Source organism: Stenotrophomonas sp. (assembly GCF_032103445.1).
Classification (GTDB): domain Bacteria; phylum Pseudomonadota; class Gammaproteobacteria; order Xanthomonadales; family Xanthomonadaceae; genus Stenotrophomonas.
Map to the genome: position 1 here is coordinate 112,242 of NZ_DAMDFR010000002.1, position 57,671 is coordinate 169,912.

48 protein-coding genes, 1 pseudogene and 1 riboswitch (2 of these 50 cut by a window edge) are annotated in these 57,671 nt (G+C 63.2%); of the genes and pseudogenes, 31 read left to right on the forward strand and 18 right to left on the reverse strand.

What is annotated here, in order from left to right; translation table 11 throughout:
* The 5 genes from RT551_RS01480 to RT551_RS01500 all read left to right on the forward strand — a co-directional run.
* Nucleotides 1-2,290 carry the 3' portion of a ribonucleoside-diphosphate reductase subunit alpha gene (locus RT551_RS01480; protein ID WP_313455188.1) on the forward strand. The gene continues 125 nt to the left of window position 1, outside the view, so the window shows 2,290 of its 2,415 coding nt (coding positions 126-2,415); its start codon lies off the left edge, out of view; the stop codon is at nt 2,288-2,290.
* 105 nt (nt 2,291-2,395) lie between these two features.
* Nucleotides 2,396-3,415, forward strand: coding sequence for a ribonucleotide-diphosphate reductase subunit beta (locus RT551_RS01485; protein ID WP_282298594.1), 1,020 nt, complete (start codon nt 2,396-2,398; stop codon nt 3,413-3,415).
* 13 nt (nt 3,416-3,428) lie between these two features.
* On the forward strand, nt 3,429-3,842 hold the full coding sequence (locus tag RT551_RS01490) for an acyl-CoA thioesterase (protein ID WP_313455190.1): 414 nt from the start codon (nt 3,429-3,431) through the stop codon (nt 3,840-3,842).
* Between the two features lie 43 nt (nt 3,843-3,885).
* Nucleotides 3,886-4,689, forward strand: a complete 804-nt coding sequence (locus RT551_RS01495) for an NAD-dependent protein deacetylase (protein WP_313455192.1) — start codon at nt 3,886-3,888, stop codon at nt 4,687-4,689.
* A gap of 165 nt (nt 4,690-4,854) precedes the next feature.
* On the forward strand, nt 4,855-5,961 hold the full coding sequence (locus RT551_RS01500) for an NADH:flavin oxidoreductase/NADH oxidase (RefSeq protein WP_313455194.1): 1,107 nt from the start codon (nt 4,855-4,857) through the stop codon (nt 5,959-5,961).
* A 58-nt stretch (nt 5,962-6,019) separates the two neighbouring features.
* On the opposite strand, the gene RT551_RS01505 is transcribed toward RT551_RS01500, so the two are convergent.
* Complete coding sequence (locus RT551_RS01505) at nt 6,020-6,946, reverse strand: LysR family transcriptional regulator (protein WP_313455195.1); 927 nt, start codon at nt 6,944-6,946, stop codon at nt 6,020-6,022.
* Between RT551_RS01505 and RT551_RS01510 the strand changes: the two genes are divergently transcribed.
* The 3 genes from RT551_RS01510 to RT551_RS01520 all read left to right on the forward strand — a co-directional run bounded on the left by RT551_RS01510 (nt 6,939) and on the right by RT551_RS01520 (nt 9,112).
* The gene (locus tag RT551_RS01510) at nt 6,939-7,349 is read left to right on the forward strand and encodes a DUF2798 domain-containing protein (protein WP_313455197.1); all 411 of its coding nucleotides are present in this window, start codon (nt 6,939-6,941) and stop codon (nt 7,347-7,349) included. The two genes, RT551_RS01505 and RT551_RS01510, sit on opposite strands and share 8 nt — an antisense overlap.
* A gap of 239 nt (nt 7,350-7,588) precedes the next feature.
* Nucleotides 7,589-8,440, forward strand: a complete 852-nt coding sequence (gene purU / locus RT551_RS01515; RefSeq protein WP_313455199.1) for a formyltetrahydrofolate deformylase — start codon at nt 7,589-7,591, stop codon at nt 8,438-8,440.
* A gap of 33 nt (nt 8,441-8,473) precedes the next feature.
* Complete coding sequence (locus tag RT551_RS01520) at nt 8,474-9,112, forward strand: LysE family transporter (RefSeq protein ID WP_313455200.1); 639 nt, start codon at nt 8,474-8,476, stop codon at nt 9,110-9,112.
* 95 nt (nt 9,113-9,207) lie between these two features.
* On the opposite strand, the gene pncA is transcribed toward RT551_RS01520, so the two are convergent.
* The 4 genes from pncA to RT551_RS01540 form a co-directional block, all read right to left on the reverse strand.
* Nucleotides 9,208-9,834, reverse strand: a complete 627-nt coding sequence (gene pncA, locus RT551_RS01525; protein WP_313455202.1) for a bifunctional nicotinamidase/pyrazinamidase — start codon at nt 9,832-9,834, stop codon at nt 9,208-9,210.
* A 51-nt stretch (nt 9,835-9,885) separates the two neighbouring features.
* Nucleotides 9,886-10,548, reverse strand: a complete 663-nt coding sequence (locus RT551_RS01530; protein WP_313455204.1) for an epoxyqueuosine reductase QueH — start codon at nt 10,546-10,548, stop codon at nt 9,886-9,888.
* 62 nt (nt 10,549-10,610) lie between these two features.
* A complete protein-coding gene (metE, locus tag RT551_RS01535) occupies nt 10,611-12,908 on the reverse strand; it encodes a 5-methyltetrahydropteroyltriglutamate--homocysteine S-methyltransferase (RefSeq protein ID WP_313455205.1) in 2,298 nt (765 codons plus the stop codon).
* Nucleotides 12,909-13,120: 212 nt separating this feature from the next.
* A riboswitch (cobalamin riboswitch) is annotated at nt 13,121-13,353 on the reverse strand.
* A gap of 19 nt (nt 13,354-13,372) precedes the next feature.
* Complete coding sequence (locus RT551_RS01540; RefSeq protein WP_313455207.1) at nt 13,373-14,788, reverse strand: FAD-binding oxidoreductase; 1,416 nt, start codon at nt 14,786-14,788, stop codon at nt 13,373-13,375.
* Nucleotides 14,789-14,913: 125 nt separating this feature from the next.
* On the opposite strand from RT551_RS01540, the gene sstT reads away from it, so the two are divergent.
* On the forward strand, nt 14,914-16,125 hold the full coding sequence (gene sstT / locus RT551_RS01545; RefSeq protein ID WP_313455209.1) for a serine/threonine transporter SstT: 1,212 nt from the start codon (nt 14,914-14,916) through the stop codon (nt 16,123-16,125).
* 17 nt (nt 16,126-16,142) lie between these two features.
* Here sstT and RT551_RS01550 read toward each other — a convergent pair whose 3' ends face one another.
* Nucleotides 16,143-17,189, reverse strand: coding sequence for an AAA family ATPase (locus RT551_RS01550; RefSeq protein ID WP_313455211.1), 1,047 nt, complete (start codon nt 17,187-17,189; stop codon nt 16,143-16,145).
* 263 nt (nt 17,190-17,452) lie between these two features.
* Between RT551_RS01550 and RT551_RS01555 the strand changes: the two genes are divergently transcribed.
* Nucleotides 17,453-19,309, forward strand: coding sequence for a patatin-like phospholipase family protein (locus tag RT551_RS01555; RefSeq protein WP_313455213.1), 1,857 nt, complete (start codon nt 17,453-17,455; stop codon nt 19,307-19,309).
* Between the two features lie 95 nt (nt 19,310-19,404).
* Here RT551_RS01555 and RT551_RS01560 read toward each other — a convergent pair whose 3' ends face one another.
* Nucleotides 19,405-20,358, reverse strand: a complete 954-nt coding sequence (locus RT551_RS01560) for a DUF1028 domain-containing protein (RefSeq protein WP_313455214.1) — start codon at nt 20,356-20,358, stop codon at nt 19,405-19,407.
* 56 nt (nt 20,359-20,414) lie between these two features.
* The gene (locus RT551_RS01565; protein WP_313455216.1) at nt 20,415-21,785 is read right to left on the reverse strand and encodes a short-chain fatty acyl-CoA regulator family protein; all 1,371 of its coding nucleotides are present in this window, start codon (nt 21,783-21,785) and stop codon (nt 20,415-20,417) included.
* A gap of 113 nt (nt 21,786-21,898) precedes the next feature.
* On the opposite strand from RT551_RS01565, the gene RT551_RS01570 reads away from it, so the two are divergent.
* Genes RT551_RS01570 through mmsB form a run of 5 tightly spaced genes read left to right on the forward strand, consistent with a single transcriptional unit; the run spans nt 21,899 to nt 27,438 of the window.
* Nucleotides 21,899-23,404: a CoA-acylating methylmalonate-semialdehyde dehydrogenase gene (locus tag RT551_RS01570; RefSeq protein WP_311193440.1), complete on the forward strand. Its 1,506-nt coding sequence runs from the start codon at nt 21,899-21,901 to the stop codon at nt 23,402-23,404.
* 14 nt (nt 23,405-23,418) lie between these two features.
* Nucleotides 23,419-24,585 (forward strand): acyl-CoA dehydrogenase family protein, encoded by a 1,167-nt coding sequence (locus RT551_RS01575; RefSeq protein ID WP_313455218.1) that lies wholly within the window; start codon nt 23,419-23,421, stop codon nt 24,583-24,585.
* Nucleotides 24,582-25,379, forward strand: a complete 798-nt coding sequence (locus RT551_RS01580) for an enoyl-CoA hydratase (RefSeq protein WP_313455219.1) — start codon at nt 24,582-24,584, stop codon at nt 25,377-25,379. The genes RT551_RS01575 and RT551_RS01580 overlap by 4 nt, the downstream gene beginning before the upstream one ends.
* Nucleotides 25,376-26,551 (forward strand): enoyl-CoA hydratase/isomerase family protein, encoded by a 1,176-nt coding sequence (locus tag RT551_RS01585; protein WP_313455221.1) that lies wholly within the window; start codon nt 25,376-25,378, stop codon nt 26,549-26,551. Before RT551_RS01580 ends, RT551_RS01585 begins: the two co-directional genes overlap by 4 nt.
* Nucleotides 26,548-27,438 (forward strand): 3-hydroxyisobutyrate dehydrogenase, encoded by an 891-nt coding sequence (gene mmsB, locus RT551_RS01590; protein WP_313455222.1) that lies wholly within the window; start codon nt 26,548-26,550, stop codon nt 27,436-27,438. Before RT551_RS01585 ends, mmsB begins: the two co-directional genes overlap by 4 nt.
* 123 nt (nt 27,439-27,561) lie before the next feature.
* Here mmsB and RT551_RS01595 read toward each other — a convergent pair whose 3' ends face one another.
* Nucleotides 27,562-27,987, reverse strand: coding sequence for an organic hydroperoxide resistance protein (locus tag RT551_RS01595; RefSeq protein ID WP_311193445.1), 426 nt, complete (start codon nt 27,985-27,987; stop codon nt 27,562-27,564).
* A gap of 109 nt (nt 27,988-28,096) precedes the next feature.
* Here RT551_RS01595 and RT551_RS01600 point away from each other — a divergent pair, with 109 nt between their 5' ends.
* On the forward strand, nt 28,097-28,942 hold the full coding sequence (locus RT551_RS01600) for an AraC family transcriptional regulator (RefSeq protein ID WP_313455224.1): 846 nt from the start codon (nt 28,097-28,099) through the stop codon (nt 28,940-28,942).
* 23 nt (nt 28,943-28,965) lie between these two features.
* Here the strand turns inward: RT551_RS01600 and RT551_RS01605 are convergent, their stop codons facing one another.
* Entirely contained in the window at nt 28,966-29,403 is a 438-nt protein-coding gene (locus RT551_RS01605) for a hypothetical protein (protein ID WP_313455226.1), read from the reverse strand.
* A 141-nt stretch (nt 29,404-29,544) separates the two neighbouring features.
* A complete protein-coding gene (locus tag RT551_RS01610; RefSeq protein WP_313455228.1) occupies nt 29,545-30,501 on the reverse strand; it encodes a cation transporter in 957 nt (318 codons plus the stop codon).
* An 87-nt stretch (nt 30,502-30,588) separates the two neighbouring features.
* Here RT551_RS01610 and RT551_RS01615 point away from each other — a divergent pair, with 87 nt between their 5' ends.
* From RT551_RS01615 to RT551_RS01640, 6 genes are all read left to right on the forward strand, one after another.
* Complete coding sequence (locus RT551_RS01615) at nt 30,589-31,314, forward strand: hypothetical protein (protein ID WP_313455230.1); 726 nt, start codon at nt 30,589-30,591, stop codon at nt 31,312-31,314.
* Nucleotides 31,315-31,335: 21 nt separating this feature from the next.
* Nucleotides 31,336-31,980: a hypothetical protein gene (locus RT551_RS01620; protein ID WP_313455232.1), complete on the forward strand. Its 645-nt coding sequence runs from the start codon at nt 31,336-31,338 to the stop codon at nt 31,978-31,980.
* A gap of 55 nt (nt 31,981-32,035) precedes the next feature.
* On the forward strand, nt 32,036-34,408 hold the full coding sequence (locus RT551_RS01625; RefSeq protein ID WP_313455233.1) for a peptidoglycan-binding domain-containing protein: 2,373 nt from the start codon (nt 32,036-32,038) through the stop codon (nt 34,406-34,408).
* Nucleotides 34,409-35,124: 716 nt separating this feature from the next.
* Entirely contained in the window at nt 35,125-35,472 is a 348-nt protein-coding gene (locus RT551_RS01630) for a hypothetical protein (RefSeq protein WP_313455235.1), read from the forward strand.
* Between the two features lie 583 nt (nt 35,473-36,055).
* On the forward strand, nt 36,056-36,628 hold the full coding sequence (locus tag RT551_RS01635; RefSeq protein WP_313455236.1) for a hypothetical protein: 573 nt from the start codon (nt 36,056-36,058) through the stop codon (nt 36,626-36,628).
* 274 nt (nt 36,629-36,902) lie between these two features.
* Entirely contained in the window at nt 36,903-37,823 is a 921-nt protein-coding gene (locus tag RT551_RS01640; RefSeq protein WP_313455238.1) for an MBL fold metallo-hydrolase, read from the forward strand.
* Between the two features lie 49 nt (nt 37,824-37,872).
* On the opposite strand, the gene RT551_RS01645 is transcribed toward RT551_RS01640, so the two are convergent.
* Entirely contained in the window at nt 37,873-38,772 is a 900-nt protein-coding gene (locus RT551_RS01645; RefSeq protein ID WP_313455240.1) for a LysR family transcriptional regulator, read from the reverse strand.
* A 110-nt stretch (nt 38,773-38,882) separates the two neighbouring features.
* Here RT551_RS01645 and RT551_RS01650 point away from each other — a divergent pair, with 110 nt between their 5' ends.
* The 4 genes from RT551_RS01650 (at nt 38,883) to RT551_RS01665 (ending at nt 43,670) form a co-directional block, all read left to right on the forward strand.
* Nucleotides 38,883-39,623, forward strand: a complete 741-nt coding sequence (locus RT551_RS01650) for an SDR family oxidoreductase (RefSeq protein ID WP_313455242.1) — start codon at nt 38,883-38,885, stop codon at nt 39,621-39,623.
* Nucleotides 39,624-39,629: 6 nt separating this feature from the next.
* Nucleotides 39,630-40,067 (forward strand): hypothetical protein, encoded by a 438-nt coding sequence (locus tag RT551_RS01655; protein ID WP_313455244.1) that lies wholly within the window; start codon nt 39,630-39,632, stop codon nt 40,065-40,067.
* A 1,736-nt stretch (nt 40,068-41,803) separates the two neighbouring features.
* Nucleotides 41,804-42,220: a hypothetical protein gene (locus RT551_RS01660; RefSeq protein WP_313455246.1), complete on the forward strand. Its 417-nt coding sequence runs from the start codon at nt 41,804-41,806 to the stop codon at nt 42,218-42,220.
* A gap of 967 nt (nt 42,221-43,187) precedes the next feature.
* Complete coding sequence (locus tag RT551_RS01665) at nt 43,188-43,670, forward strand: hypothetical protein (protein WP_313455247.1); 483 nt, start codon at nt 43,188-43,190, stop codon at nt 43,668-43,670.
* A 98-nt stretch (nt 43,671-43,768) separates the two neighbouring features.
* On the opposite strand, the gene RT551_RS01670 is transcribed toward RT551_RS01665, so the two are convergent.
* The gene (locus RT551_RS01670; protein WP_313455249.1) at nt 43,769-44,749 is read right to left on the reverse strand and encodes a P63C domain-containing protein; all 981 of its coding nucleotides are present in this window, start codon (nt 44,747-44,749) and stop codon (nt 43,769-43,771) included.
* A 2,169-nt stretch (nt 44,750-46,918) separates the two neighbouring features.
* Here RT551_RS01670 and RT551_RS01675 point away from each other — a divergent pair.
* From RT551_RS01675 to trbJ, 4 genes and pseudogenes are all read left to right on the forward strand, one after another.
* Nucleotides 46,919-47,677, forward strand: a pseudogene (locus tag RT551_RS01675) (hypothetical protein); the annotation flags it as partial.
* A 637-nt stretch (nt 47,678-48,314) separates the two neighbouring features.
* The gene (locus RT551_RS01680; protein ID WP_313455251.1) at nt 48,315-48,779 is read left to right on the forward strand and encodes a hypothetical protein; all 465 of its coding nucleotides are present in this window, start codon (nt 48,315-48,317) and stop codon (nt 48,777-48,779) included.
* Nucleotides 48,766-50,544, forward strand: coding sequence for a P-type conjugative transfer protein TrbL (trbL, locus tag RT551_RS01685; protein WP_313455253.1), 1,779 nt, complete (start codon nt 48,766-48,768; stop codon nt 50,542-50,544). Before RT551_RS01680 ends, trbL begins: the two co-directional genes overlap by 14 nt.
* Before the next feature lie 12 nt (nt 50,545-50,556).
* Nucleotides 50,557-51,300 (forward strand): P-type conjugative transfer protein TrbJ, encoded by a 744-nt coding sequence (trbJ, locus tag RT551_RS01690; RefSeq protein ID WP_313455255.1) that lies wholly within the window; start codon nt 50,557-50,559, stop codon nt 51,298-51,300.
* A gap of 533 nt (nt 51,301-51,833) precedes the next feature.
* On the opposite strand, the gene RT551_RS01695 is transcribed toward trbJ, so the two are convergent.
* From RT551_RS01695 to RT551_RS01715, 5 genes are all read right to left on the reverse strand, one after another.
* A complete protein-coding gene (locus RT551_RS01695) occupies nt 51,834-52,151 on the reverse strand; it encodes a hypothetical protein (protein ID WP_313455257.1) in 318 nt (105 codons plus the stop codon).
* A 1,074-nt stretch (nt 52,152-53,225) separates the two neighbouring features.
* The gene (locus RT551_RS01700; protein ID WP_313455259.1) at nt 53,226-53,423 is read right to left on the reverse strand and encodes a hypothetical protein; all 198 of its coding nucleotides are present in this window, start codon (nt 53,421-53,423) and stop codon (nt 53,226-53,228) included.
* A 44-nt stretch (nt 53,424-53,467) separates the two neighbouring features.
* Nucleotides 53,468-53,902, reverse strand: coding sequence for a type II toxin-antitoxin system HicB family antitoxin (locus RT551_RS01705; RefSeq protein WP_313455260.1), 435 nt, complete (start codon nt 53,900-53,902; stop codon nt 53,468-53,470).
* Between the two features lie 680 nt (nt 53,903-54,582).
* Nucleotides 54,583-55,251, reverse strand: coding sequence for a hypothetical protein (locus RT551_RS01710; protein ID WP_313455262.1), 669 nt, complete (start codon nt 55,249-55,251; stop codon nt 54,583-54,585).
* A gap of 465 nt (nt 55,252-55,716) precedes the next feature.
* On the reverse strand, nt 55,717-55,938 hold the full coding sequence (locus tag RT551_RS01715; protein WP_313455263.1) for a BLUF domain-containing protein: 222 nt from the start codon (nt 55,936-55,938) through the stop codon (nt 55,717-55,719).
* Nucleotides 55,939-57,189: 1,251 nt separating this feature from the next.
* Here RT551_RS01715 and RT551_RS01720 point away from each other — a divergent pair.
* A protein-coding gene (locus RT551_RS01720) for a hypothetical protein (protein WP_313455265.1) crosses the window boundary here: on the forward strand, nt 57,190-57,671 show its 5' portion. Its footprint extends 7 nt past the window's final position; the window shows 482 of its 489 coding nt (coding positions 1-482); the start codon lies at nt 57,190-57,192; its stop codon lies off the right edge, out of view.

Consider the following 57,671-nt stretch of genomic DNA (forward strand, 5'->3'; position numbering starts at 1 on the left):
CAAGATCGTGCGCGCGGTGCAGCGTTCGGCCGAAGGCCTGCACGCGGTCGATCCGATGCGCGTCGCCACCCGCACCATTTCCGGCCTGTACAACGGGGCCACCACGCAGGAGCTGGACGAGCTGTCGATCCGCACCGCCGCCCTGCTGATCGGTGAAGAACCCGAATACGGCCGTCTGGCCGCGCGCCTGCTGGCCAACTACATCGCCAAGGAAGTGTCGGGGCAGGAGATCCACGCCTTCTCGCAGTCGGTGGGCCGTGGCCATGAAGTCGGCCTGATCAACGACCGCCTGCTGAACTTCGTGCAGACCAACGCGCGCAAGCTCAACGATGCCATCGACATCTCGCTGGACCTGAACTTCGACTACTTCGGTCTGCGCACCCTGTACGACCGTTACCTGCTGCGTCACCCGCACACCCGCAAGGTGATCGAGACCCCGCAGCAGTTCTTCCTGCGCATCGCCAGCGCACTGAGCGAAGACGTGCCGGAAACCCTGGCGCTGTACAAGCGCATGGGCAACCTGGACTACCTGCCGTCCAGCCCGACCCTGTTCAACTCCGGCACCACCCACGAGCAGCTGTCCTCGTGCTTCCTGCTGGATTCGCCGCAGGACTCGCTGGAATCCATCTACTCCAAGTACGGCGACATCGCCCAGCTGTCGAAGTTCTCCGGCGGCATCGGCGTCAGCTACACCCGCGTGCGTTCGCGTGGTTCGCTGATCAAGTCGACCAACGGCCATTCCAACGGCATCGTGCCGTGGCTGAAGACCATGGATTCGTCCGTGGCCGCGGTGAACCAGGGTGGCAAGCGCAAGGGCGCGGCCTGCGTGTACCTGGAAACCTGGCACGCCGACATTGAAGACTTCCTGGAACTGCGCGACAACACCGGCGACGAATCGCGCCGCGCGCACAACCTGAACCTGGCCAACTGGGTGCCGGACCTGTTCATGAAGCGCGTCGAAGCCGACCAGGAATGGTCGCTGTTCGATCCGCGCGTGGTGCCGGAATTCACCGACCTGTTCGGTGAAGCCTTCGAGCAGGCCTACCTGCAGGCCGAAGCCCAGGGCAAGGCCAACCGCACCATCTCCGCGCGCAAGCTGTACTCGCGGATGATGCGCACCCTGGCTGAAACCGGCAACGGCTGGATGACCTTCAAGGACAAGTGCAACCGCGCCAGCAACCAGACCCTGCGTCCGGGCAACGTGATCCACCTGTCCAACCTGTGCACCGAAATCCTGGAGGTCACCTCCAACGATGAAACCGCGGTGTGCAACCTGGGTTCGATCAACCTGGGCAACCACTTCGACGAGCACAACGAGTTCGACTACGAGAAGCTGGCCGAAACCGTGCGCCTGGCCGTGCGTCAGCTCGACCGCGTCATCGACCTGAACTTCTACCCCATCGAAACCGCCCGCCGCGCCAACATGCGCTGGCGCCCGGTCGGCCTGGGCTGCATGGGCCTGCAGGACGTGTTTTTCCGCAAGCGCCTGCCGTTCGACAGCGCCGAAGCCCGCGCGCTGTCGAAGAAGATCGCTGAGACCATCTACTTCCACGCCCTGGAGACCTCGGTCGAACTGGCGCAGGAACGCGGCAAGCACCCGTCGTTCAACGACACCCGCGCGGCCAGCGGCGAGCTGCAGTTCGACGCCTGGAACGTGGTGCCGGAAGACGGCGCGCGCTGGGACGCCCTGCGCGCCCGCATCAAGGAACATGGCCTGCGCAACTCGCTGATCATCGCGATCGCGCCAACCGCCACCATCGCCTCCATCGCCGGTTGCTACGAGTGCGTGGAACCGCAGGTGTCGAACCTGTTCAAGCGTGAAACGCTGTCGGGCGACTTCCTGCAGGTCAACCGCTACCTGGTGAACGAGCTGAAGAAGCTCGGCCACTGGACCCCGGAAATGCGCGACACCATCAAGATGGCGGAAGGTTCGATCCAGGGCATCAGCCAGATCCCGGAAAGCCTGCGCCAGGTCTACCGCACTGCCTGGGAACTGCCGATGCGTTCGCTGATCGACATGGCCGCCGAGCGTGGCGCGTTCATTGACCAGTCCGCCTCGCTCAACCTGTTCATGGAAAGCCCGAGCATCGGTGCGATGTCGTCCATGTACATGTACGCCTGGAAGCAGGGCATCAAGACCACCTACTACCTGCGTTCGCGTCCGGCCACCAAGATCGCCAAGACCACCGTCAGCCACACGGCGACGGCGGCTCCGGAAAAGGTGTTCAGCCCGGAAGAGGCCATCGCCTGCTCGCTGGAAAACCCGGAAGCCTGCGAAGCCTGCCAATAATCGGCACCCCAACGCGTAGAGCCGGGCCATGCCCGGCTGCACCACCCAAAACACCCGGTTCGTGCCGACCCCTGGTCGGCACAACCATTTGAAGGACGAAACACCATGGCCGACACCCGCAAGCAGATGCTGCTCGATCCCGGTTTTGAACTGACTCTGCGCCCGATGCGCTACCCGCAGTTCTATGACATGTATCGCAATGCGATCAAGAACACCTGGACCGTGGAAGAAATCAACTTCCAGATCGACATCAGCGACCTGCACACCAAGATGTCGCCGGGTGAGCGCCACCTGATCCACCGTCTGGTCGCGTTCTTCGCCACCGGCGACTCGATCGTCTCCAACAACCTGGTGCTGAACCTGTATCAGCATCTGAATGCGCCGGAAGCGCGCATGTACCTGTCGCGCCAGCTGTATGAAGAAGCGCTGCACGTGCAGTTCTACCTGACCCTGCTCGACAACTACCTGCCGGACCCGGAAGAACGCGCCAAGGCGTTCTCGGCGGTCGAGAACATCGACTCGATCAAGAAGAAGGCCGACTTCTGCTTCAAGTGGATCGACTCGATCCAGGACCTGCACCGCATCGAAACCCGCGAGCAGCGCCGTCAGTTCCTGCTCAACCAGATCTGCTTTGCTGCGTGCATCGAAGGCCTGTTCTTCTTCGCCGCGTTCGCCTACGTGTACTACTTCCGTTCGCGTGGCCTGCTCAACGGCCTGGCTTCGGGCACCAACTGGGTGTTCCGCGACGAAAGCGCGCACATGGACTTCGCGTTCGAATGCGTCGACGTGATCCGCGAGGAAGAGCCGGACCTGTTCGACGACGAAATGAAGCAGCAGGTCTATGACATGCTGGCCGACGCCATCGAATGCGAAGTGCAGTTCGCCGAGGACGTGCTGTCCGGCGGCGTGGCTGGCATTTCCACCCGCGACATGCGCCAGTACCTGCAGCATTGCGCCGACAACCATTTCCACCGCCTCGGCATGGAAAAGAAGTACAACGTGCGCAACCCGCTGCCGTTCATGGAGCTGCAGGACGTGCAGGAGCTGACCAACTTCTTCGAACGCCGTCCGTCGGCCTACCAGGTGGGCGTGCAGGGCGAAGTCGCCTTCGACATGAACTTCTGAGAACCACGCTGCCATGACCGCCGCTGCCGAAGTCGTTCCGCCCACCGAAGTCCGGATGGCCGAAATCGTCTTCCCCAACCACACCAACCACATGGGCACCCTGTTCGGTGGCCAGGCGCTGGCGTGGATGGACAAGGCGGCATTCCTGGCTGCGGCCCGTTATTCGCGCCGTGCCGTGGTCACCGCGCGGTCCGACCAGGTCGACTTCAAGCTGCCGATCACGGTCGGGCAGATGGTGGAGACCGTGGGCCGCATCGTGGAGGTCGGGCGCAGCTCGATGAAGGTGGAAGTGGAGCTGATCGCCGAAGATCTGCACACGGGCGAACGCAAGCTGTGCACCCGCGGCCACTTCGTGATGATCGCGCTGGACGAGAACCACCACCCCACTGCGGTACCGCCGCTGCCGGCGGACATCGCCGGACCCTGAACCGGCAATTGCGATGGGGGCCTTGTGCCCCCATCTGCTTTTCATGTCACTCCCTCTGGCCGACTTCATCCACCGTGCCCGCCGCCTGTTCGTGCTGACCGGCGCGGGCTGCAGCACCGACTCGGGCATTCCCGACTACCGCGACGCCGACGGCCAGTGGAAGCGCACCCCGCCGGTGAACTTCCAGGACTTCATGGGCCTGCCTGCCACCCGCCAGCGCTACTGGGCGCGCAGCCTGCTGGGCTGGCCGCGCTTCGGACAGGCGCTGCCCAATGGCACCCACGCCGCCCTGGCCGCGCTGGAAAACCGCGGCCAGATGGAAGTGCTGCTGACCCAGAACGTGGACTGCCTGCACCAGCGGGCCGGCAGCCGCGCGGTCATCGACCTGCACGGCAGGCTCGACCAGGTGCGCTGCATGGGCTGCGAGGCGCGCAGCCCGCGCGAGGACTTCCAGCACGCGCTGCTGGCGCTCAACCCGGAATGGGCGCAGCTGGACGCCGCGCAGGCCCCGGATGGCGACGCCGATCTGGAGGGCGTGGACTTTGGTGCCTTCAACGTTCCGGCTTGCCCGCATTGCGGCGGCATCCTCAAGCCGGATGTGGTGTTCTTCGGCGAAAACGTCCCGCGCGAGCGCGTGGCGGCCGTGCACGACCACCTGGGCCGGGCCGACGCCGTGCTGGTGGTGGGCTCCTCGCTGATGGTCTATTCCGGCTTCCGCTTCGTCCAGGCCGCCGCCAAGGCTGGTCTGCCGGTGGCAGCGCTCAACCTCGGCCGCACCCGCGCTGATGACCTGCTGACGCTGAAGGTGGAACAGCCCTGCGCCCCGGCGTTGTCGTTCCTGTTGTAACGCCGGGCACCCGCAGCCGGGCAAGCCCGGCTCTACAAAAGCCACATCCCCGTAGAGCCGGGCTTGCCCGGCTGCGCCTTCACCGTTCCACACAAACGGTTGCCTGCAACCCCGCTTCAGAGTGCAATACCCACCGGTTTCATCTCCCCACGCCCGAGTCCCCCCGTGAGCCAGCTTTTCTCCCCCGTCTCCTTTGGGCCGCTGCAGCTGCCCAACCGCATCGTCATCGCCCCGATGTGCCAGTACTCCGCCACCGACGGCCAGGCCAACGACTGGCATCGCCAGCACCTGGGTCAGTTATCCCAGTCCGGTGCCGGCCTGCTGATCCTGGAAGCCACCGCCGTGCTGCCCGAAGGCCGCATCAGCTGGGCAGACCTCGGCCTGTGGGACGACGCCACCGAAGCCGCGCTCGCCGGCGTGATCGCCTCGGTGAAGGCCTGGTCGCCGATGCCGCTGGGCGTGCAGCTGGCCCATGCCGGACGCAAGGCTTCCTCGGCGCGTCCGTGGGACGGCGGTGGCGGGTTGCCGGCCACCGACCCGAACGGCTGGACCACCGTGGCACCGTCCGCACTGGCCTTCAACGACCATCCGAAACCGGAAGCCCTGGACCTGGCCGGCATCGACGCCATCGTCGACGCCTTCGTTGCCGCCGCCCAGCGCGCCGAACGCGTCGGCCTGGATCTGATCGAACTGCATGCCGCGCACGGCTACCTGCTGCACCAGTTCCTGTCGCCGCTCAGCAACCAGCGCGACGACGAATACGGCGGCTCGCTGCAGAACCGCATGCGCCTGCTGATCCGCGTGTTCGACGCCGTGCGTGAGGCAGTCGACGACCGCATCTCGGTGGGCGTGCGCATTTCCGCCAGCGACTGGGTCGCCGGCGGCTGGGATATCGAACAGACCACCACGCTGGCGCAGATCCTGGACCTGCGTGGCTGCAACTTCCTGCATGTCTCCAGCGGCGGCCTCGACCCGCGCCAGAAGATTCCGCTGGAGCCCGGCTACCAGGTGCCGTTCGCGCAGGCGATCAAGGCGGCCAAGGTGCGCATGCCGGTCATCGCCGTCGGCCTGATCACCGACCCCTCGCAGGCCGAATCGATCCTGCGCCACGGTCACGCCGATGCAGTCGCGCTGGCGCGCGGCATTCTCTATGACCCGCGCTGGCCTTGGCACGCCGCCGCTGCACTCGGCGACAGCATCACCCCGGCACCGCAGTACCTGCGCTGCGAGCCACGCGAAGCGCGCGGCGTGTTCACCGCACCCGCCAAGTAAGACCGGTCGCACCTGTAGAGCCGGGCCATGCCCGGCTGCTCTTCGCTCGTTCCGCGGCTCAATCGCCGCCGACCCGCCACGCCTCCGGCAGCCCCTCCACCACGTGCTCCATCAGCGCCCGCACCTTCGGCGTCAGATCACGGCGGTCGCTGACACACAGGTACAACCGCATCGGTTCCGGTGAGGTACGCGCATCATCGTCCGAGGCGAACAGTACCTGCAGGTTGCCGCGCACCAGCCAGGGCGCGGCCACGAACGCGGCCAGCCGCGCGATGCCACCGCCCGCCGCGGCCATCGCGGCCAGTGCGTCGATGTCGTCGCTGACCAGCGCGGGGTTCAAGTCCGCTTCAAACGGCTGTCCGTCGCGCACAAACCCCCAACGCAGGTGGCGACCATCCACCGGATAGCGGAACACCAGGCAACGGTGATCGCCCAGGTCCTCCGGGGTTTCCGGCACGCCGGCCTGGGCCAGGTACACCGGTGATGCACACACCACGAACGGCACCTGCGCCAGGGGGCGCGCGACCAGACCCTCGTCCAGCTGCGGGTCGATGCGGATGCTGACGTCCACTTCCTCATGCGCGTGGTCCACACTGCGGTCGGACAGCAGCAGTTCGATGTCCAACCCGGGGTAGCGCGCCTGCAGTGACGGCAGCAGCGGGGCCAGTACATGGCGGCCGAAGGCGGCCGTGCTGGCAATGCGCAGTCGGCCCTCCGGCTCCGCTTCCGGGTCAGTCACCGCGTCCTGCGCGCGTTGCAGGTCGTCTTCGACGTGACGCACCTTGGCCAGGTACAGCGAACCGCGCTCAGTCAGCACCAGCCGGCGCGTGGTGCGGTTGAACAGGCGCACGCCCAGGTGGGTTTCCAGCCGGGCGATGTTCTGGCCAACAGCGGCGGAACTGATGCCCAGCGTGCGCGCGGCGGCGGCCAGGCTGCCGGCGTCGGCGGTGCGGATGAAGCTGCGGATGCAGTGAAGAATGTTCATGATGCCGCTATTGTCGCTGCTTATCCGCAAGTTTTGCTTTGGTCTGTGCAAAGGTGAGGCGATCTACCGTGTCTGCGGAGAGCCGAATATCGTGCCGGTCCCGCAACCGCTGTGTTGCCTGTGTACTGGACTGAGCCGGATGAACTCCACTTCTGTTGTTGCCCGCCGCTGGAAGTTGGCGGCACGTACCACGCCGTTCGTGTTTGCGTTCTTCATGGCCGCGATCATGGCCATGCTGATGTGCCTGGTGATCACCGCCGCCAATGCCGGTATCAACGCTGAGTACCCGATGCGGGTGCTGGGCGCGTACCAGTTGGCCATGCCGACTGCGTTCTGCTGCGTGCTGGTGGTACGCCCGCTGGTAATGCGATTGGTGGCACTGACCGTGCATCCGAGCCGATGACGTAGAGCCGGGCTTGCCCGGCTGCAGTTCGCGGCCAACCCGCGTCCCTTGTAGAGCCGGGCTTGCCCGGCTGTTGTTCGCGCGCAAAATGCAGCCGGGCAAGCCCGGCTCTACATAGACCGTCCCACATCCAGACATCGCCGCAGCCACGATCACCGCACATCAATGCGCCAGCACCCCAACAGTTGCATCTGACAACATCCCCGCCAGCCCCGGGCCGCGCCGGTTAAACTCGAACCATGCGCCCCGATTCCATCCTCACCCTGTCATGCCCGGACCGTACCGGGATCGTCTACCGCGTCTCCGGCCTGCTGTTCGAGCAGGGCTGCAACATCCTCGATGCCCAGCAGTTCGGCGACGATGAAAGCGGTCGCTTCTTCCTGCGCGTGCACTTCGACCGCGACGCGGCCCAGCCGATCGAGACGATCCAGGCGCGCATGGCCGGGCTGGCGGCGGACTTCCAGATGGACTGGCAACTGCACGACGCGCGCCGCAAGGCGCGCCTGCTGGTGCTGGTGAGCAAACAGGGCCACTGCCTGAACGACCTGCTGTTCCGGGCGCACAGCCGCCAGCTGCAGGTGGATATCGCCGCCGTCGCGTCCAACCATGAGGACTTCGGTCCGCTGGCCACCTCCTACGGCATTCCGTTCCACCATCTGCCGGTGAACGCGGACAACCGCGCCGTGCAGGAACAGCAGATCATCGATCTGGTCGAGCGCGAGAACATCGACCTGGTGGTGCTGGCCCGCTACATGCAGATCCTCTCCCCGCGCCTGTGCGAAGCACTGGCCGGCCGCGCGATCAACATCCATCACAGCTTCCTGCCCAGCTTCAAGGGCGCGCAGCCGTACCATCAGGCCCACGCACGCGGGGTCAAGATCATCGGCGCGACCGCGCACTATGTCACGTCCGACCTCGACGAAGGCCCGATCATTGAGCAGGACGTCGCCCGGGTCGATCACGCCATGACCCCGCGCGATCTTGTGCGGCTCGGCAGCGACACCGAATCGCAGGTGCTGGCTCGCGCTGTGCGCCGTCACGTCGAGCATCGCATCATCCTCAACGGCCACCGCACCGTCGTGTTCCGGTAAGGTCCGGCGCAACCCTTCCATTGCGGATTTGACGTGCTTCACCAGTACTGGGCCGAATTCCTCACCCTCGCCATCGTTCACCTTCTGGCCGTCATTGCCCCCGGCCCCGACTTTGCGGTTGCTGTCCGGCAGACGGTGCGCTTCGGCCGCAGAACCGGCATCTACACCGCGCTGGGCATTGGCGCCGGCATGTCGGTGCATGTCATCTACACCCTGATCGGCGTCGCCGCACTGCTGAACGCCACGCCGTGGCTGATGAAAACGGCCCGTTGGATCGGTGCCGCGTACATTTTCTATCTAGGCATCCGGTTCCTGCTGAGCAAGCCGGGCGGCGACAGCGGTGCCGTGGAGGCGGGCGGTCCGTTGGCCGCAGCGCAGACGCCGGGACGGTCGTTCGCGATCGGGTTCATGACCAACGCGACCAATCCCAAGGCGACGCTGTTCTTCCTGGCGGCGTTCACCACGCTGGTCAGCGCGCAGACGCCGCTGGCGGTACAGGCGCTCTATGGAGTGTGGATGTGTCTGGTCAATGCCGCGTGGTTCGTGCTGGTCAGCGTGGCGCTGTCAGCGGCGGCGGTGCGGCAGCGGTTCCTGCGCGTAAGCCATTGGTTCGAGCGTTTGATGGGGATGTTGCTGATTGGGTTTGCGATACGTCTGATTCTGGTGGCCTGACGTCGTTCCTCGTCCGCGGGTCACGACCAACGGTCGTGACCTACCGGGGCGCTTCTTCGACCGGTAGGTATCGACCGTTGGTCGATACGGCACCATCAACGCACCTGAATCCCCGCCGCCAACAACGCGTCGCGCGTAGTCGCATCGTTGTCCGCACTCACCGCCCGGGTCAGCTCCCACAGATACCCCACCCGGAAGCCAGAAGCCACCGCATCCTGCGCCGTCCACAGCACGCAGTAATCCCGCGCCAGCCCGCACACATGCACCTCGGCAATGCCACGCTCGCGCAGCCACCCGGCCAGGCCCGTGGCAGGACGCGTGCCCTCCGGGCCGAAGTTCTCCTGGAACGCGCTATAGGAATCCACCTGCCGCCGCGTGCCCTTGCGCAGAATCAGATCGGCCGCGTCCCAGTCAACGCTCGAATGCAGCGCAGCCCCGGGCGTGCCCTGCACGCAATGATCCGGCCACAGCGTCTGCGGGTGGCCGTGCAGGGTGATCTGCTCGAACGGCGCATGCCCGGGATGCTGGCTGGCGAATGAGGCATGGTCAGCTGGATGCCAGTCCTGGGTGGCGACCACGGTGTGATAGCGCCGCTGCGCCAGCAGCTCCGCGATGCCCGGCACGATGGCGTCGCCGTCCGCGCAGGCCAGTGCTCCGCCCGGCATGAAGTCCGGCTGGAGATCGACCACGATCAGGGCGACATCAACGGGGAAGCGATTCATGGCAGCGGTCACGGGCGCGGGGGACCACAGTCTATCGCACGCCCCGACACGTCATTCGTTCGTGGTGCCATCCCCGTAATACAGCACCCCGATCTCGATCTTCCCGCGCCCGGACGCCTGCCGGTGCAGGTTGGTATCCCGCAGCGAGTACACACACCCGCAGTACTCCTGCTGGTAGAACTGCTCGCGCTCGCTGATCTCCACCATGCGCGCTGCGCCACCACCCTTGCGCCTGTTGTAGTCCCAGTACTGGATGCCCGGGTAGTGCGCGGCGGCACGATGCCCACAGTCGTTGATCTGGTTCATGTCCTTCCAGCGCGAAATCCCCAGCGAGCTGCTGATCACCGGGAACCCATGCTCATGCGCATACAGCGCCGTGCGCACGAAGCGCATGTCAAAGCACATCGTGCAGCGGATGCCACGCTCGGGTTCGTTCTCCATGCCGCGTGCACGCGCGAACCACTCGCGCGTGTCGTAGTCGGCGTCGACGAACGGCACGTTGTGCTTCTCGGCAAAACGGATGTTCTCTTCCTTGCGCAGCTGGTACTCCCGCGAAGGATGGATGTTGAGGTTGTAGAAGAAGATCGTGTAGTCGATCCCGGAGGCGGTGATCGCCTCCATCACTTCGCCCGAGCATGGGGCGCAGCACGAATGCAGAAGCAGCTTGGTGTGGCCATCGGGCAGGGAAAGGGTAGGGCGTACAAAGTCGTTCATCACAGTTCCAATGTGGCCAGCGCCGGCAACGGCGGCGCTGGCCACGGTCTACAGCAGGAAGGTCAAGCCGCGTTGGCGTTGGCGTATTCGTCGCGGAGTTGCTGGGCAGCCGCCACCAGCGCTTCCAGCGCGGCGCGGGTTTCCGGCCAGGCACGGGTCTTCAGCCCGCAGTCCGGGTTCACCCAGATCTGCTCCGGCCGCAGCACCTCGGCGGCCTTGCGCAGCAGTACCACCATCTCCTCCTTGTCCGGTACACGCGGCGAGTGGATGTCATATACGCCCGGCCCGATCTCGTTGGGGTACTGGAAGCGCACGAAGGCGTCCAGCAGCTCCATGTGCGAGCGCGAGGTCTCAATGGAGATCACATCCGCGTCCATCGCCGCCACCGAGTGGATGATGTCGTTGAACTCGGAATAGCACATGTGGGTGTGGATCTGGGTCGCATCACGCACGCCGCTGGCGGTGATCCGGAACGCTTCCACCGCCCAGTCCAGATAGTCACGCCACTGCGCGCGGCGCAACGGCAGGCCCTCGCGGATGGCGGGCTCGTCAATCTGGATGACCCCGATGCCCGCCGCTTCCAGGTCCAGCACCTCATCGCGCAGCGCCAGCGCGATCTGCCGGCAGGTATCGGCCCGGGCCTGGTCGTCACGCACGAAGCTCCACTGCAGCACCGTCACCGGTCCGGTCAGCATGCCCTTCATCGGGCGCTCGGTCAGCGACTGCGCGTACTGTGACCAGCGCACCGTCATCGGCTGTGGGCGGCTGACGTCGCCGAAGATCACCGGTGGCTTCACGCAGCGCGAGCCGTAGCTCTGCACCCAGCCATTCTTGGTGAAGGCGAAGCCTTCCAGCTGCTCGCCGAAGTACTCCACCATGTCGTTGCGCTCGAATTCACCATGCACCAGCACATCCAATCCGATCCGCTCCTGCTCGCGCACGCAGTGCTCGGTCTGGGTCGCCAGGAAGGCATCGTAGTCAGTGTCGGAGAGCTTGCCGGACTTGTTGCGCGCACGTGCCTCGCGCACCTCCAGCGTCTGCGGGAACGAGCCGATCGTGGTGGTGGGGAACAGTGGCAGGTTCAGCGCGGCGGCCTGGGCCAGGTGGCGCTGTGGGTAGGCGCTGTGTCGCTGCGAATCAGCCGCGGTGATCGCACCCAGGCGCTGCGTCACCGCCGGATTGTGCACGCGTGGCGAGCGGCGACGTGCTTCAAGGCGCTCGCGCGCGGCCGCCAGCGGCTTCTCGGCTACGGCCGGGTTATCGATGGCATTGGCGAGCAGGCGCAGTTCTTCCAGCTTCTGCTTCGAGAACGCCAGCCAGCCCCTTAGCTCGTTATCCAGCTTCGTTTCATGCGCCAGATCAACCGGGCTGTGCAGCAGCGAACACGAAGGGGCGAGCCACAGGTGGTCGCCACCGACGTGACCGTGCGCATAGCGCGCCAGCAACAAGGCGTTGTCCAGATGGGTGCGCCAGATGTTGCGGCCGTTGACCAGACCGGCAGAAAGCACACGTCCGGCCGGCAGTGCCTTGATCACCGCATCCAGCTGCTCCGGCGCGCGCACCAGGTCCACATGCAGGCCATCCACCGGCAGCGATGTTGCCAGTTCAAGATTGTCGTCAAGCGCACCAAAGTAGGTCGCCACCAGCACCTTGGGGCGGGTGGCCGTAGCCAGCACGTCATAGGCATGGACGAACGCCGCGCGTGTGGCATCGTCCAGGTCCTGCACCAGCACCGGTTCGTCCAACTGCACCCACGCAGCACCCGCCGCCTGCAGCTGGCCCAGCAGTTCCACATACACCGGCAGCAGCGCGTCCAGCAGGTCCAGCGCCGGGCTGCCGTCGGTGGTCTTGGACAGCAGCAGGAACGTCACCGGGCCAATCAGCACCGGGCGCGTTTCAATGCCCAGGCCCTGCGCTTGCCGGTACTCGGCCAGCGGCTTGTTGCCGCGCAGGGCGAAGACCTGGCCGGCCTGCAGTTCCGGCACCAGGTAGTGGTAGTTGGTGTCGAACCACTTGGTCATTTCCAGCGCATGCAGGTCATGCCCGTCACGCTGCAGGCCGCGGGCCATCGCAAAGTAACCGGCCAGTGGATCCGCGTCGGCCAGGGCGCGGTAGCGGGCCGGAATGGCGTCGAACAGGAAGGCGGCATCCAGCACCTGGTCATACAGGCTGAAATCATTGCTCGGTGGCACATCCACACCGGCGTCGTGCTGCAGCCGCCAGTGCGTGGCGCGCAGCGTCGCGGCGGTATCCAGCAGCGACTGTGCGCTGCTCTGGCCCGACCAGAATGCTTCCAGCGCACGCTTCAGCTCGCGCTTGGCCCCGATGCGGGGGAATCCCAGATTGGTAACCGTGGTCATGAAAAGTGTCCTCATTGCTTGGCGGCATTGAGGAACGAAGGAACCGTGCAGCGACCACGCCCTTGCGGCCATGTGCGCTTCACCAGCGACCTTCGCCCCCGCGGGCGAACCGGATGCCGTGAAGCGGACGCACGGGCGTAGCGCCACGCGTGCAGCATGGCGGCAGGCCCCGGCAACCTCCCCGCGGACGTTCCAGGTCGAAGCAGAAAGCGGTCGTGCTTTCTGGCCGGGGCCGGTATTCGGGCTGATGGACACGGGCAACGCAGGCCCACCTAGTGCCCGCCGCTTCCCAGGCGCGAAGCCCAGTGCTGTGTGGCGGGGGTCGTTTCCATTCACCGCTGCGGGGCAGCTCCGGAATGAGCGCAGAGCGCTTTCACCGGATTCCCGTTTAATTTCATCCCTTCATCGGTATGAAGAGATAAACACCTTCGGCCCGCACAAGGTAGACCTTGGGCGGGTGACGGTCAAGCGCCGGCCAACGGTCCGAGATAGCGTTGCCACAGGTGGTTCACAAGTTGCAGGCGCGGGTCGTACCGGCGCTTGCACGCCACCAGTTCGGGCCACTGCGGGTAGGCGCGTTGGAACTGGTCCAGCGTGGCGTGCGGCCGGTAGGGCAGGTAGTAGCGCCCGCCGCACAGCAAGGCCGCGTCGATCAGTGCACGTGTCCATTCGGCGGCACGATCATCCGACCACGGCAGGCGTCGCTGCTTGTGGTACAGCACGAAGCAGAACACGTCCTCGCGCGCCCACGACATCACCGCCAACGGATCCGCCGGTGCGTGACGAATCGAAACATTCAATGCGTTGACCTGATGGGCCTTCAATACGTTCGCCAGCATCCGCGCGAAGGTGCGGAAGTGCGCAATTGGAATGAAGTACTCCTGCAGCAGGTAGGTGGACATGCTGCGCGTGCGCGGCTCCAGCGCGGCCACGTCCAGGCTGGCTTCCAGATTGCGGCGAACCACCCGTGGCTCGCGCAGGGTCTTTTCCACCACCAGTTGCTCGCGCAGCTGCGCACCGCCGGGCAGTTCGGACACCGCCCAGATCAGGTTCTGTTCGGTACCGTAGTGCGCCCCGACCGGCACCAGCCGCGCCGTATCGGTCAACGCGGCATCCGTTCGATACCAGGTCACCGCCAGCGGTGCATTGAAATCCGGCGGCATCAGGTCGGCGTTGTGCATGATCGCGCGTGGATCGGCCAGCACGTGTTCGCCAAACCAGTCAGCGTACGCATCCAGTGACATGCGCTGGGTGTGCCGGGCCATGGCCACGTTGTCCACGACGTCCAGCTCCACCTCGGTGATGACGCCCAGCAGACCGTAGCCGCCCAGTGCGGCGCGGAACAGGTCGCTGTTGTGGGTGCGCGAGGCCTCCAGCACCTGCCCCGAGCGCAGCACGATCTGCAGGGCGCGCACGCTGCCCGCGATGCTGCCGCTGCCGACGTAACGTCCATGGCAGTTGACCGACACCGAGCCGCCCACGCTGAAGTTGCTGAAGCTCTGCATCACCTTCACCGCCAGCCCATGCGGATCGAGCTGCTCCTGCAATGCACGCCAGCGCATGCCGGCCTGCACCCGCACGACTTTGCCAGGTACATCCAGGAACACCAGCTGGTTGCAGGTGCTCATGTCCAGCTGCACGGCCTGCGCCGCACTGGTCTGCCCGCCCATGCTGAAGCGCGCGCCGGCCACGCAGATGGTGCCGGTGTGCCGCTCCAGCGCTGCGGACACGTCAGCGGTATGGTGAATCGGCACCACCGCAGCCACCTCGGTGGGCTCCAGCTGGCTGATATCATTCACCGTCGGCGCAGCCTGGCGTGCGCAGGCACCCAGCAATGCCACGCTACTGCAGCTGGCAATGAAGCGGCGTCGAGAGGTCATCAGCCTTCCTGGCAATGCGGGATGAGACCGATTGTGCCTGTTCAGCGGGCCAAGCGCGACGCACGGCCTGCACGCGCGGGCAATTGCAGGCACCATACGGTTCCTGCTTCGTACGTGATCCCTGCATGACTGTCGTACCTGCCTTCCTTCGCCGTACTTCCCTCGTCACCCGCATCATCATCGGCCTGCTGCTCGGCATCGTGGTCGGGGTCGCACACCCGCCCACCGCGCTGGCGCTCGGCCTGCTGGGCGAAGTCTTCATCCGCGCGCTGAAAGCGGTGGCACCCATTCTGGTGCTGGTGCTGGTAGTGGCCTCCATTGCCGGCCACCGTGGTGGCGGCACCCACATGCGGCCCGTGCTGGTGCTGTACCTGCTGGCCACCGTGGCGGCCTCGCTGGTCGGCGTGGCCGCCAGCTTCCTGTTCCCGACCACGCTGGTACTGAAGGCGGCCGACACCGCCGCACAGGCCGCGCCGAGCGGGATTGGTGCTGTGCTGCACACTTTGTTGCTGCAGATCGTGGACAACCCGGTCAACGCGGTGGTGAACGCCAACTACATCGGCGTCCTCGCCTGGGCGGTCGGTCTGGGCCTGGCATTGCGCCACGCCGGTGAGGCCACCCGCACCATGCTCGCCGACGTCTCGGTTGCGTTTACCCGGGTGGTGCAGTGGGTGATCGTGCTGGCCCCGCTAGGCGTGTTCGGCATTGTCGCCTCCACCATCGCAGGTTCCGGCCTTGGCGCGCTGGCCGACTACGCGCGCCTGCTGGCGGTGCTGCTGGGAGCCATGTTGGCGGTGGCACTGCTGGCCAACCCGCTGATTGTGTTCCTGGTCACCCGTCGCAATCCCTATCCGCTGGTGCTGACCTGCCTGCGCGAAAGTGGCATCACTGCGTTCTTCACCCGTTCCTCGGCGGCGAACATTCCGGTCAATCTGGCCCTGTCCAAGCGTCTGGGCCTGCATGAGGGCACCTATTCGGTGGCCATTCCGCTGGGTGCCACGATCAACATGGCCGGCGCGGCCATCACCATCTCGGTACTCACCCTGGCGGCGGTGCACACGCTGGGCATCCAGGTCGACCTGCCCACCGCGCTGCTGCTGAGCGTGGTGGCGGCCATCGGGGCCTGCGGTGCCTCCGGCGTGCCGGGTGGTTCGCTGCTGCTGGTGCCGCTGGCCTGTGGCCTGTTCGGTATCGAGGACAGCGTGGCCATGCAGGTAGTGGCGGTCGGCTTCGTGGTCGGCGTGGTCCAGGATTCGGCGGAAACCGCGCTGAACTCGTCGTCCGACGTCGTGTTTACCGCTGCGGCCTGCGCGCGCGCGGAGCGCCTGGCGCGCTGACGCGGCGATACGCGTGTTCAGCGCAGCGCATCGAGCACCTGTTCGATGCGCTGCTGCAGCGAGCCGGTCAGCAGGGTGAAGGGTCGCTGCTGCGTGGACAGCCAACGCACATAGGCGTCGTGCTGGGCGTGCCGGAACGCGTCGTCGCGACGCGTTCCATCCTGCACGAACGGAAAGTCGGGTGCGCACAGGAACAGGTGCGCATAGGAACGTTCCGCCAAAGCGTGTAGTTCCGCCTCGGCTCGCCCGAACATGTCCTGGCAATAGAGCAGGGTGGTGAGTGGCGTGGTATCGCACACCAGCCATCGATCCGCCGTTGCCGCCAGCGCCTCCTCGCGTTTCACCTGGACCTGGGCAATATGCAGCAGGTCGTCGTAGTCCAGCGCACCGGCCTTGGCTTCCCAGTGTTCGCGGCCAAACTCTGCCGCCCAGTGCGTCTGCAGGCGCTGCGCGAGCGCAGCGGCCAGCGTGGTCTTGCCGCTGGATTCCCCGCCGAGCACGCCGATGCGACCGACAAAGTCCGCATACACGCTGGGATCGAGATACTGGCGCAGGCCATGGGGATCGGCGCGCAGCGCAGTACCCGACACCGGAACATCGCGTCGCTCCAGATCCAGGCAGACATGGGTGACCGGCCAGACCTTTCCAGTTGAGCCACTGAAATGGTGCTGCAACGCTGCCGCGAAGCCATCGCCATAGTGTTCGCTGGTAAACACCGCATCGACACGGCAGTTCCACAGCGCGGTGCACACCCAGGCGACGAACGCGCGCTGTGCTGCGTCGTCATCCCGGTTGTCGGGCAGGGCGCGCGGCGCAATTCCCCGCTCCACGCAAAGCTGCGTCAGCCGGGCCTCATTCAGTACCAGACGCTCCGCCTGCGGATACAGTGTCTTCAACCAGGCCTCACGCCGCGCGGCGTCGCAGCCGGGCAGCTCGGGCTGGCTCCAGCTCAGCAGCAGCACCCGGTCGCAGCGCGACAGCGCATGGTCGATCAGGGCCTGGTGACCACGGTGCAGTGGGCTGAATTTTCCCACCACCAGCCCGGTGTTGAAGCGATCCTGCATGTACGGTGTTCATCCGTGAAACGGGGTGGCCAGTCTACGGGGTCGCCCGGCCGGGAGTTCCTCCACTGAACCGCGCGATTCGTGCCCGGAGTCTCAGGCCGTGAGAGACGCTTTCGTCATACTGGACCTATAGCGTCAAACCCAGCCGCTTCCAGCGCGGCACTGACAGGCAAGTCACACCCATCCAGGGACGGCCACAGGCGCCTCCAGGCGTCGCAGGCAGCGGGGGTAGTGTGGTGGCAGACAAGTATTGCGATCTGGTCATGAAAGGCGGCATTACCAGCGGCATCGTGTATCCCAACGCGGTGTTGTCACTGGCGCGCGAATACCGGTTCAAGAACATCGGCGGCACCTCGGCCGGCGCGATCGCCGCAGCGGTGGCCGCCGCTGCGGCAATGGGCGACCGACGCTGCCGGGCCGGTGAAGCCCTGGGGCCCAATGCTGGCTTTGCCGGGCTGGCTGATGTCAGCACCCAGCTGTCGCGGCGCGGTTTCATCTACAGCCTGTTCCAGCCCGTGTATGGCGCACGCACCGCCTATCGCCTGCTGGTGATGCTGACCGGCAAGGCTGGCGTGCCGCGCAAGGTGTTGTGCCTGCTGGCGGCGGTGTTCGCGATTGCGCCGCTGGAGCTGCTGGCCGCGTTGGTGGGTCTGCTTGGCATTGGCTGGATGGCCGGCGGCATCGCCGGCGTGTGGGCGACGCTGCTGCCTTCCCTGTTATGCGCCTACGGTGCCGGCGTGCTGGCCTCGGCCCTGCGCGTGGCGCGGGTGGCGCGCCGCAACCTGCTTGGCCTGTGCTCCGGTGCCACCCAGCCCGATGCCGGCGCGCCGGCGCTGACCGATTGGCTGCACACGCAGTTACAGGCGCTTTCCGGCAAATCCCTCGATCAGCCACTGACGTTTGCCGACCTGCACAATGCGCCGCGCTATGTCGGCGAACCGGTCGGCGCGCATGCAATCAGCCTGCAGATGATCACCACCTGCGTGTCGCACACCGAACCGCGCACGCTGCCGTTCACCGCCTCGCAGTTCTGGTTCCGCCGCGAGGAGTTTGAACGGCTGTTCCCGGCCAGCGTGGTGCGCTGGCTGGTGGAGCGTGCCGGTACGCCGCAGTCCGTCGACGGTATCGACTACTACCGGCTGCCAGAGGGCGAGCACCTGCCGGTGCTGGTCGCCACGCGCATGAGCCTGAGCTTCCCGCTGCTGATCAGTGCGGTGCCACTGCATGAGCCTTCCCGCCGCGAGCGTCGCTGCGAACCGGTGGCAGATCCGGCCCCGCCGCGCGACAACACCAATGTCGCCGACAGCATGGAAGGGCTCACCAGTGGCGGTCACAGCTGTGGTCCTGTTATTACCGCATTCCGGGTGTGCTGGTTCTCCGATGGCGGCATCAGCAGCAACTTCCCCATCCACCTGTTCGACGCCGCGCTGCCGCGCTGGCCGACCTTCGGCATCAACCTGGTCTACCCGCGTCATGCCGAGCCGGAGCGTCTTTCGCCGGATTCACCGGATGCGATCAACGCGGCGGTGTTCCTGCCCACCGAGAACCGCCATGGCTGGCAGCGCAGCTACCACGCCATCGCGCGGCCGCTGGCGGCGGCGGAGATGAGTGGCTTCCTGTTCTCCATTGTTTCCACCATGCAGAACTGGCGTGACGTGCTGCAGGCGCGCGCGCCCGGCTACCGCGACCGCATCGTGCATGTGTCGCTGCAGGGCGACGAAGGCGGCATGAACCTGGACATGCCGCAGGCGGTGCTCAGCCGCATTGCCGCCAAGGGCAGTGTGGCCGGTGAGCGTTTCTGTGACTTCTCGTTCGCCAATCACTACTGGATCCGCTGGCGCAATCTGGCCTCGGCCTATCAGCGTTACACGTTGGAGATCGCGCGCACCGATGATCCGCTGCAGCGTGTGGCGGCGTGGGCTCCAGCGTATGAGACGGTGGCCATCGGCGAGCCGTTGGAGCCGTCGTACCGGCTCAGCTCGGAAGAGAAGCGGCGTGAATCGCAGCAGCTGTGGCGGATGATGGTGGAGCAGGGCGAGGCGTGGGAGGACCTGGGCCCGAATCTGACCGATGGCGCGCCACGGCCTTTGCCACAGATGAAGGTAACCCCGAGCTATTAGGTAGCGCCGGCCGTTGGCCGGCCCTCATGAACCCATCAACATTACGTGGGCCGGCCAACGGCCGGCGCTACCGGGAGATGTCCCGGAACCGTCCATCACCGCCATCCCTCCACCACAGGATCCCCCTTCAACCCCACATATCGCTCCCCTTCCAACTCCATCCTCACCATCACCGGATTGATCGACCACAACACCCCCAGATACTCCCGCGCCCGTGCCGCCTCCCCGCGCGCCATCGCCAGCCGCGCGGCCCGCGCCCAGATCCGATCCCAGCCATGCGCCAGAGACAGCGCTTTCGCCAGCGCCACATCCGCGTCTGCCTCCCGTCCCTGCCGCACCATCTGCTCCGCACGAATCATCGCCGTGTGCGCCTGGCGCTGTTCGAACATCACCCGCAATCCAGCAATCGGCTGCGCGGCACTGTCCACCCGCAGGTCGGTATCGCGCCAGTCGTCTTCCGGCGTGCGCACCAACAGCGCCGCCGACATCCGGCCGCTGCGTTGCCCGCCGGCGGCTTCGCCCGCTTCCAGCGCGAGCAGCAGCCGTTCGGCCAGTGGGCCCTTCGCTGCAAGATAGGCATCGCGCATCGCATCCAACACGACTGCCCCGGCCAGCCCGTTGCCCTGCACGCTGAAACCTCGGCCACCCATCGCCCCAGCCCATGTCGACGCCAACGCTGTCGCCCCGTTGTACTGCGCCTGTCGTCCACGCGCGTCCACCAGCCCCACCTGGCGCTCGGCCACCGTGGTGTCGTCGTAGCCGCCATCTCCGGCCAGCAGCTGCTTCAGCGCCTGCTCTGGCGATGTCCCGGCCGCCAGCAGGCGCAGCCCTTCAGGCCCGTAATGTGGGTTGGTCTCGAACTGGCTGGCTACCGCGCCCACGTCAGCCTGCGCCCAGGCCACGCCCGACCCACCCACCGCCAGATTGTGGGTCGCCACGGCGACTCCGCAGCTGCCAGTGTCATCGCAGGCGGCAATGGAGAAGGTGGCATGTACCGGCAGTGCATATGCACCGAGCAGCAGCACTGCGCCTGCGAACAGGGATTTCATCGATCCGGTTCCTTCCAGGGCTGGAACAGGTTGGATGCAGGCCGCAGGCGAAGGGTTTAGCCGCGCCCCGGCAACTGCGCGAACGCACGCTGCATGCAGTCCTCGCGCGGACACACCCGGCACCCAGGACCGATCGACACCGAGTTGCCCGGACTCTGGATATCCAGCCCGCGCGTGTAGATCAGCCGTTCGGCATGCTGCAGGTCGCAGCCCAATGCCACCGCGAAGGTCTTGCGCGGCTGCCCATGCCCGACCGGGCCGCTGCTGACCTGCCGTGCCAGCCAGAAGTGGCGGCGGCCATCGGGCATGCGTGCGGTCTGGGTGAGCACCCGCCCGGGTTGGTTGAAGGCTTCGTACACGATCCACAGCGGGCACGAGCCGCCCACCTGTGAGAAGTGGAAGTCGGTCGCCGAATGCCGCTTGGACACGTTGCCGGCGCGGTCCACGCGAATGAAGAAGAACGGCAGCCCCGGCGCACTGCGCCGCGCCAGCGTGCTCAGGCGATGGCACACCGCCTCGAAGCCCACGCCGAAGCGATGTGCCAGCAGGTCGATGTCATACGCGCTCTGTTCTGCCGCACGCAGGAACTGCGCATACGGCATCACCAGCGCGCCGGCGAAGTAGTTGCTCATGCCGATGCGTGCCTGCGCGATCTGCTCCGGCTCGCGGAAGCCGGCGCGTGCGATCACCGCATCGATCTGCGCGGCATAGCCGAGCAGGCCCAGCTCGGCCGCCATCTGGAACGCCTGCTGGCCCGGCTCCAGGTAATCCGGCAGCCACAGCGTGCGGCTGCCACCGTCATACACGCGCTTCTCGCGCCCGGCCTGCAACGGAGCCACTTCCACCAGCACGCCGTGGCGGTCGGCCAGCAACTGGCGCAGGCGCGGTGCCACGTGCCCGGCCACCAGCCCCCATTCGGCGAACAGCTGCTCGGCCAGGTCGTCCAGCTCGGGAATGTGGTTGTGCATGCGGTTGAAGAAATCACGCACCTGGTCACCGGCCGGCAGCGCCTGCCCGGCCTGCGGGTCGCCCAGCTGGAACTCAAGTGCCGCCGCATGCTCGCGCAGCAGCAGGTGACGGCGGTGCAGGTCGAGCAGGGCATGGCTGATCTGCGGCAGGTTGCCGGCCATGGCGCGCAGCTCGGTGCTGCTCACATTGTCCAGCCCCAGATCGCGCAGGGTCTGGCCCAGCGCCTCCTGCAGCGCCGCCGGCTCGTCGTCCTCGAACAGCGCGCCGAGGTCGCCCAGCACCGCGCCCAGCTTCTGTTGCACCGCCGGAGTCAGCGGCCTTTTGTTGCGCTCGATCTGGTTCAGGTAGCTGGCCGACAGCCCCAGTGCCCGCGCGAGGTCGGCCTGGCTGAAGCCGCGCTGCTCGCGCAGCTTGAGCAGGCGCAGACCGATCTGGCGGAGGGGAGGCTGGCTATTCACAAAATTCACAAGAATCGTAGCGGGCGTTGGCCAGATTAAGCGCAGACAGCCCGGAAATCGAGTGTTGGCCTGTGAATAATGCCAATCACCTTTTCGCACCCGCCGGGATTGTCATGACTGTTGCAGCGCCCCGTATCCGCATGTTGATCGACGGCCAGTTCGTCGAGTCGGCCAGCTCCAACTGGCAGAACGTGGTCAATCCGGCCACCCAGGACGTCCTGGCGCAGGTGCCGTTCGCCACCGTGAGTGAAGTGGACGCGGCCGTCGCTGCCGCCAAGGAAGCCTTCAAGACCTGGCGCAAGACCCCGATCGGCACCCGCGCCCGCATCTTCCTGAAGTACCAGCAGCTGATCCGCGAACACATGAGCGAGCTGGCCCACATCCTGAGCGCCGAACAGGGCAAGACCCTGCCTGATGCCGAAGGTGATGTGTTCCGTGGCCTGGAAGTGGTCGAGCACGCCGCCGCCATCGGCAACCTGCAGCTGGGCGAGCTGGCCAACAACGTCGCCAACGGCGTGGACACCTACACCCTGCTGCAGCCGCTGGGCGTGTGCGCCGGCATCACCCCGTTCAACTTCCCGGCGATGATTCCGCTGTGGATGTTCCCGATGGCCATCGCCACCGGCAACACCTTCATCCTGAAGCCGTCCGAACAGGATCCGATGGTCACCATGCGCCTGGTTGAACTGGCGCTGGAAGCCGGCATTCCCAAGGGCGTGCTCAACGTCGTGCACGGTGGCGAAGAAGTGGTCAACGCGATCTGCGACCACCCCGACATCAAGGCGGTGTCGTTCGTCGGTTCCACCCGCGTTGGCACCCACGTGTACAACCGCGCCTCGCTGGCCGGCAAGCGCGTGCAGTGCATGATGGGCGCGAAGAACCACGCCGTGGTCCTGCCGGACGCGAACAAGGAACAGAGCCTCAACGCCATGGTCGGTGCCGCCTTTGGTGCCGCAGGCCAGCGCTGCATGGCCGCCTCCACCCTGGTGCTGGTCGGCGAAGCCCGCGAGTGGGTGCCGGATCTGGTGGCCAAGGCCAAGACCCTGAAGGTCAGCGGTGGCACCGTCGCCGGCACCGATGTGGGCCCGGTGATCTCCTGCGCCGCCCGCGAGCGCGTGGAAGGGCTGATCGCCTCCGGCGTGGAGCAGGGCGCGAAGCTGGTGCTGGACGGCCGCAATCCGCAGGTCGATGGTTTCGAGAAGGGCAACTTCGTCGGCCCGACCATCTTCTCCGGGGTGAAGCCGGGCATGCGCATCTATGACGAGGAAATCTTCGGGCCGGTGCTGGTCATCCTCGAAGTGGACACGCTGGAAGACGCGATCGAGCTGATCAACGCCAACCCGAACGGCAACGGCACCGCCGTGTTCACCCAGTCCGGTGCGGCCGCACGCAAGTTCCAGGAAGACATCGACGTCGGCCAGGTCGGCATCAACGTGCCGATCCCGGTGCCGGTGCCGCTGTTCTCGTTCACCGGTTCGCGCGCCTCCAAGCTGGGCGACCTGGGCCCGTACGGCAAGCAGGTGGTGATGTTCTACACCCAGACCAAGACGATCACCTCGCGCTGGTTCGACGACGAGACGCTGGGTCATGGCGTCAACACCACGATCAGCCTGAAGTAAGCAGGAGTTTCACCATGAGCCACTCGATGACGACGGAACTCGAAGAAGCGCAGCAGGCCTATAGGGAGGCGGCACGTGACTTCGCCCAGGCCGAACTGGCACCGCACGCCGCGCGATGGGATGCGGAGGGCATCTTTCCGCGCGAGGCGATTGCCAAGGCAGGGGAACTCGGGTTCTGTGGCCTGTACATGGACCCCGAGGTCGGTGGCAGCGGCTTGAGCCGTCTGGACGCCGCCGTCGTCATCGAGGAGCTCGCCAACGTGGACCCGTCCACTGCGGCGTATATCAGCATCCACAACATGGCCTCGTGGATGGTGTCGACCTGGGGCCAGGACGGGCTGCGTGCACACTGGTGCACCGACCTCTCGGCCGGTACCAAACTCGCTTCGTACTGCCTGACCGAACCCGGCGCGGGCTCGGACGCCGCGTCGCTGAAGACCACCGCTGTGAGGGACGGTGACCACTTCGTGCTGAACGGCTCCAAGGCCTTCATCTCCGGTGCCGGTGCCACCGAGCTGCTGGTGGTGATGGCGCGTACCGGTGGCGCTGGTGCGGGCGGCATCAGCGCGATTGCGGTGCCGGCCGATCTGCCGGGCATCAGCTTCGGCCGCAAGGAAGAGAAGATGGGCTGGAACAGCCAGCCCACCCGTGGCATCACCTTTGAGAACGTACGCGTGCCGGTCGACCACCTGCTGGGTGACGAAGGCAGCGGTTTCAAGCTGGCCATGAAAGGTCTGGACGGCGGTCGCATCAACATCGCCGCCTGCTCGCTGGGCGCGGCGCAGGGTGCGCTGGATGCCGCGCGCCGTTACATGGGCGAGCGTCGCCAGTTCGGCAAGACCCTGGCGGATTTCCAGGCGCTGCAGTTCAAGCTCGCCGACATGGTCACCCAGCTGGTGGCTGCGCGGCAGATGGTGCACAGCGCCGCGCGCAAGCTCGATGCCGGTGCAAGCGACGCCAATGTGTGGTGCGCGATGGCCAAGCGTTTCGCCACCGATGCCGGCTTCCAGATCTGCAACGAAGCGCTGCAGATCCATGGCGGTTACGGTTACATTCGCGAATACCCGATTGAACGCCTGCTGCGTGACAGCCGCGTGCATCAGATTCTGGAGGGCACCAACGAGATCATGCGTGTGATCGTGGCCCGCCACCTGCTCAACACCGAAGAGGAACTGCGATGATGGATTGGCGCAAGCACGAACACACCGGTCTGAAGGTCGAGGCCGATGGCCACGTCGCCGTCGTGACGCTGGACAATCCGCCGGCGCACACCTGGACCGTGCACAGCCTGTCCGCGCTGCGCGACCTGGTCGGCGCGCTGAATGCCGACAAGGACATCTACGCCCTGGTGATCACCGGTGGCGGCGAGAAGTTCTTCTCCGCCGGTGCCGACCTCAAGCAGTTCGCCTCCGGCGACAAGGCTGCCGCACGCGAAGCCGCACGCCGTTTCGGCGAAGCCTTCGAAGCGCTGTCCGGCTTCCGTGGCGTCTCCATCGCCGCCATCAATGGTTACGCCATGGGCGGCGGTCTGGAATGCGCGCTGGCCTGCGACCTGCGCATCATTGAAGAACACGCCCAGGTGGCGCTGCCGGAGGCCACCGTTGGCCTGCTGCCGTGCGCCGGTGGTACCCAGAACCTGACCCGCCTGGTCGGCGAGGGCTGGGCCAAGCGCATGATCCTGCTCGGCGAGCGCATTGACGCGGATACCGCGCTGCGTATCGGCCTGGCGGAAGAGAAGGTGGCCAAGGGCGCGGCCAAGGCGCTGGCACTGGAGTGGGCGCACAAGGCCGAGAAGCAGAGCCCGACCAGCATCGCCGCCTGCAAGACCCTGGTGCAGTTCACCCGCACCGGTTCGCACGCCGCTGCACTGGTCGCCGAGCGTGAGGCCTTCGTCGATCTGTTCGACCGTGCCGACCAGGCCGAAGGCGTGAACGCCTTCCTGGAAAAGCGTGCACCGCAGTGGAAGAACGCATGAGCAGCGCGCCGTCGATGGACGAGGCCCCGGTGCTGTTCGAAGAGCGCAGTGCCGCCAACGGCAAGCGCATCGGCATCGCCACGTTGAATACGCCGCGCACCCTCAACGGTTTCTCGCTGCCGATGGCGCATCTGCTGCTGGAGCGTCTGCAGGCCTGGGCCGACGATGCCGGCATCGCGCTGGTGGTGCTGCTGGGCGCAGGCGAGAAAGCCTTCTGCGCCGGTGGCGATCTGCACAGCCTGTACAAGAGCATGCAGGCCTACCGCGCAGACGGCAGCACCGACGTGCGCGACAACGCCTACGCGGCGGAGTTCTTCGATGTGGAGTACCGCGTCGACTACGCCATCCACACCTATCCCAAGCCGATCCTGTGCTGGGGCCATGGCATTGTCATGGGCGGTGGCATCGGCCTGATGTCCGGTGCCAGCCACCGTGTGGTCAGCGAGCGCAGCAAGCTGGCGTTCCCGGAGATCACTGTCGGCCTGTTCCCCGACGTTGGCGGCAGCTGGCTGCTGCCGCGCGTGCCGGGCAAGGGTGGGCTGTTCCTTGCCCTCACCGGTGCCACCCTCAATGCCGGTGATGCCATCTACGCGGGTCTGGCCGACATCCACATCGCCGAAGCCAACCGCCCGGCCGTGTTCGACGCGCTGGCCGGCGTGCACTGGAGCGATGACGCCCAGCGCAATCACACCCAGCTCAGCACCCTGCTGCTGCAGCACGCCAGCGATGCCGCCACCGGCCCGCTGCTGCGTAATGCCGCCAGCATCGACGCGCTGTGCGAAGGTGCCGATGTCGCCGACGTGGTCGCTGCCATCAGCGCGCTGAAGACCGAAGATCCCTGGTTGCAGACCGCGCAGGCCACCTTGGCCGCCGGTGCCCCCGGTTCGGCACGGCTGGCCTGGGAACTGCAGAAGCGCGCCGAAGGTGCTTCGCTGGCCGACGTCTACCGCTTCGAGTACGTCGCCGCGCTGCACTGCGCCGCCCATGGCGACTTCGCCGAAGGCATCCGCGCGTTGCTGATCGACAAGGACCGCAGCCCGAAGTGGCAGCCGGCCACCCTGGCCGAGGCCACCCCGGCCTGGGCCCAGACCTTCTTCGTTTCGCCGTGGGACGACGCCACGCATCCGCTGGCCGACCTCGGTGCCACCGTTACTGAAAGGAGCCTTGCATGAGCCGTATTGCATTCATTGGGCTGGGCAACATGGGCGGGCCGATGGCCGCCAACCTGGCCAAGGCCGGCCATGCCGTGCGCGTGTTCGACCTGGTGCCCGCCGCCGTGCAGGCCGCCGTGGACGCCGGTGCCACCGCCGCCACCTCCGCGCTGGACACGCTGACCGACGCCGAAGTGGTGATCAGCATGCTGCCGGCCAGCCGCCATGTGGAAGGCGTGTACCTCGGCGAAGACGGGCTGCTGGCCGACATTCCCGGCGGCGCGCTGGTGATCGACTGCAGCACCATTGCGCCGGCCACTGCACGCAAAGTTTCAGAGGCTGCAGCCGCACGCGGCCTGCAGATGCTCGACGCGCCCGTCTCTGGCGGCACCGCCGGTGCGGCAGCCGGCACGCTGACCTTCATTGTCGGTGGCGAAGCCGATGCGCTGGAGCGCGCCCGCCCGCTGCTGCAGGCCATTGGCAAGAACATCTTCCACGTCGGTGCGAGCGGTGCCGGTCAGGTCGCCAAGCTGTGCAACAACATGGCGCTGGGCGTGATCATGGCGGTCACTGGTGAGTCGATCGCGCTGGGCGTCGCCCACGGCCTGGACCCGAAGGTGCTCTCGCAGATGATGGCGGTCAGCACCGGCCGCAGCTGGGCCACCGAAGTATGTAACCCGTGGCCGGGCGTGCTGGAAAATGCGCCCGCCTCACGCGGCTACAGCGGCGGCTTCGGCAGCGACCTCATGCTGAAAGACATGGGCCTGGCCGTAGAGGCCGCCATGAGCGTGGGTGCTTCCATCCCGCTCGGCGAACTGGCCCGCAACCTGTACTCCATGAACCACCAGGCCGGCCGCGGCAAGCTCGATTTCTCCAGCGTCGTCCAACTCGTAACAAGCGATAAGTAACCCGGTAGCGCCGGCCGTTGGCCGGCCCTCCTGATAACCAAACGCATCCCGTAAATGGGATCCACCGCGGTGGGATGGGCGGTTGCCAAGCTTCAACGCCAGGCAGCCGCCCATTTTTATGCCTCAGACAATCGTCAACGTCACATCGATATTGCCACGCGTGGCATTCGAGTACGGGCAGACGATATGTGCCTTCTGCACCAGTTCTTCCACCTGCTCACGCGGCAAACCCGGCACGCTGATCTGCAGCTCGGCTTCAATACCGAAGCCAGTCGGAATCTGACCGATGCCCACGCGGCCCGTGATCTGCGTCTCGGCCGGCAGTGCGACCTTGGCCTGACCCGCCACGAACTTCAGCGCGCCCAGGAAGCAGGCCGAATAGCCGGCTGCGAACAGCTGTTCCGGGTTGGTGCCCGTGCCGCCCGCACCGCCCAGCTCACGCGGGGTGGACAGCTGCACGTCCAGCACGTTGTCCGACGAGACGGCGCGGCCTTCGCGACCGCCGGTTGCGGTGGCCTGGGCGGTGTACAGAACCTTTTCAATCGACATGGGATATCTCCTGGCTGTGAAGGGGTGAACCGTTGTTGAGGTGTACTTTGCCTGTAAGGGGTGGACGTGTGGCAACATGGCGTCCAGAAAACTTGATCTGGAGTCCGCCATGGTCGACCGCCTGCAATCCCTGCTCAGCCGTTTCGCGGTCCGTGCCGAGGTGTTCCATACCGGTGCTTTGACCGGCACCAATGATCTGCCCGGCGATGGCGAGCGCGGCCAGCTGCATCTCATCCGCGATGGCCGCATCCAGGTGAGACATCAGGATGGCTCGGTGCTGGACATCGACCAGCCCAGCATCCTGCTGTATCCCCGCGCCCACGCGCACCGTCTGGTGGTGGACCCCAGTACCGGCGCAGGCACCGCCTGTGCCCACGTGCAGTTCGAAGGCGGCATCAACAACCCTATCGTCAACGCCTTGCCGCCGGTGATCTGCCTGCCGCTGAAGGAACTGTACGGCGGCGCGCCGATTCTGGAGGTGCTGTTCGAAGAAGCCTTCGCCCAGCGCTGCGGTCGCCAGGCCCTGCTGGATCGCCTCTTCGAAATCGTCCTGATCCAGGTGCTGCGCGTGCTGATGGAGAACGGCCAGCTGCGGGTTGGGTTGCTCGCCGGCATGGCGCATCCCCGTCTGCGCCACGCACTGGTCGCCATGCACGAAGCGCCGGCCGAAGAGTGGACGCTGGAAAGCCTGGCCCAACGTGCGGGCATGTCGCGCAGCGCCTTCGCCGACAGCTTCCGCGACACCATCGGCAGCACGCCGGGCCATTACCTGCAGGGCTGGCGCACCCGGCTGGTGCAGCAGGCGCTGCGCAAGGGGCAGCCGCTCAAGCGCATCGCGATGGATGTGGGCTATGGCAGCGAGGCGGCGTTGTCGCGCGCGTTCAAGGCGCAGACCGGGCAGTCGCCCCGGCAGTGGAAGCAGGGTGTGGAAACCAGGGCTGCCGTGACGGCCTGAGGGACCGTCACGGCAGAAGCGTGCTACTGGATGTTGAGCGGATCGTCGCCCTTCTTGTACGCATAGCCGGTCATTACCCAATGCCCACCGTGACCGGTGGAAGGTTCGGTCCACTGGAACGTCCACGACTGCATCGTGCCGTCTGGCAACGTGTTTTCCACGCTATAGACCTCGCCCGGGTAGCCGGAGTCCGGCAGCCCGCCGGGCGGCGTCGGCGAGTTGCGCTGGGTGAGCGGGAAGTGCTGAATTCTTTCTACCGACACCACGCTTGCGCCGCTCAGTGGTTGAAACCGGGGCGCATGTTTCGAGACCCATGCGAGTACTTTCTTTCCCTCGCTCTGGTCCGCTGCCCAGGTGTGGTTGACGACAACGGTGGCGCTCGATGGCGCTTTCGCTACCGCCACACCGGTGGCACTGGCTGCCAGTACAAGCGCGAGCATTGCTGGAACGATCAACCTCATAGCATTCACTCCCTTGATCACACGCGATGCGGATTCATCGCGCCGGATCGAAGCTAATGCAGCGCCTGCACCATCCCGAATGCAACAAATTGCATCCTACCGTTGTGCGGGATCAAATCTGACCCCGGCCGACACCCAGCCTCAGATCGTCCACTCACGATCCGTCGTAAACATGATCGTCAACCACCGGTCCGGCGATTCCTCCCCCAGCGCCTCACCGATCTCATCGCGCAGCCGGTCCCATTCAACCAACGCACGCGGCGGATCATTTTCCGGCACCACAAAGAACAGCTCGATCTGATCACCGCGCCCCACCTTGGCCACATAGCTGCGGTGCTCAATGAAGCCATGCTTGGCCACGACCGCCCGCGCCACATCATCCACATGCGCCTGCAAATCCACAGGCGTGATCAGCAGAATGTCCGACAGTGCCCGTCGTACCGTGCCCAGTGGGGCCAACACCACGAACGCACACACCACCAGCAGAATCGCCGGATCGATGTACGGCACCACCCAGGCCCACTGGGTGTCGCGCAGCAGCCAGCCGCCGCCAAACGCCAGCAGGTATGCCCCGGACATCGCCGCAGCCACCATCCAGTTCTTCGCATCCAGCCCCACGAACTCCGAGCCGATGCGCCGGTTCGCCCGCCGTACGAAGATCGCCAGCGCACTCTCGGCAATGATCGACAGCACCGCGAACACAATCGCCGGCCCCAGCGCGATATGGCGTCCGCCCGACATCAGCGCGTCCACGGCATTGACCGCCGCATACAGCGCCGCCCCGATCATCAGCGTGCCGCTGACCCCCAGCACGATCGGCTCCAGGTGCCAGAAGCCCATGGTGAAGCGCTGGTTCAAGCGGGACTGCAGCGCATCCACATTGGTGGACAGGCTGATCAGCCGCACCACCAGCAGCGACAGCCAGGTCATCACCACGTCGATCAACCCATAGATGCCGTCGAAGATGATCAACGAGGAGTTGGCCAGCAGCCCGAACGCCACCGCGGCGGCAGCCATCGCAAACGAGGCCGCAATCGACAGGCTCAGCACCCCCTGTTCGGTGGTGGGGTCGAAGCGGGAAGGGCGGGTGCTTCGCATGGCGGGGGGGCGTGAATGGGCGTAACCCATTGTGCATGTCGCCCGTGACAGGCCATGAAGATCGCCTGTAAGTGACTGATATGAATGATGGAAAAACCGGCGCGGCAGCCCAGCGTCATCAAATTGACGGCCATCCCGTACAATCGCCTCAGCGCAGCCGTGGGGACGGTTGCCGACCGGACGTGGGAGCCGTATCGCCGGGCGGTAACGAACCGCTGTGCAGAATGGATGCTCAACTACCGCCGTGCGCCCCGACAGGGCCAGGCATTACGCAGGGAGAAGCGGAACGTGAACTTGAATACCTCGAATCCGGCGATGAGCGCAGCCGCCTGCCGTGCTGCGTTGCTGACACTTTGCCTCGGACTGGTTGCCGTCCATCCTGCCGCCGCCGCTCCGCAGACGTCCTCGGCACCTGCCGCGGAGACGATCAGCGATGAGGACATGGATCCGGGCCTGGACGATTCCTACAACGTCGCAGACCTTCGTCCGCAGTACAAAGCGTGCATCGACGCCAGTGACGCGGTCATGCCGAAGGTGCAGGCATGCCAGGAACAGGAGTTTGTCTACCAGCGTGGGCGCATGCGCGCCGCCCTGGCCCGGATCGACGCCGGCCCGGACAGCTACTTCAAGGACGAGATCGGCAACTGGCAACACATCTATATGCAGAGCACCGACATTAGCTGCACGAACCTGGAGGAACGGGGTCCGGCAGGCGAAGGGCTGTCTTGCCGCATCAACCGATACGCCAACCGCGCACGCGCGCTGGAAGGACTAGCGGACATGGCAGACAAGGCATACGCGAAGGGCAACTGACACACGAAGGAGAAGCGCAACGTGCAGAACATCAACTCGAATACCTGGAACCTGGCGTCGGCCGCAACGCGCGGTGGTGCTTTGCTGGCGCTTTGCCTGGCGATGGCCGCCTGCAAACCGTCCACCCCCGAAGCGGGTATTGCTGCCGAACCCGCCGTGGCAGCGCCGGCCAAATCCGAGCCGACAGCCGCAACACCCGCCACTGCACCGGCTTCGTCCGATGCGCCTGCCGCGGCCACTCCGCAGGCACCTGCGGCACCGGTCACGGCCGCGGACACCGTGAGTGACGAAGACATGGATCCGGGCCTGGACGATTCCTACAACGTCGCAGATTTCCGTCCGCAGTACCGCGCGTGCATCAAAGCCACTGACGCGGTGATGCCGGCAATCGCGGCGTGCCAGGACGAAGAGTTGGCCTACCAGGAGAAGAGGCTGCGCGCTGCCCTGGCCCGGATCAACGCCGGCCCGGATGGTTACTTCAAAGACGAGGTAGGCAACTGGCAGGCCGAGTACATGCGCCACACCAACATCAACTGCGGCGAAAAGGAAAAGAACGGCCCGGTGGGTGAGGGCCAGTCGTGCTTCATGAATCGCTATGCCAATCGCGCAGACGCGCTGGAAGCGCTGGCGGACATGGCGGACAAGGCAAACGGAAAAGGCAACTGATACACCATGAAGAATGGAACAACAAAGTAATTCACACCGCAAAGGAGTGTAGGAAATGGATGTAGTTGATCAAGCAAAGCAGAAGATGGACGCCTGGCACATGGGCCAGACGTCCGAGAAGCGTGAATCCGGCGGACGCGGTCCGGGCCTGGTATCGACCGGTGAGGGTGATCACGGTGGTATCTCGTATGGCACCTATCAGTTCTCCAGCAAAACCGGTGGGGTTGCCGAGTACCTCAAGTCATCCGCGTATGGCGACAAGTTTGCTGGGCTGGATCCAGGAAGCCCGGAATTTGGCGCGAAGTGGAAGGAAGTCGCCGCCGCTGACCCCGCTGGCTTTGCCAAGGACCAGCACGATTTCATCCAGACGCTGTATTACGACAAGCAGATGGGTCGCCTGCAGGACCTCGGCATTGACCTTTCCGGTCGCGGTGCAGCTGTGCAGGACGCGCTGTGGAGCACCTCGGTCCAGTATCGCGAGTTGACCCCTTCGGTGTTCCAGAAGGGGCTCAAGACCGCGTACGGCGACAACTACAACCTGGCCGAGCTGACCGACGAGCAGATCATCCGCGCCGCGCAGGACTACAAGGTTGCCAATGTCGAGAGCAACTTCAAGAGTTCGCCCGACTTATGGGACAGTCTGCGCAACCGCGCGGTCGCCGAGAAAGCTGATCTGGTCGCGCTCGCCCGCTACGACGAGGTCAATCGCAATCCTGAGCCGTACAAGGGCAAGGATTACCAAGAGGCCTTCGGTGAGCCCGAGCCGCAGCAGTCGCGCGGTCGTGGGCGTGGCAACCCGATGGCCGACGGCGTAATGGTGAACGGTGAGCGTGGCGCGGAAGTTGAAGCGCTGCAGAACAAGCTGATCGCCGCCGGCTACACCGGCAAGGACGGCCAGCCGCTCACGGCGGACAAGCACTACGGCGACAACACCGAGCATGCGGTGCGCGAGTTCCAGAAGGCCCACGGCCTGACCGAAGACGGCAAGGCTGGCAAGAACACGCTGGATGCACTGGACGCTGCCGTGCGCGAGCAGGGTAATGCCGGTCCCGCGCCTGCTGCACCTGCTGCACCTGCGGCGCCGGCAGCTCCGGTCGCACCCGTGGCCCCGGTAGCACCCGCGGAGCCTGTTCAGGAGCAGGCTGCACCGGCCCGCGATCTGACGTCGGGCGAGCGCATCAAGGTGGTCGAGCCGATGGGCAGCGCCGACAACAAGGCCAACCGCACCATCCCGCATGGCACCTCGGGCGAAGACGCGTTCCGGGACATGCAGATCCATCACCCCAAGACCAACCGCGAGGCGGTGCGCACGGGTAATGCTGCCATCGCCGACCGCCACTCGGAAATGATCGAGGGCGAGCTGGAAACCACCCGTCGGGATTTCGACCGCAACGGCATCCCGCTGGTGCACAAGGATCTCATCCTGACCAACCAGCGCAACGAGCGCGACATCATGATCCCCAACCCGGTTGCGGGCTATGTGGAGGTCAAGGAAAACGCCTGGAACTCGGTCAGCATCTGGAGCCACCCGGCCGGTCACCCCGAGCGCGAGCTGGTGGGCCAGGTGCTGCACGGCGAGCGCGGCAGCTCTCCGTACAAGACCGGCGACTATGTCGAGTACGGCGCGCCGCTGATCAAGCAGTCCGACGCCGGTTCGCCGGGCGCGGTGCATGCGCACATCGAGCTGGAGCCGGACCAGTACCGCAAGTACCTGGGCGACATGCTCAATGATCGCCTCACCCTGGACCAGAACGCACCTACCCGGAATGCGATGTCCGACGGCATGCTCACCAAGACCGAGCGTGGCGATGAGGTCAAGGCGATGCAGGAAAAGCTGGCGGGTCTGGGTTACCAGGGCAAGGACGGCAAGCCGCTGTCCACCACCGGCTACTTCGGCGACGACACCTTCGCCGCTGTGCAGAAGTTCCAGCGCGAGCATGGCCTGAAGGACGACGGCAAGGCCGGCGACAAGACCCTGACCGCGCTCAAGGACGCCGTCGCCGAGAAGGCGCAGGCCCCGAAGGAGCCGAGCATGCGCGACGCCTCGCACGCCGACAACGGCCGTTACAACCAGGCCGTGGACAAGCTGCAGAACCTGGAACAGCAGCGTGCCCAGGGCGGACTAAAGCCGCTGTATGCCGACAAGGAACAGCTGGAACGCGTCGCCGGCCAGATGGTGGTGTCCAGCAAGGCCGCCGGCATGCAGCAGATCGACTCGGTGGTCGCCCGCCCGGACGGCACCGGTGTGATCGCCGTGCAGGGTACCCTGGGCGACCCGGCCTCGCGCCGCGCGCTGGTGGAACACAACCAGGCGGCCCAGCAGACCGTGGAAGCCAGCACCCGTCAGGCCGACACACAGAGCCAGTCGCAGCAGCAGGATCAGAACCAGAACCAGCAGCAGGAACAAAACCGCTCGCGCGGGATGTAAGCGTTGCAAATGGCCGGTGGCGTGCAACGCGCCACCGGCTGATGCCGGCTGGATCACGGGGTGTACTGGTGGGGTCGGTCGACAGACGACCGCACTGAAATCACCCGCGCCCGGTAACGCATGACCTGTATCGAAATGGGAATGTCGGCCAACGGCCGGCATTCCGCTTCGCCAGTTTCTTTGCGTTACCGCATGTTGATACGTTCACGGCGGTCGTCTATCGAGCGACCCTACCTGCCTCAGGCATCGCGCGAGAGGCGTGATGCGGAATGCGTCAGGCATTACGCGCACGGACGCGGTCATGCGGGTCGATCGCGTCGCATGACCGGTCAGAACATCCCATCGAGTCGATGTGACGTCGCAAACTCAATGCGCATTTCGCGGCGCTGCGATCGATTGATCCTTTCAGTTCAGGGACACGCATCTCAAAATTTGCGTGCCAATCCCGACAATGGCTCGATTGCGAGCGCCTGCGCGCAACCTCCTGTCGCAAATGCCAATTTCATTCCATGGCAGAAGAGCGCACTGTCCGCCCCGGGTGTTACAGCCCGTTCATGGCAAATAATTGTTTGTGCATCCCTGAGTCGGGAGGGTGGTTAATACAACACCCTCGTGAGGGGGAAATACGCCACACCGTACGCTATGAACGGCTGTAAACCTCCCGACCTCCCCTCGCCGCAATGGCGAGGGGTCTTCATCGACGACAGAGATTTCATATGCACAAGAACCGCGCAGCCGCGCCTGATCGTGACGCAACCTCCTCAGAAACCACCGGCCTGACCCAGCGCTGCCGCTGCTGCAACAGCCTGCTGCGGCCACCGGTGCTATCCAACCAACCCGTACCCTTCATTCTGCTGCACGGCACATGGCTGCACGATATGGGCATGAGAGTGGGCGCACGCGTGATCGTCGAGGCCGGCCTCGGCCTGATCACCGTAGCGCTGATCGGCCCCCGCGACCTCGTGGATGAGGTGACGCCCAACGGCCCCGACGGCGAGATCCACCAGATTCACTTCACCGACGTGCACGCCGACCCGATCCGGCAGATGTCATCTGCGGCTTAGCTCGCCCCAGAACAGCGCCCGGCGTTCGCCGGGCGCAACAACACGTACACCCTGACTTCCCAACCTACCTCTTGAAAATCCAACAACTAACCGCCCTGGTCCCCTTCGGCCCCCGCACCCACCGAATCCGCAAGAACCGCGGACACCGCCGCACCGCCTTACGCAGCAGATAAACCGGCGGAAGCTCAACCCCCAACCCTTGCGCGGCGGCATGCACCGCAACCAGCCGAATCGCCAGCAGCTTCGGATCCATGGAATGGTTCCTGATCACCTCATTCTCCAACCCTTTGTTCGCCGCGGTCCAGAAGCGTTCGATCATCTGATCCTGCGTCCACACGTCCTGCATCTTCAGTTCTCCCATAGGCCTAACGGCTAAAGGCCACAACTGAAGGGATTCTCCGACCCAGCCGGGCACATGGAAATTCCGCATGACGCAATCGGCGCAATTGTGTCGCGCTTCCCATGCGTCATGTGACGTGAACATCGGGAAGGAGCTACAGAGTATTCTGGGGCCGGGATTACGACAGACTTTGTGAGCAACATGGGGGTCTAGTTGATGAGGTGCGCAGAAGGAATTGTCTTCATGCTCCTGGTTCTGGTGCCGTTCGCTTCGGCTGCTTCAGAAGACCGTGCATCCAAACTCGCAGAGAAAAAATTGTGGGCGTACTCTGAGAAGATTGCGCTCGCGCTACCCGGTGATGGTCGCGATGTGTCGGCGCTTGCCTTCCCTTCTGATCGATCGGGTATGGCGTCTGAAAACAGCGAGCAGCATGCCTCGGCCACTGAGATAGGTCCGTCCCTTGCAGCTGTGAATACGGTAGTGGTAATTGCGAAGAACGCGCAGGCTGATTCAGTGTCTTTCGAATTGAAGGGTAGCTGTGTTCCATTCAAGTCACTTCGGTCGCGATACCCGAGTCTCCTTGTTCTGGACTACCCGCGCGATGAGAGTGTGCTCGCCAGACACACCTTTGGAGCCTTGGTCGGCGATTCAATCATCGCGTACTCGTTCCCCGCCGCCCAATCGGGCTGTATGAATCATGTGGAAGTGTCGCTGGCTGCTTCAATCACGGCGAAAACGGTGGGCAGTGCCGGTGGTTCCGGTAGCGTCGGTCGAAAGACGACGGCCGATGGCGGTGGTCGGCACGGTAACGAGTGAACACCAACGCAGAAGCGCCTTCCCGTCTAAGGTCATGCGTTCCAGCAGTGACAAGTGCTACGAGCCGTCGTCTGTCGACCGACGCTACCAAAGCGAATCAGGTATTCAGCGTGGCGCAACGTCCCATGATTGATTCCCAAAGAGCAACATCACGTGCCCGCCCACGCGCCTACCGCCATAGCGGCGCGCTACCTAAGCTGCCTCCACACGGCACATGCCGTGCCACGCCAGCCCGCGCCCCTGCCCGCTAGCCAATTCATGTGGAGACCTCGTCATGTTCAGCCTTGAAAATGCCGCCGCGCCCGTTGCCCCAGCTCTGGATGAGCTGGTGCCCTCACGCTATGCCCTGAAAGTGGGTGATATCGAAGTCCTGGTGATCAGCGATGGCGTTCTGCCGCTGCCCACCCAGATGCTGGGTCACAACGCATCCACGTCAGAACGCGCCGAATGGTTGGAGGAGATGTACCTGCCGCAGGAAGTCCTCGACTGGCCCCTGAATGTGATGGTGGTGCACAGTGGCGATCGCACCATCCTGCTCGACGCCGGGCTCGGCATGGATCCAGACCTGCAGTTGCCGCGCGCCGGGCAGCTGATCCACCGGCTCGGTGCGGCCGGCATCGACCTGGCGGAGATCACCGACGTGGTGATCACCCACATGCACATGGACCACATCGGCGGTCTGCTGATTGACGGCGTGAAGGAACAGCTGCGGCCGAACCTGAAGATCCACGTCGCCGCCGCGGAAGTGGAGTTCTGGAAATCGCCGGATTTCAGCCGCACCAACATGCCGCAGGGCTTCCCCGATGCGCTGCGGGCCACCGCCAAGCATTTCTGGGCTGAGTACAGCGGCTATGTGCACACCTTCCAGGACGAGCAGGAGATCGCGCCGGGCGTGACTGCCCGCCGCACCGGCGGCCATACCCCAGGCCACTGCGTGGTGCGGGTGGCCTCTGCTGGCGAGGCGCTGACCTTCGCCGGTGATGCGGTGTTCGCGGTCGGCTTCGACCAGCCGAACTGGCACAACGGTTTCGAACACGACCCGGAAGAATCGGCGCGCGTGCGCATCGCCCTGCTGCAGGAACTGGCAGGCACCGGCGAAATGCTGGTGGCCACGCACCTGCCGTTCCCGTCGGTGGGCCGGGTGTCGCTGGAAGGCGATACCTTCCGCTGGGTGCCGGTGTTCTGGGATTTCTGATTCAACCTATACGACAGGGGCGCACAGTCGCCCCTGTCGGTCCGGCGGGTCATTGTCGGTCATCCAGGATCCGGCGCACCTCTGCTTCAACAAAGTCAGTGAGCAGACGAACGCGCGCCGGCAGAAGGCGGCCAAACGCATGGATGTACTGCAAGGGGAGGCTGGGAAGGGGCAGCGATGGGAGCACCTGCACCAGTGCGCCGCTGTCGAGGTCGTGCTGCACGGTGCAACGCGTCAGGTGTGCCACGCCCACGCCGGCGAGTGCCGCCGCACGGAGCGCGGCACCGGTATTCAGGCCAACCCGGCCTCTTGGCTGCACGCTGGTTCCGTCGGCGAACATGATGGCGGCAGTTCGGCTCTCGAACAGGTATCGCAGCATCGGCATCCTGCGCAGGTCATCTGGCGTGCCGGGCATGCCATGGCGCGACAGCAACGCCGGGGAGGCCACCAGGATCATCGTCAATGAGGCGATAGGGCGCGCCATCAGCTCGCTGTCTGCGGGATGGCCGATGCGGAATGCGACGTCGTAGCCCTCACGAATGACATCGACAAGATGATCAGACAACGACAGGTCCAGTTCCAGTCCAGGGTGGGCGTCCAGGAAGCGGGTGGCTAAAGGCTCGAGCAGCAGCCGCCCGATCTCACTCGGCATGCTGACGCGGAGCAGGCCGCGCGCATCACCATCGGTGCGGATCGCATCGGCCGCATCCTCCAATCCTCGCAGCAGTGGAGCCACGCGCTCGAACAGGGCCAGCCCTTCCTCGGTTGGCTGCAGATACCGGGTGGACCGGTGGAAGAGTTTCGCACCCAGCTCGGCTTCAAGCCTGGTGATCGACTTGGACACCGATGAAGGCGTCAGACCGAGTGCACGCGAGGCTGCACTGAACGACCCCGCTTCCACAGAGCGCACGAAGGCCAGCAAGGTGGCCGTGTTGCTGAGCAGGTTCATCTGTGACTCCTTGGAACAACTGAAGTTCGACAGCTCGTCTTCCGGCCGGGACGGGTGAGGACTAAGGTCTGCGCATTCCCCAGATGCAAGGTATATCAGCTATGAAACGAATGGAAAACAAGGTCGCGCTCATCACCGGCGGCAATAGCGGCATCGGTCTGGCGACGGCCTGTCTGTTCGCCCGTGAGGGTGCGCAGGTGGTCATCACCGGACGCCGGCAAGGCGTGCTGGACGAAGCGCTTGAGCGCATTGGCCACGGCGCGATTGGATTGCGCGGGGATGTTGCCGATCTCGAGCATCATTCCCAGGCAGCGGCGTACGTGCGTGACACATTTGGCAGCCTCGACGCATACGTGGTCAACGCCGGCGTGCTGACCATCAATGAATCTGCCGCCGTATCTCCCCAGGAGTTCGATTCGCAGTTCTCCATCAATACGCGCGGCGTCTTCTTTGGCGTGCAGGCGACGGTCCCGGTGATGCGACAGGGATCAAGCATCATCGTCACCAGTTCGCTGGCATCAGCAAGGGTGCTGCCGGGCCACGCCGTGTATGCCGGCGCAAAGGCGGCGATCGAAGCATTCGCGCGTAGCTGGGCGCTCGAGCTGAAGGACCGTCGCATACGCGTCAATGTGCTCAGCCCGGGCCCTGTGGATACCGCCATCGTGGAGAAGCTGGGCGTGCCCGAGTCGGATCGCGCAGCCTTTCTTCAGTCGATGAGCGACCGCATCCCGGCGGGGCGCATGGGTGAAGCAGAGGAACTGGCCAATGCTGCACTCTTTCTCGCTTCAAGTGAAAGCAGTTTCGTAAACGGTGCCGAGCTGCGCGTTGACGGCGGCATGTTCCTTTCTTGATACCTGTTGGAGATCACCACCATGACGACTCAATCAAATACTGAATTGCTGAACTTCATCGACGTGCTGGCGGAAACGGGCAGCCACTACCGCATGGACGAGATGGAGGCTTTGTATACGGATGACCTGGCTTTCCTGGTCCTGACCCCGGAGGGCGGGGTTGTACGATTGTCGCGCGACGACATGTTCCAGGAATTCCGCGAGCGTGGTGCTGCGGGTGAACCGCCGCTCTCCACGGAGAAGCGGGTGCTGCATGTGGAGCAGGATGGCGACACCGCGGTCGCGGTTCTGTACCGACGCATGGGAGCATCTGCCTACCCCGCGCTGTACGAGTTGCGCCTGCGCTACAGCGCAGGGCGTTGGCAGGTATGCGGCGAGACCGTTTCACCATGGCCAGACCTCGCCAAGGCGGTAGGCTTCCTGCCTCCGCGTCAGAGCACTTGAACGGTTGAGCTGATTTATCGGGCTGCGTATCAGTGCCCAACAGCATCGTGAAGGTTCCGCAGCGCTGGTAGCGTCGGTCAACAGACGACGGCCGATATCGGTGATCGGCACGGTAAAGAGAGACAGGTAAACGAAGGATCCTCTCGCCGCCCAAAGCTCATGCGCTTCAATGGTGATTGTCGGAATGCGGCATGCTGGGACATGGGCATGCATCCATGCTTGGGCATAGACCCTCCATCTACGAGCTCTGTAGATTCAATCCGCGTGCAGTAGAAGAAGAGAATTCTGAATCAAGAATTCGGATTTATCCGAGTGTAAACGTTCCAGCTTCGCTCTAAGGTTGGTTCTCCATCTTGGTAGATAAATTGTGACTCTCGATGAGTAGATTTCTCCTTCACGTTGTCCTTCTGCTTGCGGTTCTGGTTCCATTCCCGAGCGGAGCAGTTTCTCCGATAGACGGTGAGACCGCGCTACATCACCTCACTCTCAGGTTTCATGTTGATGGCCGGGAGGTCATGACCCCTTCTGTATCAATGACATCAGAAGGGCCAGTTCGACTTTCCATCGGCTCTTCGTCCGAGCGCGGGCACACGTTGGTGCTGGATATTGATGAGGTCGCGGTTGACGCGGCAGGAGGTGCGCCCGTACTTCATGCCGTCCTGTGGGAGGGGGGTGAAGGGAGCGGACTGCGGCTTGTTGACGAAGTCATGGTGCTGGACGGGTCGTCGGCGGCGAGCCGACATGTGGTGAACTCGAGTGTGGCCAAGCCAACGCTGAGTGGAAAAGTTGAAACATCCGTTGAGCTGATATCTCATGCTGTGGAGATAAAGTCTGTAGCTGAGCTTGGTCCCGCGACACAGTGCGCGCCTCGCAGCCCAGGAAGTGGCGGTGCGAGGCCAGCCAAAGATCCCTGCTGCACCAGAAAGTGTCCGAACTCAAACGACAATTTGAGCTGCTGCGGCCCGCCAGGAACCCAATGCCGCGGATGCGGGGTTTCCTGCATAACTGGATGATCCTCCGCGACTGCATGCTTTCAGACGTCACCCCGGGATATGTTGCGTCAATGGAATCGCATCCTGCTCTGAAGGAGCTGCAGACCTCTGGCACCATTCGCATTGATACGCTTCTCCTAAGTGAGTATCGCGGGCTCGTCGGTAGGGAGGTGCGCGGGCATTCTGCGAATCACCGAAGTATCAAGGATCAGTCGCCGTACCTCCATCTGAAACGTCACCAGATCCGATCGAGATGTACTGGATATGCCGCCACGGGATGCTGATATCTTGGTTCTCGTCGTGGTGTGAAATGCGAGCGAGGTAAGTCTTGGGAGCGTGGTCAACTGTTCCAGTGGAAGCGTCTCGCGCCCGGCCTATTCCGGGCGCGAGACGTTACGCCCTCAATCTCTTCCCTTGTACCCTATGTGCCATTCTTGGTGGCGTCAGTCGACAGACGAAGGCCGGTATCTCCGATCGACGCGGTGACGAGTGACCATCAGCGAGGAAACGCATCTTCGTTCAAAAGTTCATGCGTTACAGCAGTGATTGGTGGTGCCGGCTGTCGTCTGTCGACCGACGCTACCAAGGCAACATCGATCCAGTCGTGGTCCGAGCGCTGCATGAGGTTGAGCGCAATTGCGCTGCCGCAGAATCAGAGTTCTCCGAGGTCAATCCGTTCGGGTGACCGTTAGAGTTTCGCGTTCATTCCGATAACACAGGTGACGCATGTCTCGCTTAATCCACATGCTGCTGCTCGCATCGAGCTTCGTGCTCGCTGTTTCAGCTCCGGTGGCCGCGCTCGAGATGGCCGTCAGTACGGAGAACACCCACGTTCTCTCGCTCAGAGTGATGACCCATGACACGGAAGTCATGGCACCGGTGCTGCATGTAGCTGCCGGTGCCCCGGCGTCAGTGGCCATCAGCAATCACGAAGGTCCGATGTACACCTTGGTTACCATCGTCCAGCCGCCGGTGGTGGATGGCACACCCACCGCAGGTGGCGTGCAGGTATCACTATGGAGTGGCGATCAAGATACCGGCACCCGAATCGTCGACGGAAGGGTGACCGTCAATGGCACCCGTGTTCTTGGCGACGGGCAGGGCACCACGGTGGAGCTGATTTCCCACGCTGTGTATGAGGCACAAGGACAATGCGGATGAAGCAGTCGGCGCTAGCGCCGGTAGCGTCGGTCGACAGACGACGGCCCATACCGGTGATCAGCAAGGTAACGAGTGACCATCAACGCAGATGTGCGTCTCCGTTCGAAGGTCATGCGTTACAGCAGTGATGGGTGTTACGAGCCGTCGTCTGTCGACCGACGCTACCAAAGCAGCCACATTCAGCGGTTGCAGCCAACAGCCCGACCAGCAGCAACAGCGCCCGCAGCAACCGGAACCCAATGCGGCGAACCACCCCCAAAAGCCACCATTCACCCCAGGCAGGTAAACTATTGATTGCGCGGGCAAACCCCGCCCCCATAGCCCCACCTGTCCATGACCCTGCCTGCCCCCACCGCCGCGGACCGCTACGCCGCTTCCCTGCGCCTTTCCGTCGCTCCCATGATGGACTGGACGATGTGCGTCAAAAAGCATATATAAATCAGCACGATGAAGATATTTGGCGACTACGCGTAGCACTTTCGTAGCGTCATCGGATATGCGGCGGAACTACCGGCGCTTGCCGATCGCATGATCAAGTGGGGAAGTCGCCCCGACAACGATCTGGGTTGACCGTTCTGTTGTAGGAGATGTGTCCAAATGGGAGGGGTATGTGCGAATACGACGCTAGCAGCATTGGACGATTGAATGTGCCGCCTACGAGGTGGGAGCTTTTATTGGCTCGGCCGGTGAATACTTGGACCGTGGAGGACTGGACGTACGCCGTAATTCGTACGGACGATTGCCATGTAAGTCGGGCGCAAGCAATGGATATCCTGCGCAAAGCGTATCCGGAGCTGGGACGTGAGTTTTCCTATGTTTTAGAGGTATGGGAAGCTGGCTACGGCCCTAAGGACTCGGCTTCCTGAGGAGACTGATTGGCTGGATAAGGGCACTCTCGCGTCTTCCAACGAAAGATGTACGATGCAGCCAGGTCCCGGATTGGCCGGGGAGAACCAAGGAGATGGTAATGAGCTACCCGGCAGATGCGTTTGTGCGGGTCACGAACGGGCGGGGACCGGATGGCGCACTGGTGTACGTGCGGGATTTTTGGGCCCTGATGACTCACCAGCATGGATTGCATGGTCGAGTCGACAAAAACTTGATCCTGACAGGGAAAGATGCGGGGGCAATCTATGGAAGGTTCTCCGATACGGGGCTTGCCACGGCGCCAGGTGTCAAGGCTGAGGTCAGAATTGTGCCCGAGGATCGCATCGTCAACGGTAGCCACACCACTCATTCCGCAGTCGTCATCTCGCCGGAGGGTGGCCTCCAATTTTGGGGGCATCTCCAAGGCTCCGACGCCCATCGGTACGGGTTCTTTCTAGATGGCTCCCCGGTTGCTGAAGAGGAGCACGAGCTGGCCCCATTCGTCATGTTCACGAGGTTCCAGGTATGGCTGTCGCGCGACGGACTGTTGCTGAGTGACAAGCCGCTTTTTACGGTTGGCTAGCCGAACTTGATGATTCTGAGGCTAGAGGGTCAGAAATGTCCCGGCCACGGTCGGGACGTTTCTGCGGACGGATAGATCCTGATTAACGTCGGGCATGACTAAATATCAAGCTTCAACTGGTCGCTCAGCTTAGGGTGAACCATCTCAAGTTTCTCTTCAAAGTCCGTGTAGTCACGACTAAGCTTCATGACCGTCACAACCGATGCCAGATGCTCACGAAGCTTGGGATGACCGATGTCAGCTGATAGCCTTTGGTGCAGACGAGCCTTCTTCTGATCTCTTGCCGCCTGTGCCTTCAGCTCCTTGCGCAAGCCCGGGGCAAGCCTGTCGTAGACGACGTTGTTCGTCAGCGTCCCAAAGTACGGTGGGTACGTGTTTCCTTCCGAGGGAAATGGCAGGCCCCGTAGTCGGCACATATGTTCGTAGTAGTCAATTGGGAAGGTCTTGACCCATGGCTGCAGCTCTTTCGCCACGTAGGCTTCCAGAATCTTGGCCAGAGCGTCACGCGCGCGATCCTTCTGATAACCCGTCGCCTCGTCTACTAGGGCAATGATGCCGACTCGAGCAAAGCCCCGGGTGAGTAGGTCGGCCTGAGCTACATACCTGTGATCTTGTTCAGTGGTAACAAGCCCCAGATCCCTAGCGGTCAGTATGGCCTCACAGATTTCCTGAAGGACTGTCGCTTCAAAACCGTCACTGGGAACATTGTCGCCGCGCGGAGATTTTCCGACGAACTTAATCGGAGAGTCGATGGCCACCGATAAGTCGCTGTTCTTGTAAGTTTTTATCAGCTTGTGGCCCGATATTCGTGCGGCACCTTGCCCACGACCTTTCATCCCGATCGCGGAGGTGAGGCCGCGACCGGAAATGACGCGCCTACCATCATCCAGCACAAAACAGGCAAGCGACTGGCCACCTACTTCGATGGTTCCAGAGTGAGTTGCCTTGGGGAGCATTGCCATTTCGCGCTTGGCTGCCAACGCCTTTTGTGAAATCTCTTTTCGCTTCTCCGGACTCAGGGATGCAGCTCTTGCCTTCCCTCCGACAGCCTTGCCCGTGACGCCACCTTCAGTATCCATTTCCACGGCCTCTGTTTGGTAGTGGGTTCACATTAGCATGCAATTCATAAAATGCAAGCACGTACCTTGCATGTAGGGCCACGCAAGCTGGTTGCATGAATCTCAGCGCGCTGCCGTGGCCCAGGAAACCCCAGGGTTGGCGGCCGTCCGCGCCTTCACTGCGCACTGCGCAACGATCCCAAGCTACTCGCGCGCCGAGGTGTGGGGCGTCTCTGAAGGCCATCCGGGGGAGTACGGAGCGGAGGCGGAGCTCACCGGTTCGAGATAGCACCCGGTGAAGCCCGGCCGAAACCGGGCGACGTGACAGGTTTTGACGTCATGGCAGAAGGTAGCTGCGCAGCCGCATTTGGTGATCATTCCAGATCGACTTCAACTTCTGTCGAGCGGAGCTAACGGCCTGTCGCGATATGCCAAGCTCCCTAGCGATCTCAGACTGCGAGTGACCTTCCTGGAGGAGTACCCAGACCCGCTCCTTCAGGCTTGGGTCCTTGCGAGCATTAGGTGACCTTACACCTGAGTGAACTCGATCGTAGGCAAGGCGGCGAAGCATATGCTCATCCGGGTGCGGTAAACCTGGTAATTCAAAAGCGTAAGCGGACGCCGAAAAATTGCAGACCGCTTCTAGCTCTTTCAGGAAGGCAGCTTTGTATCGCAAGTCACTTCGATACCGGGACTTCGGGTTGCTTGGATCGTGGACGTCGCAGAAGCGGGCGCTTCTCTGGCCGCTGCTCAGCAACTGCGGGGATTTGGTCGTGGCCACCCACCGCATGCTGGGACGCCAGCAAAGCTCACAGCATGTCTCGCTTCCGGGCGCGTGATCTGGCACGCGTCCCAACACCGCATGGTTCTTGTGACGTGGGCGGAGTCGCTTCAGAAGATGCAGGATCTCGCGCATCAGGTCCAACGAACCTGTAAAAGAAGCTGATGCTGGCGGCGCGACGCCCCTGGCATCGTCACAGGAGTGGATGGCCAGACGCAGGCACTGGATCCAACGTTCCATGGCGGAAATGGCTTCGTCTGCAGGCGATAGGCTCGTCCCATGGGAATCGGCGGTGCACAGGTGGCGCACTGCCGGGTACGTCGCCAGCTGCGCCATTACGGAAGCTCTGGGCTGACGCCAACCACCAGACGGACGGAACCCTCCAAGCAGCTTCGAGTCCCATGGTCCTGGATAGGCAAGGGCATCAGCAAACGGTAGATCCAGATGGCGTTTGAGCAACGCCCACACCGAGTATCGACGCGAGGTGAGTGTGTGCGACGCGGAAAGTGCCCTCGCGAAGTCAGATGCGCCTGACCTGAGTGCGGTGGGGCAGTTCTCATAGGTCGCGACAGCTTTGTGGATGCGGGTGCTGATGGATTTCATGTCAACCAATTCTGACATAAATGAAAGCCCATAAAGCAGCCTTGGTGACCTATCGTCGCGTCATGTAACAAGAACTCATTGGAAGCAACGTGAGCACTCGAGCGCTGTTGGTTGACCTATATGGTCCATTGCTGACCTACGAACAGCTGGCGAAGATCCTCGATAGGACGGCCGCCAGCCTACGGACCAATCTGAGCAGGCGCGATAGTGCGTCGGGTCAGATGCTGGCATCCGCCAGGATCCGGGTAGGTCGCCGCGTGTACTTCAGCACAGAGCGAATCGGAGAGCTCCTCGATGGCCAGCAGGACCAGCGCCTGGGGGCGTGCGTATGAATACCGTGTTTCTCCTCATGGCAGAGTATGAAACCGCGCAGATACCTCTGGAAAGACTATGCCCCATGTTCGGACTGACTCCGGCAGAGGCAGCGAAGCGAGCGGCGAGGGCCGCGTTGCCCGTCCCGGCCTATCGCCTTGCGAGTCAGAAGTCTCCATGGCTTGTGGATGTGCATGCCCTAGCCGCGTACCTGGATCAGAAAAAAGCGCTCGCCGCAGAAGAATGGCGTCGGGTCCGTGGAGCGGTGACCCCACTGCGGGACCATAAGGCGGCGTGATGACATCGAGCTGCTACGTGAATGCTTCTGCCGTTCCGTCCGTATGCACGTCGGGACGGTAGGGCCTTCCTCACCTCAGAAATCTCCAGCAGATAGGTATTTCCCCGTGGCCCCGGCCGCGGCGGTTTCGTGTGCCCGTTGTACGGTGATGGCAGAGGCCGGACCTGCGGCGCAGCACTGTAGCCAGGGGGCTCGGCACAAGCGTGTGCGCTGGAGGAAGCCCGCCGGCGCTCGCCGCCCCGGTGTGATCGACGCTACGCGATACGAGCTCGTGCGAAGCCTTGAACAGCGCCACGGGGCCATATGGACACGCATCAAGGACCAAGTACACGTCGCGGGGTACACAATCGAACGTGCCAGAGAGCGCGTGCGTGCCTTTCGCTCCGATGGGGCTGAATCTCTTCTGGCCATGGTGGTCGCACTGCTCTATATGACAGACGTGCGAACCGGGTTCGTCGGGAAGCCGCGCGTCGGCGGCGGGCGTTGGCAGCGCTACACACTCCGCGACCTGGCACAGCTCGCCTATGGTGCCCAAGGCGAACGAGACGTGCGTCGTGCCAGTCGAGCGATCGCGGTCATGGTGAGCATTGGATGGGCCTACCCTACCCAACAGGTCCGCCGCTACGCAGGCGACGCTTCCTTTCGCAGCGAACCGGGTGTGCGCCGATTGAATCTAAGGCGGATCTGCGAAATGACAGGCACGACTTGGCTGCTGGAACGCGACAGGCGTCATGCGGATCAGAAGCAAGGTGCTAGCACCGTATGGCTTGAGGAAGCCAAGGCAAACGTAGAGGCGCGAAGAAGGCGTGTGCAGGAGAGCCGTGCACAAATCGACAGGCTTGCGGATGAGCTGCGAGTGTCTCTGCCACGAACTGGGGCGGGTCCGCCGCCAGCCGCGCGGGGCGGCCGTACCCCTGCACTGCTCGGCGACATCTTCGGCTCTGCCTTCGGTTGAAATAGAGACCGGAGCGGGCACCTATCGCCGAGTGCCCTGAGAACGAGCGAGAGTGCGTCCCTATCCTGCCTGGCAATGGCCCGCAGCGAGGACCGGGGCCGGATGGAGTGCCTCCATCGCAAGATTCTAACGATCATCTGCGACTTATCCACACGTCCTGGGGACTCGTCAGTGGACAGGCTATTGATAAGTTGGTCTATTTGTCCTCGCTATTTGGTAGCTCATTCAGTCAACTCCGTTAAAAGCACAGTAAGCAGAATCAATCAAATTGAAAAAGTGATCCATCAAAATTGCGGCCGCCGCAAATTTGCACAGTCCATTCGCAATAGAGGCAAAGGAAAGAACGAATTCCTTGCAGACATGGATGCGCATTGATAGTAGATTTGAGTGTGATGGGGAGGGCCGTATGCGCGCCAAAACCCTGCAGAAATATTGCTACACGAATATCCAAAGAAGATAGCCGGTCAGATGCCGGTGAACGCTTCGCCGAAGGGCTAGTTCCCAGCGGTTTTCCACTGGCAAACCCACGGATACGGGTGCGCTCTTGAGCCGACACGCCATGTCGATGATCCGCCTGCCAAAAAGGCCGGGCCGATGCCTCACATGCCATTTCTGTCAACCGCTCAGGAGCTTGCACATGCACAAGAGAGATTCCGAAATTTTCGACGCTGAGTTCCGCGTCGTCCCCTCGTCCTACCTGGATAGTTGGAAGCTACAGTTGCCACGCACGCAGGACCGGATTGGCTACATTCTTGCAGCTGCGGCCGCCGCATCGGTGGTGGCTGGGGTTGCATCGGGCCATATGGTCGGTGGCTTCATCGCTGGCCTCGTGTTGGTCGGTACCGGGGCTGCGCTCACTGGAAGTCACAGGAACATGGGGCTCGTATCAATTGGTCTGGCGGCTTTGCTGGCTACGACCGGTTGCAGCAGAGAGCCGGAGCAGCTGAGCGTGGTCCATAAGGGACAGTCGGAATCTGAGGTGAAGGATAACGTTCGGAGAGCGACGAAGTACCAAGATATGCGGACCGGCTTCGAGCCGAGGCCGATTGTGGTCGGTCGCGACCTAAGCCCGAAAAAGGAGAGCGACGATGATCGTCGCTGACCAATCCGCTATCCAGCTGGTACAGCTTGGAGTATGGATACTCCAGGGATGGATGGCTGTGCTGGTCGCTTGCGTCATCGCGATGGCCTTGCTGTTTCGTAGGCACGGACCGGCAGCTGAGGTTCAGTCGCCGCGCGCCGTGCGCGCCTTGAGGGCCACAATACGACTGTGCGGTGGGCGTCTGATCTTCCTCAACGTCCGCCGGTACTTCCCCGATACGCACGACATGATATTCGTCGGGAGTCTGCAGGACGGGCCGGAGCGTAACGTCAAAGCCAGGCCATGGATCTTCATTGTCACCCTGGTGATAGTCATGCTTGTGTTGACGCCGGACTCCCAGGCGCAGACGGGTCCGATGGGCGACAACATGCTTGACGACACCACGGCGTTCTACGTCACCCAGTCCCAGGAGATGGCCGCGATTCTAAAGCCGCTCGCTAAGCAGCTTTATGGCTCGCTGGCGATCATCAGCTTTGCCCTGTTCTGGATACGTGCCTCGCTCAACGGGAGCGATGCGCCCTCCCTAGTCGGAAAGTTTGCTCTGGAAATATTGAAGGCCGGCTTCTTCTTGTGGGTGATCGATGTCGGTCCGGACTACTTGATGCAGTTCATGCGCTACTTCACAGACGCCGGATCACAGATCGGCCAGGCGGGGCAGTTGTCGCCATCAGGGATAGTCGTGCTCGGGTTCGATACATGCTTTCGTACGTTCGATGCCATTGGCCGAATGGGGTGGGGCGACACAGCCGCATTCGGTCTGCCGCTCGCACTGTGTGGTATCGCGATCCTTGTGTGCTTCGCTTTGGTCGCCATACTGTTGATGATCCGGCTGATCGAAATGCATATGGTGATCTACGGCGGAATTCTGCTTTTGGGCTTTGGTGGAATTTCGTTCACCAGGGATATCCCTCGCAACTATCTTTCATACGCGATCAGCTGCGGAGCGCAGCTGTTCATGGTCTATGTCCTAGTAGGCCTGGGGATGCAACTGGCAGACACTTGGCCCGCAAGCCTGTCAACTGACACCACGCCTGATGCAATCCTTCGCCAAGTGCTTCAGCTATTCGTTGCCTCCTTGGTATTTGCTTCGCTCTCGTGGTCAATCCCCAAGGCGGCGGCCAGTCTGGTCAACGGATCCGTGAGCATGGGGGCCGCCGATGCCTTTGCACCGGCTAGCGCGGCGGCGGCCGGGGCCGCTGCGGGAACCGCAGTGGCCACCGGAGGTACCTCCGCACTTGCAACGGCAGCGAAGGGAGCGGTGCAGGCGGCCACTGCTGGCACATCACTTGCGACTCAGCAGGGTGGCTCGGGTGTTTCAGCCGTCCTGAAGGGGCTTGGGCATGCGGCAAGTTCCACTGCGAAGGAAGTAGGGAGTGCGATGAAGGCCAAGACTGGTTTGGCCCCTCCCTCCCCAAATGCGACCGATCACCGAGGGCGCGTGGTAGACAGCCTGGGTACACGTGCTGCAAATGACTTGATTCAACAGGCTCAGGCCGAGAGGGAAGCCAAGGCGGGTGCTCCGTCCCCGCAGGCAAGTGAAGAAAGCGGCCGGCAAGCGATCGCAGAATCCACAGCCGCGAACCACGGCTCTCCCGCCGCTCCCAGCGGCGGTGCGGGCAGCGGTCCGCGAAGTCCTGAGTCGGGTCGTCCGCTTGACGGAGGTGCCATTCGGCCCGGCTCCGGCCCCCGCCTAGCTCCACCGACTTTGCCGCCTGACACCGCGCCCAGCAGCGCCGTTTCTATCCGAATCGACAATGAAGAATAAAGGGAAGTAACCATGAAGGCCGATAAGAAAACTGCAGTCACAGTCGCCGTGCTTCTAGCCAGCGTCAGTGCGGTTGTTCACATACCACCGGCCTCCGCCCAGTGGGTGGTGGTTGATCCTACCAACTACGTCGCCAATTTCATGACGCAGTTGAGGGCGGTGCAGTCAAACCTAAATGAAGCGAAGCAAATCCAGCAGCAGCTGGAGGGTCTGAAGTACCAGGCTCAGAACACCCGATCACTGGCGCAAGGCCGATGGAACGAAGGCGGCGACACCATCGCTCGCCTGGCCAACGTACTGCAGGAGGGAAATTCGCTTGCCGTTTCAGGGAAGGACTACGCTCGGCAGTTCCAGACGATGTTTCCCGGCTACAAGTCGGACAAAGACTTCAGTCAGAGCTATGACAGGTGGAACGCAACAACGCGGGACAGCGTGCTTGGTGCGTTGAAGGTCGCGAACCTTCAGGCAAACGGGTATGGGGATGAGCAGCAGGCGCTGTCCGCGTTGAAACAGGCCGTAGGGTCAACCAGTGGGCAAAAGGAGGCTCTGGACGCGGCCAACCAGATCGCATTGGCTCAGGTCACCCAGATGCAGAGCTTGCGCGAGCTTATGGTTGCCCAGATGCAAGCTGAGGGCACATACATGGCAGCCCAGACGCAGGCTACACACTCGCGAGAAGAATCGATCCGCGACGCTACGCAGTACCGTGACACGCGATCGGGATTCAAGCCGAAGCCGATCAAGATTGGGCATTGATCGCATCGGGCGGCCTGCATGCTGCGGGCCGCCAGGACATATCGAATGGCTTCATAGTCGTGGATGCAATGCGGTGAAGCTACTCGGTAGCTCTGGGCGAGTGAGTCCAGTCGATCCAGGAGACTGGGGGGCCACTGGAAGGATGAACCCTCGCCGGCGTCGAGGAACGCCGGAGAAAAAACACCGACTTCGATCAAGCTCTGCAACTGACCGCCATGGGCAAGTGCGACCCGAGTTGGGTCAACCTGTGTGATGGTGGGTGACGAATCAACCGATGCGCGAGATCTAGCCTTGGCTTACTAGTTCGCCAAATCATGGATGCGGCCATGCTCTTCTTGGAGCGCCACTCCTTGGTGCCTATCAACCGAGCCTCCTCTTTGAGCCCAAATTTGCGGCGGCCGCAAATTTAAGCTTGCCGTCTTCCGGCACCTGGCAATGGAACCGCTCCTTTGAGGCCATCAAATTTGCGGCGGCCACAAATTTGGGCTCGCCGCCTTCCGGCACCTGGTAGTGACACCGCTTCTTTGAAGCCTTCAAAATTGCGGCGGCCACAAATTTGGCTCGCCGCCTTCCGGCACCCGGTAGTGGAGCAGCTCTTTCAGGCCCCTGAAGTTTGCGGCGGCCGCAAATTTGGACTCGCCGCCTTGCGGCATCTGGTAGTGACACCACTTCTTTGAGGCCTTCAAAATTGCGGCGGCCACAAATTTGGCTCGCTCCCCTTCCCGCACCCGGCAGTGGAGCCGCTCTTTCAGGCCCCTGAAATTTGCGGCGGCCGCAAATTTGGACTCGCCGCCTTCCGGCACCTGGTAGTGACACCGCTTCCTTGAGGCCTTCAAAATTGCGGCGGCCACAAATTTGGCTCGCCCCCTTCCGGCACCCGTCAGTGGAGCCGCTCTTTCAGGCCCCTGAAATTTGCGGCGGCCGCAAATTTGGACTCGCCGCCTTCAGGCACCTGGCAGTGAAGCCGCTCTTTCAGACCCCTCAAATTTGCGGCGGCCGCAAACAAGGTTCTATGCCGCGTGGTCCGGGCAAACAGCTCGAGGCGGGCTTGCTTGCTGTTCTGCGGCCACAGCAGATCGTTAAGGTCGCTGAACTCGTTCCCACTTCAATAGTGCCAGACCACCCGGAACGTTTCGTGGTGCCTAGAGGCCGATCGCTTTGAGGCCCCTGCGTGTGGAAGACGGTTCAGGAGAAGCCAGCAACAACCACCGGAAGATAGTGGAACATAAAGAGTGGGATGCGCTACGCAGGGGGATCGCTCTTATGTCGTTGTTTAATAGGGCTTTTGTGTGCATCCCGAGTCATGGCTTTTGCATCCCATTTGCATCCCACTATTTGCTCATCAGTTTGTCGCAACTGCCCAATCCACGCGGGGTCGCTCGTAACTGTGGTGTCGGCCCAATCCGGAGGGAAGGCCTACCTGCTATGGGTGTCCTCCAAAAGCCTACGAAAGGGTCGTCCTGCACCTTGCCATCTACAACTCCAAGCAATGTGCAGCAGGGCAGCCCGAGGAGTAGCTTCTGCCCCGAGCACCACTGTGGGCGCGGAGCGATGGCCAGGCTGGCGCGATACGAGAGGTGAAGGAAGCGGATCAGGGCAAGCGGAAATGAGTGACGCCGGAAAACTCCTTACCCTCGATCAATCAGATGAGCTTTTGGCCTGTTCCTCCAGGACGCTGCGCTGTGCGACCGATACCGAACAGCTTCAGGCCTGCCGCCTCGGCCAGAGAGCAAAGTCCGACCGGATTCACCCAGACGAATTAGACGGGGTGGGCCCGGCCCAGAGTTGCGGGCCCCCGCTCTCGCTCCCCGCGCCATCCCTAGGCCCTCCTCCTCAAGATTCGGCCGATGATCGCGTTGCCGAAATGCTGGGAGTGCGGCGACCGGACTAGAAAAGCAAAAACCCCCGAAACGGGGGTTCGTTATTCAGTGCCGGCGCACTAAGTCCGTGATATCGAACTCATGAATATCACCAAATCGCTCCCAGATCTTTATCACCATGTCAGGGAGAACTGGGTTGGTGATCAAAAGCACCTCGGGGTCGCCGTCCGCGTCCACCAACTCGTACCAGTCGGATCCCTCGGCCTCCACCTGCACACCATGCTCCCTCAAAACCTGCAGCACATGTGTTCTAGGTTGAGCGCCGTCCCATGGCCCTTTGCGGATTCTCATGCTGCGTGGGCGATCTCAGCTTCTCGGAACGAAAGTGTCTTAAAGAACTTGGTGTCGTCGGGAATGTCCAACGCCACGACTGTGCCGCAGGTCAAAACATCCTTGCTTTCGCTGTCTAACCACAGCCCCCACGCCTCAGCGGGAGTCTTACCTTTGGTGAAAAGAGCGTCCAGCGGACGATTCCGCTTGATGTAAGCCTCGATCGTACGCAGCAACCCCTGAGCGAAGTTCTCTCGAACCTCCTCCACGGTCTGACCGGTGGTTAAGTAATCGATCTCCAAGCCCTGAGCGACATAGCCCCCATCCTCCGAAGGAAGGATAAGCACGCGCAACTGAGCGTCGACGGCATGCTTGCCGTCACTGGATTCTTGATGACGAATCACTACTGCGTTTTCTCTTTTCGTAGCCATAGATTGGGTCTCGCTATCCATAGTCTTCGAGACAAAAAGGCCGGTCCATTGACCGGCCGCAAGATCTTTGCGGCAAGGTGCCATGGGATCTTAGGTGGGATTCTAGTGTTACAAATTCGGCTAGCACAAGTGCCGCACCAACATCAACGGACAAAACTATGCACAACGTTCATTTCTGTGGATAAGCTGAAGATAAGTTAACTTTAAATTTATCTTTCAATCACTTATACCTGAACAGAAGTAGTGTTTTCTCGCCCGAATCTGAACGGGCTGCCAAGTTCTCAGTAGCTCTGATACCGCTCCCTGTGGCGTAGAGGTGTCTTCTAGGTCAGTTGTCACCCTAGGTTGAACCAGGCAACGGAGTCCTGCCTCAACCGACGTTCCAAAATGTTGCCCCTATCCACAATCTAACGCCTCAGACGATCCTGCAGCTGCGAACTCGCCGACCGGCTCGGTTAGCCTCTCGCCACTTCAGCACCTCGCCGGCAATCCATGTGGCGGGACGCATGGAAAACCGGACCGGGAAATTGTGGCGACAGGCAATCGTCTCCAGCACCAGCCGCCCGGCCACGCCCAGCAGCTCGCCGACCGCTTCGGCGTTGATGGCACGGAGTTCAAATAGAACCTGGCTCTATGGTTCGGTCATGCATTGGCAACCAAAGTCCGGAGATCTGACTGAGGTGCGCCTCAGGGACTGCCTTTCAGCCAGTGGCAGGTTCACCGGCCGCGGTCCGCTCCTTCCGCACCAAGCCCGGTTGTACAAAAGGCCATTCATTGATCCGGGCCTCCCGCTGCCTGAGGTGAGCTACCAACAACGCCCCCCCGGCTACCTGACGGCCATTCTTGTCGTTCAGATAGGTCGCCTGTAGCACGCCGGCCTGAAACACCTCTACCGGGTCAAAGCTGTCGGGCCTGCCCCGCAGCGGCTCTCCTGGGGAAGCGAGACCCCCGATCAGGGGCTGGATCAGCGCGGGAGTTTCCGACGCGTGCTTGGCATAGGCGGTAGCCGTCATTCGGCCCAGCCGGCCCGACCAGCCCCCAAGCACGATCTCAGTCCTCAAGTGGTGTACAGGCAACGCTGCTGCTTCAGCAGCCTCCACGTAGCCCGGCCAGAGTCGGTCCATCGTTGGCCCAATCTCTGCGGCCAAGCCCTCAATGGTGAAGTCGGCCAGAAAGCTGGCCTGCAGGCAAAGCTCATAGATCTTGGGGAAGAATTGGGCAGATCCCCGACTGGCCAGTACTAGGTTGTGCTGTGGGATCAGCAACAACTTCGCGCCGGCCGAGTGCCGACCCGTATAGGCGTCTTCCGCGAGGGTATCGACGGCCACCAGAAGACGGTCGTTATTGAGCAGCACGTTGAGAATGCTCACGGGTCGCTAGCCTCCTGCAGGACGACGGTGCAGCTCGGTTGGCGTTGGGAAGACCTGGCCCCGAATGCGCAGTCAAGCCGAGGGAGTCGGCGGGGGCGACCACGCATTCGGGTGGAATCTGCCAGGGTGGGCACAAGGCCCTTAGGCGGATGTCTCCCCGCACTGCCTCCAAATCTGCGACGCCCGCTGTTAAGCCGGCGCGAAACCCGCCAAGAGCTAGGGTCAGACTGCGGGCCGAGATCTTCAGCCACGGCTTTCTAGTTGATGTACGGGCTGGCCAGCGAGTGCATACGGTCAATCCCAGTTTGTGCCATACCCTTCACCGCGCCCACGCGACGATGAGCTAATCCCCGCCAATCGCTGCGAACTGCGATGCGCAGCTCAGGCTCGTCCACAAGCAGCCAGTGCATCGACCAGTAGGGAAAGCGGCGCTGGCCGCCCCGACTGCGACCTAGCTCCACGATCTCAGGTGTGGCTCCGGGAGTTCAGGATTCGGGAATAGGTGAGATTCAAGCCGTCCTCTGGCCCCTCAATGTACTGCAGGAAGCGATTGCCGTCCGTGAACAGAATGCCCGTCACGCCGGCGATCTGATTGTGCGCGGCGGCGTCGCGAGTCAAATCGTCGATCTGATCAATAGTCAGCCCCGGCACGGCTTGGCTGAAGTAAACGAGAGCGTGAAGCGTCATGCCATGCCCCCCAATGTAAATCGCCCCCTGCAAGCCAAACCCTAACAGGCACCTCATCCCGCCGGGTGTGAAATATGTCGGTATGTGGATAGTCGCCAGATCAGGTTTCGCTTGTAAGCCCTGCTCCGGCGGGTTGACGTTACGGTGACGTCACGCGTAACCCCACGCTATCTTTCGCAGCCCATCCCGCTGCGCTGGAGGACGCTTGCAGCGACTTGATAGCGTACTGCGGCCTTTGCTGAGTCAGCGGATTCATAGCTGCAGGACTGTGCCGGATCCATTCTCGATGAGCATCGAGCGAGGTTCTGCGCTGCCCTGGCTAGCTCGTCTGCTGCGATCAAGAACTCCGAACAGGCATCCGAATTTTGAGCAGGCATCCCGACTGAGGCAGGTGCCCGCCAATGCGGCCAAGCTTCATTCACCTGAACCACCGGCACGTCAGAGGGAGCCGCCTCCTCGTGTATGTGAGGGGTGGTTGTGAAGTAATAGACCGCTGTCGGCGGGGTCGATTGAATAGATCCCTGCTGATGCGCCGTGGTGGGCAAGGCGTAGGGATTCACTTTGCCGGGTTGTCCGGTGTGAGGGTTGTAGTTCCCTTGGGTCGAGTAGTTATCTAGGGGCGTGCGGTTGGGCGCACTTCTGTAGTGTGGAGCGACGTATGTTCCGTCCTTTTTGAAGTAGCCACGGACCCGAACGTCGCGCGCATCAGCCAGGCTTCCCCATGCCAACGCCAGCCCCGCAGCAAGCACCAGAATTCCCTTCACCGTCCCCCCCTTCGGCCCCTTGGGCCAATTCTAGAAATCGCTCTGAAATAGACTTAGCTGCCACATTGGGCGCTCCCCTGCATTGAGTGCCGGACCAGTTCATCCCTCACATTAATCAGCCACTTCAGTTCCTACCACGAGCTCAACTGGCGTCGTCGCCATCCACGAGGCTCAAAGACCGGTACGCGTGATCACGGCTAACACCGACCCGCGCAAGGAAAAGTCGCGGGCTTGATGGCATCCTCTTCGTGCAATTCCTCGGTGCGCAGCGAGAAAGCGTTGGAATCTGGCCCGCTCCAGTTGCCTCCAGAGTAAGCAAAGCCCCGCTGGTGCGCCGAGGGAGTGTCCACGGCCCCACAGCCTTTGCAGGTCAAACTGTAGTGAGTCGAAGTGCTGATGCCCATGCTCACTCTACGACTAGTGTCTGAGAGGATATTCCTGCATTGCCGATCATGCCATCCACCAAATTCCATAGTGAGATCCTCCAATGCGGGTTGAAGCCCAGAACTACTTCGCCTTGATAGTCGAACCGACCTGCACCGAATACTTCGAGCGGCCGTGGGAGTTCCGCCGAGGGATATTGTCGCTGATCGTGACCTCTCACATGGTCGATTACTGGGTGATGGGCAGCTATGCGGGAGGGTCCACTAGGAAGGACATGACCGACGCGGTTAGTCAGGGCCGCGATGCCTTGACAGCTCTCTATCCAGATCTGCGTCTACTCGCCGATGCGGCCGATGCCGCCAAGCACGGGAGGCTGGCCTCAATTCAATCACGCGTCCGGCAGATCGACAGAGCGGACCAGCTGAAGGTGACGCCAAGCCTATTCAATGCTCCCTTTGGCCAAGGCGTGTTCGCTGAGGCAGTGGAAATCTACTTCGAACGCCCCGACGGCCGACACGTGAGCATGCGAGGGCTCCTATCGCAGGCGCTTGCCTTCTGGCGCGGCCAATTGGGTATTCAATCCAA

What these genes read in the sequence shown, in the direction of transcription:
- RT551_RS01670 (WP_313455249.1), bottom strand. Translation starts at nt 44,749, where the DNA reads ATGGATACTGAAGGTGGCGTCACGGGCAAGGCTGTCGGAGGGAAGGCA.
- RT551_RS01600 (WP_313455224.1), top strand. Translation starts at nt 28,097, where the DNA reads ATGGTCGACCGCCTGCAATCCCTGCTCAGCCGTTTCGCGGTCCGTGCC.
- RT551_RS01615 (WP_313455230.1), top strand. Translation starts at nt 30,589, where the DNA reads ATGGAAAAACCGGCGCGGCAGCCCAGCGTCATCAAATTGACGGCCATC.
- trbJ (WP_313455255.1), top strand. Translation starts at nt 50,557, where the DNA reads ATGAAGGCCGATAAGAAAACTGCAGTCACAGTCGCCGTGCTTCTAGCC.
- sstT (WP_313455209.1), top strand. Translation starts at nt 14,914, where the DNA reads ATGACTGTCGTACCTGCCTTCCTTCGCCGTACTTCCCTCGTCACCCGC.
- RT551_RS01510 (WP_313455197.1), top strand. Translation starts at nt 6,939, where the DNA reads ATGTTCATGATGCCGCTATTGTCGCTGCTTATCCGCAAGTTTTGCTTT.
- RT551_RS01485 (WP_282298594.1), top strand. Translation starts at nt 2,396, where the DNA reads ATGGCCGACACCCGCAAGCAGATGCTGCTCGATCCCGGTTTTGAACTG.
- RT551_RS01505 (WP_313455195.1), bottom strand. Translation starts at nt 6,946, where the DNA reads ATGAACATTCTTCACTGCATCCGCAGCTTCATCCGCACCGCCGACGCC.
- pncA (WP_313455202.1), bottom strand. Translation starts at nt 9,834, where the DNA reads ATGAATCGCTTCCCCGTTGATGTCGCCCTGATCGTGGTCGATCTCCAG.
- mmsB (WP_313455222.1), top strand. Translation starts at nt 26,548, where the DNA reads ATGAGCCGTATTGCATTCATTGGGCTGGGCAACATGGGCGGGCCGATG.
- RT551_RS01530 (WP_313455204.1), bottom strand. Translation starts at nt 10,548, where the DNA reads ATGAACGACTTTGTACGCCCTACCCTTTCCCTGCCCGATGGCCACACC.
- RT551_RS01570 (WP_311193440.1), top strand. Translation starts at nt 21,899, where the DNA reads ATGACTGTTGCAGCGCCCCGTATCCGCATGTTGATCGACGGCCAGTTC.
- RT551_RS01540 (WP_313455207.1), bottom strand. Translation starts at nt 14,788, where the DNA reads ATGACCTCTCGACGCCGCTTCATTGCCAGCTGCAGTAGCGTGGCATTG.
- RT551_RS01665 (WP_313455247.1), top strand. Translation starts at nt 43,188, where the DNA reads ATGAGCTACCCGGCAGATGCGTTTGTGCGGGTCACGAACGGGCGGGGA.
- RT551_RS01705 (WP_313455260.1), bottom strand. Translation starts at nt 53,902, where the DNA reads ATGGATAGCGAGACCCAATCTATGGCTACGAAAAGAGAAAACGCAGTA.
- RT551_RS01680 (WP_313455251.1), top strand. Translation starts at nt 48,315, where the DNA reads ATGCACAAGAGAGATTCCGAAATTTTCGACGCTGAGTTCCGCGTCGTC.
- RT551_RS01640 (WP_313455238.1), top strand. Translation starts at nt 36,903, where the DNA reads ATGTTCAGCCTTGAAAATGCCGCCGCGCCCGTTGCCCCAGCTCTGGAT.
- RT551_RS01575 (WP_313455218.1), top strand. Translation starts at nt 23,419, where the DNA reads ATGAGCCACTCGATGACGACGGAACTCGAAGAAGCGCAGCAGGCCTAT.
- RT551_RS01495 (WP_313455192.1), top strand. Translation starts at nt 3,886, where the DNA reads ATGTCACTCCCTCTGGCCGACTTCATCCACCGTGCCCGCCGCCTGTTC.
- metE (WP_313455205.1), bottom strand. Translation starts at nt 12,908, where the DNA reads ATGACCACGGTTACCAATCTGGGATTCCCCCGCATCGGGGCCAAGCGC.
- RT551_RS01625 (WP_313455233.1), top strand. Translation starts at nt 32,036, where the DNA reads ATGGATGTAGTTGATCAAGCAAAGCAGAAGATGGACGCCTGGCACATG.
- RT551_RS01560 (WP_313455214.1), bottom strand. Translation starts at nt 20,358, where the DNA reads ATGAAATCCCTGTTCGCAGGCGCAGTGCTGCTGCTCGGTGCATATGCA.
- RT551_RS01630 (WP_313455235.1), top strand. Translation starts at nt 35,125, where the DNA reads ATGCACAAGAACCGCGCAGCCGCGCCTGATCGTGACGCAACCTCCTCA.
- RT551_RS01555 (WP_313455213.1), top strand. Translation starts at nt 17,453, where the DNA reads ATGAAAGGCGGCATTACCAGCGGCATCGTGTATCCCAACGCGGTGTTG.
- RT551_RS01550 (WP_313455211.1), bottom strand. Translation starts at nt 17,189, where the DNA reads ATGCAGGATCGCTTCAACACCGGGCTGGTGGTGGGAAAATTCAGCCCA.
- RT551_RS01580 (WP_313455219.1), top strand. Translation starts at nt 24,582, where the DNA reads ATGATGGATTGGCGCAAGCACGAACACACCGGTCTGAAGGTCGAGGCC.
- trbL (WP_313455253.1), top strand. Translation starts at nt 48,766, where the DNA reads ATGATCGTCGCTGACCAATCCGCTATCCAGCTGGTACAGCTTGGAGTA.
- RT551_RS01595 (WP_311193445.1), bottom strand. Translation starts at nt 27,987, where the DNA reads ATGTCGATTGAAAAGGTTCTGTACACCGCCCAGGCCACCGCAACCGGC.
- RT551_RS01605 (WP_313455226.1), bottom strand. Translation starts at nt 29,403, where the DNA reads ATGAGGTTGATCGTTCCAGCAATGCTCGCGCTTGTACTGGCAGCCAGT.
- RT551_RS01660 (WP_313455246.1), top strand. Translation starts at nt 41,804, where the DNA reads ATGCTGCTGCTCGCATCGAGCTTCGTGCTCGCTGTTTCAGCTCCGGTG.
- RT551_RS01635 (WP_313455236.1), top strand. Translation starts at nt 36,056, where the DNA reads ATGCTCCTGGTTCTGGTGCCGTTCGCTTCGGCTGCTTCAGAAGACCGT.
- RT551_RS01490 (WP_313455190.1), top strand. Translation starts at nt 3,429, where the DNA reads ATGACCGCCGCTGCCGAAGTCGTTCCGCCCACCGAAGTCCGGATGGCC.
- RT551_RS01650 (WP_313455242.1), top strand. Translation starts at nt 38,883, where the DNA reads ATGGAAAACAAGGTCGCGCTCATCACCGGCGGCAATAGCGGCATCGGT.
- purU (WP_313455199.1), top strand. Translation starts at nt 7,589, where the DNA reads ATGCGCCCCGATTCCATCCTCACCCTGTCATGCCCGGACCGTACCGGG.
- RT551_RS01610 (WP_313455228.1), bottom strand. Translation starts at nt 30,501, where the DNA reads ATGCGAAGCACCCGCCCTTCCCGCTTCGACCCCACCACCGAACAGGGG.
- RT551_RS01585 (WP_313455221.1), top strand. Translation starts at nt 25,376, where the DNA reads ATGAGCAGCGCGCCGTCGATGGACGAGGCCCCGGTGCTGTTCGAAGAG.
- RT551_RS01645 (WP_313455240.1), bottom strand. Translation starts at nt 38,772, where the DNA reads ATGAACCTGCTCAGCAACACGGCCACCTTGCTGGCCTTCGTGCGCTCT.
- RT551_RS01715 (WP_313455263.1), bottom strand. Translation starts at nt 55,938, where the DNA reads ATGACGCTTCACGCTCTCGTTTACTTCAGCCAAGCCGTGCCGGGGCTG.